General features: G+C 72.2%; 52 protein-coding genes, 8 tRNA genes, 1 pseudogene and 1 riboswitch (1 of these 62 running past the window's edge). Of the genes and pseudogenes, 30 read left to right on the top strand and 31 right to left on the bottom strand.

What is annotated here, in order from left to right:
• The 8 genes from E1294_RS13185 to E1294_RS13150 form a co-directional block, all read left to right on the top strand.
• Positions 1-581, top strand: partial view of a TetR/AcrR family transcriptional regulator gene (locus E1294_RS13185; RefSeq protein WP_165977258.1) — the 3' portion only. Its footprint begins 37 nt before the window's first position; the window shows 581 of its 618 coding nt (coding positions 38-618); the start codon falls outside the window, past its left edge; its stop codon occupies positions 579-581.
• A gap of 32 nt (positions 582-613) precedes the next feature.
• Complete coding sequence (locus tag E1294_RS13180) at positions 614-1,552, top strand: aminoglycoside phosphotransferase family protein (RefSeq protein WP_132508249.1); 939 nt, start codon at positions 614-616, stop codon at positions 1,550-1,552.
• 124 nt (positions 1,553-1,676) lie between these two features.
• Entirely contained in the window at positions 1,677-4,037 is a 2,361-nt protein-coding gene (locus E1294_RS13175; protein ID WP_132508247.1) for a SpoIIE family protein phosphatase, read from the top strand.
• A gap of 126 nt (positions 4,038-4,163) precedes the next feature.
• Positions 4,164-6,035, top strand: coding sequence for a serine/threonine-protein kinase (locus E1294_RS13170; protein WP_220447704.1), 1,872 nt, complete (start codon positions 4,164-4,166; stop codon positions 6,033-6,035).
• 266 nt (positions 6,036-6,301) lie between these two features.
• Positions 6,302-6,375 (top strand) — tRNA-Ala (locus E1294_RS13165).
• A 13-nt stretch (positions 6,376-6,388) separates the two neighbouring features.
• Positions 6,389-6,461 (top strand) — tRNA-Gln (locus E1294_RS13160).
• A 28-nt stretch (positions 6,462-6,489) separates the two neighbouring features.
• Positions 6,490-6,562 (top strand) — tRNA-Lys (locus tag E1294_RS13155).
• Positions 6,563-6,609: 47 nt separating this feature from the next.
• Complete coding sequence (locus E1294_RS13150) at positions 6,610-7,458, top strand: PIG-L family deacetylase (protein ID WP_132508243.1); 849 nt, start codon at positions 6,610-6,612, stop codon at positions 7,456-7,458.
• Between the two features lie 261 nt (positions 7,459-7,719).
• On the opposite strand, the gene E1294_RS13145 is transcribed toward E1294_RS13150, so the two are convergent.
• From E1294_RS13145 to E1294_RS13120, 6 genes are all read right to left on the bottom strand, one after another.
• Positions 7,720-8,664 (bottom strand): sulfite exporter TauE/SafE family protein, encoded by a 945-nt coding sequence (locus tag E1294_RS13145; RefSeq protein WP_132508241.1) that lies wholly within the window; start codon positions 8,662-8,664, stop codon positions 7,720-7,722.
• A 146-nt stretch (positions 8,665-8,810) separates the two neighbouring features.
• Positions 8,811-9,521, bottom strand: a complete 711-nt coding sequence (locus tag E1294_RS13140) for an SDR family oxidoreductase (protein WP_132508239.1) — start codon at positions 9,519-9,521, stop codon at positions 8,811-8,813.
• A 116-nt stretch (positions 9,522-9,637) separates the two neighbouring features.
• Positions 9,638-10,378, bottom strand: coding sequence for an SAM-dependent methyltransferase (locus tag E1294_RS13135; protein ID WP_132508237.1), 741 nt, complete (start codon positions 10,376-10,378; stop codon positions 9,638-9,640).
• Positions 10,379-10,424: 46 nt separating this feature from the next.
• Positions 10,425-11,219, bottom strand: coding sequence for an ABC transporter permease (locus E1294_RS13130; RefSeq protein WP_132508235.1), 795 nt, complete (start codon positions 11,217-11,219; stop codon positions 10,425-10,427).
• Positions 11,216-12,106: an ABC transporter ATP-binding protein gene (locus E1294_RS13125; RefSeq protein ID WP_132508233.1), complete on the bottom strand. Its 891-nt coding sequence runs from the start codon at positions 12,104-12,106 to the stop codon at positions 11,216-11,218. Before E1294_RS13125 ends, E1294_RS13130 begins: the two co-directional genes overlap by 4 nt.
• Positions 12,103-12,489: a hypothetical protein gene (locus tag E1294_RS13120; RefSeq protein ID WP_132508231.1), complete on the bottom strand. Its 387-nt coding sequence runs from the start codon at positions 12,487-12,489 to the stop codon at positions 12,103-12,105. Before E1294_RS13120 ends, E1294_RS13125 begins: the two co-directional genes overlap by 4 nt.
• Before the next feature lie 36 nt (positions 12,490-12,525).
• Here E1294_RS13120 and E1294_RS13115 point away from each other — a divergent pair, with 36 nt between their 5' ends.
• From E1294_RS13115 to E1294_RS13105, 3 genes are all read left to right on the top strand, one after another.
• The gene (locus tag E1294_RS13115; RefSeq protein WP_132508229.1) at positions 12,526-12,927 is read left to right on the top strand and encodes a GntR family transcriptional regulator; all 402 of its coding nucleotides are present in this window, start codon (positions 12,526-12,528) and stop codon (positions 12,925-12,927) included.
• The gene (locus E1294_RS13110) at positions 12,924-14,054 is read left to right on the top strand and encodes a DUF1648 domain-containing protein (RefSeq protein ID WP_132508227.1); all 1,131 of its coding nucleotides are present in this window, start codon (positions 12,924-12,926) and stop codon (positions 14,052-14,054) included. The genes E1294_RS13115 and E1294_RS13110 overlap by 4 nt, the downstream gene beginning before the upstream one ends.
• A 74-nt stretch (positions 14,055-14,128) precedes the next feature.
• Positions 14,129-15,529 carry a pyridoxal phosphate-dependent decarboxylase family protein gene (locus tag E1294_RS13105; protein ID WP_132508225.1) on the top strand — a complete coding sequence of 467 codons (1,401 nt, stop codon included), beginning with the start codon at positions 14,129-14,131 and terminating at the stop codon, positions 15,527-15,529.
• Between the two features lie 30 nt (positions 15,530-15,559).
• Here E1294_RS13105 and E1294_RS13100 read toward each other — a convergent pair whose 3' ends face one another.
• The 4 genes from E1294_RS13100 to aceE all read right to left on the bottom strand — a co-directional run bounded on the left by E1294_RS13100 (position 15,560) and on the right by aceE (position 20,730).
• Positions 15,560-16,159: an AraC family transcriptional regulator gene (locus E1294_RS13100; RefSeq protein WP_132508223.1), complete on the bottom strand. Its 600-nt coding sequence runs from the start codon at positions 16,157-16,159 to the stop codon at positions 15,560-15,562.
• 140 nt (positions 16,160-16,299) lie between these two features.
• On the bottom strand, positions 16,300-17,436 hold the full coding sequence (locus E1294_RS13095; RefSeq protein WP_132508221.1) for an epoxide hydrolase family protein: 1,137 nt from the start codon (positions 17,434-17,436) through the stop codon (positions 16,300-16,302).
• Positions 17,437-17,586: 150 nt separating this feature from the next.
• Positions 17,587-18,192, bottom strand: coding sequence for a bifunctional 4-hydroxy-2-oxoglutarate aldolase/2-dehydro-3-deoxy-phosphogluconate aldolase (locus E1294_RS13090; protein WP_132508219.1), 606 nt, complete (start codon positions 18,190-18,192; stop codon positions 17,587-17,589).
• A 78-nt stretch (positions 18,193-18,270) separates the two neighbouring features.
• Positions 18,271-20,730 (bottom strand): pyruvate dehydrogenase (acetyl-transferring), homodimeric type, encoded by a 2,460-nt coding sequence (gene aceE, locus E1294_RS13085; protein ID WP_246082984.1) that lies wholly within the window; start codon positions 20,728-20,730, stop codon positions 18,271-18,273.
• A 109-nt stretch (positions 20,731-20,839) separates the two neighbouring features.
• Here aceE and E1294_RS13080 point away from each other — a divergent pair, with 109 nt between their 5' ends.
• Positions 20,840-21,385, top strand: a complete 546-nt coding sequence (locus E1294_RS13080; RefSeq protein WP_132508279.1) for a GntR family transcriptional regulator — start codon at positions 20,840-20,842, stop codon at positions 21,383-21,385.
• A gap of 9 nt (positions 21,386-21,394) precedes the next feature.
• Here the strand turns inward: E1294_RS13080 and E1294_RS13075 are convergent, their stop codons facing one another.
• The 3 genes from E1294_RS13075 to E1294_RS13065 all read right to left on the bottom strand — a co-directional run bounded on the left by E1294_RS13075 (position 21,395) and on the right by E1294_RS13065 (position 23,962).
• Positions 21,395-21,850 (bottom strand): MarR family winged helix-turn-helix transcriptional regulator, encoded by a 456-nt coding sequence (locus E1294_RS13075; RefSeq protein ID WP_132508215.1) that lies wholly within the window; start codon positions 21,848-21,850, stop codon positions 21,395-21,397.
• A complete protein-coding gene (locus tag E1294_RS13070) occupies positions 21,843-23,105 on the bottom strand; it encodes an FAD-dependent oxidoreductase (RefSeq protein ID WP_132508213.1) in 1,263 nt (420 codons plus the stop codon). Before E1294_RS13070 ends, E1294_RS13075 begins: the two co-directional genes overlap by 8 nt.
• A 71-nt stretch (positions 23,106-23,176) precedes the next feature.
• Positions 23,177-23,962, bottom strand: coding sequence for an FHA domain-containing protein (locus E1294_RS13065; RefSeq protein ID WP_132508211.1), 786 nt, complete (start codon positions 23,960-23,962; stop codon positions 23,177-23,179).
• A gap of 185 nt (positions 23,963-24,147) precedes the next feature.
• Here E1294_RS13065 and E1294_RS13060 point away from each other — a divergent pair, with 185 nt between their 5' ends.
• Together E1294_RS13060 and E1294_RS13055 are read left to right on the top strand one after the other, a co-directional pair.
• Positions 24,148-25,140, top strand: a complete 993-nt coding sequence (locus tag E1294_RS13060; RefSeq protein ID WP_132508209.1) for a hypothetical protein — start codon at positions 24,148-24,150, stop codon at positions 25,138-25,140.
• A 52-nt stretch (positions 25,141-25,192) separates the two neighbouring features.
• On the top strand, positions 25,193-25,969 hold the full coding sequence (locus tag E1294_RS13055; protein ID WP_132508207.1) for a class I SAM-dependent methyltransferase: 777 nt from the start codon (positions 25,193-25,195) through the stop codon (positions 25,967-25,969).
• 15 nt (positions 25,970-25,984) lie between these two features.
• Here E1294_RS13055 and E1294_RS57145 read toward each other — a convergent pair.
• From E1294_RS57145 to E1294_RS13010, 9 genes and pseudogenes are all read right to left on the bottom strand, one after another.
• Positions 25,985-26,422 (bottom strand): annotated as a pseudogene (locus E1294_RS57145) (transposase); the annotation flags it as partial.
• A 167-nt stretch (positions 26,423-26,589) separates the two neighbouring features.
• Positions 26,590-26,664: transfer RNA gene (locus E1294_RS13045), tRNA-Pro, on the bottom strand.
• Positions 26,665-26,874: 210 nt separating this feature from the next.
• Positions 26,875-27,957 carry a mechanosensitive ion channel family protein gene (locus E1294_RS13040; RefSeq protein ID WP_246082983.1) on the bottom strand — a complete coding sequence of 361 codons (1,083 nt, stop codon included), beginning with the start codon at positions 27,955-27,957 and terminating at the stop codon, positions 26,875-26,877.
• Positions 27,958-27,973: 16 nt separating this feature from the next.
• The gene (locus tag E1294_RS13035; RefSeq protein WP_132508205.1) at positions 27,974-28,969 is read right to left on the bottom strand and encodes a ribonucleotide-diphosphate reductase subunit beta; all 996 of its coding nucleotides are present in this window, start codon (positions 28,967-28,969) and stop codon (positions 27,974-27,976) included.
• A gap of 10 nt (positions 28,970-28,979) precedes the next feature.
• On the bottom strand, positions 28,980-31,199 hold the full coding sequence (locus E1294_RS13030) for a ribonucleoside-diphosphate reductase subunit alpha (RefSeq protein ID WP_246082982.1): 2,220 nt from the start codon (positions 31,197-31,199) through the stop codon (positions 28,980-28,982).
• A gap of 118 nt (positions 31,200-31,317) precedes the next feature.
• Positions 31,318-31,513: riboswitch (cobalamin riboswitch) on the bottom strand.
• Between the two features lie 4 nt (positions 31,514-31,517).
• Positions 31,518-32,465: a tripartite tricarboxylate transporter substrate-binding protein gene (locus E1294_RS13025; RefSeq protein WP_132508201.1), complete on the bottom strand. Its 948-nt coding sequence runs from the start codon at positions 32,463-32,465 to the stop codon at positions 31,518-31,520.
• 180 nt (positions 32,466-32,645) lie between these two features.
• On the bottom strand, positions 32,646-33,413 hold the full coding sequence (locus E1294_RS13020) for an SAM-dependent methyltransferase (RefSeq protein ID WP_246082981.1): 768 nt from the start codon (positions 33,411-33,413) through the stop codon (positions 32,646-32,648).
• Between the two features lie 71 nt (positions 33,414-33,484).
• Positions 33,485-35,305 carry a glutamine--fructose-6-phosphate transaminase (isomerizing) gene (gene glmS, locus E1294_RS13015; RefSeq protein WP_132508199.1) on the bottom strand — a complete coding sequence of 607 codons (1,821 nt, stop codon included), beginning with the start codon at positions 35,303-35,305 and terminating at the stop codon, positions 33,485-33,487.
• A 12-nt stretch (positions 35,306-35,317) separates the two neighbouring features.
• A complete protein-coding gene (locus tag E1294_RS13010) occupies positions 35,318-35,548 on the bottom strand; it encodes a hypothetical protein (protein WP_220447703.1) in 231 nt (76 codons plus the stop codon).
• 289 nt (positions 35,549-35,837) lie between these two features.
• On the opposite strand from E1294_RS13010, the gene E1294_RS13005 reads away from it, so the two are divergent.
• The 7 genes from E1294_RS13005 (at position 35,838) to E1294_RS57995 (ending at position 39,290) form a co-directional block, all read left to right on the top strand.
• Positions 35,838-37,901 carry an N-acetylmuramoyl-L-alanine amidase gene (locus E1294_RS13005; protein ID WP_246082980.1) on the top strand — a complete coding sequence of 688 codons (2,064 nt, stop codon included), beginning with the start codon at positions 35,838-35,840 and terminating at the stop codon, positions 37,899-37,901.
• A gap of 95 nt (positions 37,902-37,996) precedes the next feature.
• Positions 37,997-38,068, top strand: a tRNA-Gly gene (locus E1294_RS13000).
• A gap of 15 nt (positions 38,069-38,083) precedes the next feature.
• Positions 38,084-38,154: transfer RNA gene (locus E1294_RS12995), tRNA-Cys, on the top strand.
• Between the two features lie 49 nt (positions 38,155-38,203).
• Positions 38,204-38,275: transfer RNA gene (locus E1294_RS12990), tRNA-Gly, on the top strand.
• Positions 38,276-38,295: 20 nt separating this feature from the next.
• A tRNA-Val gene (locus E1294_RS12985) sits at positions 38,296-38,370 on the top strand.
• Positions 38,371-38,615: 245 nt separating this feature from the next.
• Positions 38,616-38,915: a DUF6879 family protein gene (locus tag E1294_RS12980; protein WP_132508195.1), complete on the top strand. Its 300-nt coding sequence runs from the start codon at positions 38,616-38,618 to the stop codon at positions 38,913-38,915.
• Positions 38,916-38,924: 9 nt separating this feature from the next.
• Complete coding sequence (locus E1294_RS57995; protein ID WP_132508193.1) at positions 38,925-39,290, top strand: helix-turn-helix domain-containing protein; 366 nt, start codon at positions 38,925-38,927, stop codon at positions 39,288-39,290.
• On the opposite strand, the gene E1294_RS12970 is transcribed toward E1294_RS57995, so the two are convergent.
• The 3 genes from E1294_RS12970 to E1294_RS12960 are packed head-to-tail and all read right to left on the bottom strand — an operon-like array spanning position 39,238 to position 42,432.
• Positions 39,238-40,020 (bottom strand): DeoR/GlpR family DNA-binding transcription regulator, encoded by a 783-nt coding sequence (locus tag E1294_RS12970; RefSeq protein WP_132508191.1) that lies wholly within the window; start codon positions 40,018-40,020, stop codon positions 39,238-39,240. The genes E1294_RS57995 and E1294_RS12970 overlap by 53 nt on opposite strands.
• 16 nt (positions 40,021-40,036) lie before the next feature.
• Entirely contained in the window at positions 40,037-41,038 is a 1,002-nt protein-coding gene (gene pdxA, locus E1294_RS12965; protein ID WP_132508189.1) for a 4-hydroxythreonine-4-phosphate dehydrogenase PdxA, read from the bottom strand.
• On the bottom strand, positions 41,035-42,432 hold the full coding sequence (locus tag E1294_RS12960) for a four-carbon acid sugar kinase family protein (RefSeq protein WP_220447702.1): 1,398 nt from the start codon (positions 42,430-42,432) through the stop codon (positions 41,035-41,037). The genes pdxA and E1294_RS12960 overlap by 4 nt, the downstream gene beginning before the upstream one ends.
• A gap of 145 nt (positions 42,433-42,577) precedes the next feature.
• Here E1294_RS12960 and E1294_RS12955 point away from each other — a divergent pair, with 145 nt between their 5' ends.
• Genes E1294_RS12955 through E1294_RS12920 form a run of 8 tightly spaced genes read left to right on the top strand, consistent with a single transcriptional unit; the run spans position 42,578 to position 50,365 of the window.
• Entirely contained in the window at positions 42,578-44,143 is a 1,566-nt protein-coding gene (locus E1294_RS12955) for an ABC transporter substrate-binding protein (RefSeq protein WP_132508187.1), read from the top strand.
• 3 nt (positions 44,144-44,146) lie between these two features.
• Positions 44,147-45,082: an ABC transporter permease gene (locus tag E1294_RS12950; protein ID WP_132508185.1), complete on the top strand. Its 936-nt coding sequence runs from the start codon at positions 44,147-44,149 to the stop codon at positions 45,080-45,082.
• Positions 45,079-45,951 (top strand): ABC transporter permease, encoded by an 873-nt coding sequence (locus E1294_RS12945; RefSeq protein ID WP_132508183.1) that lies wholly within the window; start codon positions 45,079-45,081, stop codon positions 45,949-45,951. Before E1294_RS12950 ends, E1294_RS12945 begins: the two co-directional genes overlap by 4 nt.
• 2 nt (positions 45,952-45,953) lie before the next feature.
• Positions 45,954-46,754 (top strand): ABC transporter ATP-binding protein, encoded by an 801-nt coding sequence (locus tag E1294_RS55690; protein ID WP_132508181.1) that lies wholly within the window; start codon positions 45,954-45,956, stop codon positions 46,752-46,754.
• Positions 46,751-47,578 (top strand): ATP-binding cassette domain-containing protein, encoded by an 828-nt coding sequence (locus E1294_RS55685; protein WP_132508179.1) that lies wholly within the window; start codon positions 46,751-46,753, stop codon positions 47,576-47,578. The genes E1294_RS55690 and E1294_RS55685 overlap by 4 nt, the downstream gene beginning before the upstream one ends.
• A complete protein-coding gene (locus E1294_RS12930) occupies positions 47,575-48,495 on the top strand; it encodes an aldo/keto reductase (protein WP_132508177.1) in 921 nt (306 codons plus the stop codon). The genes E1294_RS55685 and E1294_RS12930 overlap by 4 nt, the downstream gene beginning before the upstream one ends.
• Positions 48,492-49,598, top strand: coding sequence for a sialidase family protein (locus tag E1294_RS12925; RefSeq protein ID WP_132508175.1), 1,107 nt, complete (start codon positions 48,492-48,494; stop codon positions 49,596-49,598). Before E1294_RS12930 ends, E1294_RS12925 begins: the two co-directional genes overlap by 4 nt.
• Complete coding sequence (locus E1294_RS12920) at positions 49,595-50,365, top strand: HpcH/HpaI aldolase family protein (protein ID WP_132508173.1); 771 nt, start codon at positions 49,595-49,597, stop codon at positions 50,363-50,365. Before E1294_RS12925 ends, E1294_RS12920 begins: the two co-directional genes overlap by 4 nt.
• A 7-nt stretch (positions 50,366-50,372) precedes the next feature.
• On the opposite strand, the gene E1294_RS12915 is transcribed toward E1294_RS12920, so the two are convergent.
• Positions 50,373-50,753: a VOC family protein gene (locus E1294_RS12915; RefSeq protein ID WP_132508171.1), complete on the bottom strand. Its 381-nt coding sequence runs from the start codon at positions 50,751-50,753 to the stop codon at positions 50,373-50,375.
• A gap of 132 nt (positions 50,754-50,885) precedes the next feature.
• Between E1294_RS12915 and E1294_RS12910 the strand changes: the two genes are divergently transcribed.
• Positions 50,886-51,668, top strand: a complete 783-nt coding sequence (locus tag E1294_RS12910; RefSeq protein ID WP_132508269.1) for a mechanosensitive ion channel family protein — start codon at positions 50,886-50,888, stop codon at positions 51,666-51,668.
• A gap of 183 nt (positions 51,669-51,851) precedes the next feature.
• On the opposite strand, the gene E1294_RS12905 is transcribed toward E1294_RS12910, so the two are convergent.
• The 5 genes from E1294_RS12905 to pcaH form a co-directional block, all read right to left on the bottom strand.
• A complete protein-coding gene (locus E1294_RS12905; protein ID WP_246082979.1) occupies positions 51,852-52,163 on the bottom strand; it encodes a DUF6401 family natural product biosynthesis protein in 312 nt (103 codons plus the stop codon).
• A gap of 27 nt (positions 52,164-52,190) precedes the next feature.
• Positions 52,191-53,294: a bifunctional 3-oxoadipate enol-lactonase/4-carboxymuconolactone decarboxylase PcaDC gene (pcaDC, locus tag E1294_RS12900; protein WP_132508169.1), complete on the bottom strand. Its 1,104-nt coding sequence runs from the start codon at positions 53,292-53,294 to the stop codon at positions 52,191-52,193.
• Complete coding sequence (locus E1294_RS12895) at positions 53,291-54,607, bottom strand: lyase family protein (protein WP_132508167.1); 1,317 nt, start codon at positions 54,605-54,607, stop codon at positions 53,291-53,293. The genes pcaDC and E1294_RS12895 overlap by 4 nt, the downstream gene beginning before the upstream one ends.
• A gap of 25 nt (positions 54,608-54,632) precedes the next feature.
• On the bottom strand, positions 54,633-55,121 hold the full coding sequence (locus tag E1294_RS12890) for a dioxygenase family protein (RefSeq protein WP_132508165.1): 489 nt from the start codon (positions 55,119-55,121) through the stop codon (positions 54,633-54,635).
• Positions 55,118-55,712 (bottom strand): protocatechuate 3,4-dioxygenase subunit beta (pcaH, locus tag E1294_RS12885; RefSeq protein WP_132508163.1); only part of this gene is annotated, 595 nt, incomplete at its 5' end. The genes E1294_RS12890 and pcaH, both read right to left, overlap by 4 nt.

The raw sequence follows: 55,712 nt of genomic DNA, 5'->3' as shown, positions 1-55,712 counted from the left end.
TGCGGGCGGCGATCCGGTTGTTCGCCGCCCTCAGCTACGACGCGACGTCGATGGGGCAGGTGGCCGAGGCCGCCGGGGTGGACGTGGCCACAGCGACCCGCTATTTCCCCACCAAGAGAGGCCTCTACCTGGAGGTCATGGAGCATGCCCAGCGGGCGCTCGCCGCCGCGGTCGAGCAGCCGGCCCGCGACGCGCAGGCCGGCCCGCCGGGACGGAGCCTGGAGGCGCTGCACCGCTTCGTCGACGCGTACATCGACCTCTGCGCCGGACATCCCGAGATCCCCGCCTTGTGGACACACCGCTGGATGTCCGACGCCAGCGACATCGATCACCTCGAGGCGCACAGCCTCCAGCCGCTGACCCAGCAGTTCGTCGACGGCTTCGCCACGCTCGCTGAGCCGGCCGAGGCCGATCCACCGTTGCTCACGTACACGATCGTGTGGTGCATCCACGGCTTCACGCTGAGCGGGATCCTCGACGGGACCGGCCACCGGATCGGCATGAGCGATCCCGCGCTGCTGGCCCGGTTCCGCGCTCACATGCACCAGCTGCTCGACCGCGTCCTGCGCCTGCCGGATTGACGACCGGCCAGGTCCCGGACATGATCACCCGCATGGCTGATTCCGGAGACGCCCTCAGCGAGCGGGCCGAGCAGGCGATGCGACTGGCGGTCTCGGCCGGGCGGCGGCTGGGGCTGCGCGCGCTGGAGCCGCGCGTGCTGCACGACGTGTTCAACGTGCTGGTGCACCTCGCTCCCGACCCGGTGGTGGTCCGCGTGCCGACCCTGGCCCTGTCGCCCGCAGCGGAGCAGGCCGGCCGGCAGCGGCGGGAGCTGGCCGTGACGGGCTGGCTGGCCGACCGGGGCGCGCCCGTGGTGCCGCCGAGCCCTCTGGTGCCGCGCGAGCCGGTGGAGAGCGGCGGGATGTCCCTGACCTTCTGGCAGTACGTGGACGAACGCGACCCCATCGCCGCCGCTCCCCCGGACGAGCTGGAGGACAGGTTCGTGGAGCAGACCGGGTGGGTGGCCGAGCTGCACCGGCTCATGGCCGGCTACCCCGGCGACCTGCCGGTGCTGGCGCCGCTGGTGCCGGGGACGGCGCTGTCGCTGGCCGAGCTGCGCGAGAGGCCCGGCATCCTGACCACAGCGGACCTGGACCGGGCCGAGCGGGAGAACGCCGTGGTCGAGGCCCTGGCCCGTGACCTGCCCGGTTTCTTTCCCGGTGCCCGCCTGCAGGCCGTGCACGGCGACTCGCCGCCGTACAACGTGCTGCTGACGGCCGGGGGACACCTGTTCAGCGATTTCGAGGACGTCACGCTGGGCCCGGTCGAGTGGGACCTGGCCGGTGCGGGGCCGCGCGCGGTCGAGGCGTACGAGCGGGCGGGCGGCGGGCAGGTGAACCGGTCGCTGCTGGAGTTCATGGAGGGAGCCCGGCTGCTCCAGACGGTGGCGGCCCTGGCTCTGGCCGGACGGATGCCGGAGCTGACCGCCATGCTGGAGCCCCTGGTCGTCCAGTGGCGGGCCCGGCCGCCGCTGGAGCTGCCGTCCTCCTAGCGGGGCACGCTGGTGATATGCCAGATCGTAACCATCCCCTCACACCCAAAAGTGTATTCTGCCCGTATGTGGCGTTTTGTCCGATTGTTGCCCCTCTCGCTCATGAGCGACGCGTGGTGAGGCCATGCACGGCGAGCAGCTCCCGGGCCTGGGCGGGACGAGCCAATCGTCCTGCTTCGACAAACTGCTGATCGAGGCCGTCAGCGCCGCGGGAGCGCACATCGGCATGGCGTACGTACTCGACAAGGGCGGCCATGTCCTGGAGATGGAGTCGGCGGTGGGCATACCCGGCTCGATCGCCAAGGCGTGGGCGAGGGTCCGGGTCAAGACGAACTCTTCCATGCCGATCGCTGTGTCGGTACGCGAGCAGCGGCTCATCTGGGTCGGCGGCAGGGAGGAGCTGGCCCGCGCGTTCCCGGCCGCGGCGCTGGCCCTGCCGTACCACTTCGCGGCCGTGACCGCCCCTGTCTGCTCGGGCGGCGCCGTGTGGGGCGGTCTCGTGCTGCTGTGGCCGTCGGGGGGCGCCTCCGGGCTCACCTCGCGCCAGCGCGACGTCATCGACCACGCCTGCAACGAGATCGGGGACCTGCTCCGGCGGGCCGCCGAACAGGGCCGTCCCATCACCCCGCGACCCCAGCCCCGGCTCCTGGATGCGCGTCCCGTCAACGACACGGGCCGGCGCGCCCGCCAGCTCGCGCTGGACTGTCTCAACCGTCTGCCGGAGGGGTACTGCTGCCTCGACACGGAGGGACGGGTGAGCCTCGTCAGCGCTCCGGCCGCCGAGCTGCTCGCCCGCAGCCCGTCCGAGCTGCTCGGGCGGCCGCTGTGGGAGTCGCTGCCGTGGCTGAACGACCCCGCGTACGAGGACCGCTACCGGGCCGCGGTCGTCAGCCGGCAGGCCACCCACTTCACCGCCTGTGCCCCGGGCGCGCGGCAGCTGACCTTCCGCCTTTATCCGGGCCTGACGGGCGTCACCGTGCGCGTCGCGCCCGCCAGGGCCGCCCGCGGCGTCGAGCCGAGCCTCGTCGCCGGCCCGGTTGCGGGCCCAGTAGCCCGCCCGGTCGAGGACCCTGTCGAGGATCCGGTCGTGGACCCGGTCGTGGACCCGGTCGTGGACCCGGTCGTGGACCCGGTCGTGGACCCGGTCGTGGACCCGGTCGTGGACCCGGTCGTGGACCCGGTCGTGGACCCGGTCGTGAGCCCGGTCGTGGACCCGGTCGTGAGCCCGGTCGTGGACCCGGTCGTGGGCCCCGTGGCGGACATGGCTGGGCAGCCGCGCGTGATGGCGCTGCACGAGATGTTGCACCTGGCGACCGCGCTGGCCCGTGCGGTGACCGCGCAGGAGGTGGTCGACCTCGTCGCCGACCACGTCATGCCCGTCTACGGCGCCCAGGCCCTGGCGATCCTCACCTGGCAGGACAACCGGATGCGCGTGGCCGCGTCGCGCGGCTACAGCCAGGAGGCCGTCGAGCGGTACGACAGCCGACCCGTCATCCACCAGACCGGCCCGCCGGACCACTACGAAGCCAGCGAGCCCGCGTTCTTCGCCACGTGGGACGAGCTCCGCCGGAGTCGTCCCCACTCCATCCGCGCCGACGACATGAACGCCTGGGCGTTCCTGCCGCTCGCCACCTCGGGCCGGCCCTTCGGCACATGCGTGCTCGCCTACGCACGCCCGCACCGTTTCAGCGGCGTGGAGCGGGCCACGCTCACGGCGCTCGGCGGGCTGATCGCGCAGGCGTTCGAGCGCGCCCGGCTCTACGACAACAAGCACCAGCTCGCCCAATGCCTGCAGGCGAGCCTGCTGCCCCACCAGCTGCCCGAGATCCCCGGCCTGGAGGTGGCCGCCCGGTACGTGCCCGCCCTGCCCGGCATGGACATCGGCGGTGACTTCTACGACCTCATCCGCCTGAGCCCCACCATGGCGGCGGCCGTCATCGGCGACGTCCAGGGGCACGACATGAACGCCGCCGCCCTTATGGGCCAGGTGCGCACCGCCATCCACGCCCATGCCTCGGCCGGGGCGCCTCCCGGCGAGGTGCTCGCGCACACCAACCGGCTGCTCGCCGAGCTGTCCCCCGACCGGTTCACCAGCTGCCTCTATCTCAGCATCGACCTGGAGGAGCGCACCGCGTGCCTGAGCAGCGCCGGGCACTTCCCGCCGCTGCTCAGCCGCCCCGGCGCCGCCACGCAGGTCATCGAGGTCTCCCCCGGGCCGCTGCTCGGCATCGACCCCGACGCCAAGTACGCCGCCACGGAGCTGGTCCTGGATCCCGGTTCGGTCCTGACCCTCTACACCGACGGCCTCATCGAGGAGCCCGGCCTCGACCTGGGCGACGCCATCACCGGGCTGGCCCGCCGCTTCGCCCCCTCGCCGGGCGGGCCGCTGCGCGACCTCGCGGCGGCACTCATCGACACGGCCGCCGCCGGCCATCGCACGGACGACATCGCCGTCCTGCTCCTGCGCGACGCCGGCGCCCCGTGATGGCCCTCGGAGCCCTCCGCCAAAACACTGCGTGACCGATCTTTCACTCGATACATTCTCCTGGTGCGTTCTCTGCGACGGCCCTTCCGGCGATGGGTGAGGGCGGCGGTCATGGCCCGGCTTGGCATGAGGGTCGCCGGACGCTACCGCCTCGACAGAAACCTCTCGCGCGGGCGGATCGGCGAGGTCTGGCTGGCACACGATCTCGAGCTGGGCCGTGACGTCGTGCTCAAGCGGCTCGCGGCGGCCGGCGCCGCCGGCTTCGACCGGCTCTGGGCCGAGGGGCGGGCACTGGCCCGCTTCAGCCATCCGCACGTCGTCACCCTTTACGACCGCGTGCGGAGCAAGCGCCGCGGGGCGGCGTCGTGGCTGGTGATGGAGTACGTGCCGGGCGGAAGCCTCGACGGCAGGCCGCCGATGCCCCCGAGCCTGGCGGCCCGCCTGGGCGCCGAGATCGCCGGCGCGGTGGCCGCCCTGCACGCCGCGGGCATCGTGCACTGCGACATCAAGCCGGGCAACATCGTGGTCACGGGCGACGGGGCCGCCAAGCTGGCCGACTTCGGGGCCGCGTACCGGGCCGGCGACGTGGAGACGATCAGCCCCAACGGCCCGAGCAGCTTCACCCCCGCTTACGCGGCCCCGGAGGTCATGCAGGGCCGGCCGGTCCCCGAGTCGGACGTCTTCTCGCTCGGGGCCACGGTCTACGCGCTCATCGCCGGCGAGGCGCCTCGCCGGGGTGCACCGCCGCAGCAGGAGACCCACCCGCCCGAGGGCGAGCCGCGCGGGTGGGACGACACGGACGCCTACGTCGCCGCACGTGAGGCGGCCCGGGCCTCGATCCTGCTGGAGGCCGACGTCGGCCCGCTCGCCGGCGTTTTGTCGGCGATGGTGCGGCCAGAACCGGCGGACCGGCCGGACGCGGCCGGGGCGCGGCGGCTGCTGGAACAGGTGGCCGGAGCGCACGAGCCGGTCCCCGAGCCCGTGGACGCCGACGGGGCGGAGCCGGGCGGCCCGCCCGGCTCTCGACGCCGGTGGCGGCCCGCTGTGGCGGCGAGCGCTGCGGCGGGCGCGGCCGCCCTCGTCCTCATCCTCGCGTGGCTCAACGTCCACGGCGACCACCCTCGCGCGACCGCCGCGCCCACCCCGGTGCCCGCGCCGGTACACAGGGCAGACCTCCGCGGCGCCGACCCCTGCGCCCTGCTCGACCCCGTGTCGCTCCGCGGTTTCGGCCGCGCGGAGCTCGACCGCCAGTACGGCAACTTCGACAGGTGCGACGTCATCGTCCAGCCGCCCGGTGACGACACCGAGGTCGACGTCCTGGTGGACTTCGACCTGGATCCGCCGCCCGAAGGGATCGCCCCGGCGCGGACCGTGGGCGTCGTCTCGGTCGTCGAGAACCCGGAGGAGAGCGACACGTGCTACCGGACGCTCGTGTTGTCCGGCGTCCACGACAGCACCGTGAGGGTCATCGCGAAGCGGTACGACCCGGGCAGGGCGCCGCTGTGCGCCATCGCCGACGCCGCCACCGCCACCGCGGTCGACGCCTTCAACCGGGGACCGCTCGAACGGCGTTCCCCGCCCGCGAACTCGCTGATCCATCAGGACGCCTGCACGCTGCTCACCGCTAAGGCGCTCGCGATCGTCCCCGGTGTGGACGCCGCCGATCCCGACCCCGGCTTCGGCAACTGGGACTGCGACTGGGAGAGCACCACCAGTCACATGGACGTGAGCCTCCGGTTCGACCAGGGCCGGCCGCCCAGCGCGGAGGACGGCACGTCGACCCGGCTGAACGGCTACCGCGCCTTCCTCATTCCCGAGGGCGAGGGCGACGGCACCTGCCTGGTCCAGGTGGTCTACCGCTTCTACCGCAGCCTGCCGGGCGGGCAGGGCGCTGAGACGGTGCGCCTCCTGGTCAAGGGGGACCATCCCGTGGACCGGCTCTGCACGGTGGCGACCGATCTGGCCCGCGCCGCCACAGCACGGCTTCCGCGCGCCTGAAATCGCCCGGCGGAAAAGGCCGCGAATAATCCGTGGCGCGTGCCGGCCGCCCTGGTTATCGTCGTTTACGTGAGAGGCGGGCAAACCGCCGATCAGCAGGCCACGACAATCGCCGGGAGGAGGAGCCATGGGTCACGCAGCCGCCACGAAATGGGCGCAACGCCAGGCCGGTCTGGCCGTGGTCCGGCGTGCTCCTGGGTGATTCCGGCAAGATTCGCTCACGAGCCGCCTGGACACTCCAGGTGGCTTTTCTTTCCGCACGACATGGGCTGATGGTGAAAAGGCATCATGTCTGCCTTGCAAGCAGAAGTTCAGGGTTCGAGTCCCTGTCGGTCCACCATTCTCCTTTTCCATGCCAGATCGTCTAATCGGCAGGACGCCCGGCTCTGAACCGGGTAGGTGCACGTTCGAATCGTGCTCTGGCAGCTTCGCGAGGACCCGCCGTCCTCGCCACACCGCTCGCGCCCGGCTGGTCGGGCACCGGCCTTTTAAGCCGGATTGGCAGGGTTCGAGCCCCTGGGGCGGTACGTCGCTCCGCTACCATGGCCGTCCTTGATCACGTGAGGAGGACGCCGTGGCGGAGTTCCGTGTGTTGTGCGTGCACGCGCACCCGGACGACGAGGCGATCTGGACGGGCGGCACCCTGGCCAAGCACGCCGACGAGGGCGCCATGACCGCGGTCGTGACGTGCACCTGGGCCGAGGGCACCCAGCGGGCCGGCGAACTGGAGCGCTCCCTCGCCATCCTCGGCGCCGGCGAGCCGCTGCTGCTCGGCTACGCCGACGCGCGCAAGCCCGAGTCCGCGCCCGGGGCGCCGCGCTTCGTGGACGTGCCGCTCGACGAGACGGTGGGGCGGCTGGTGGAGCACATCAGGCGCCTGCGCCCCGACGTCGTGCTCACCTACGACGGCTACGGCGTCTACGGCCATCCTGATCACGTGCACGCCCACCGTGTCACCATGGCCGCGGTTGAGGCGGCGGGCTACGACCAGCTCCACCGTGACGCGGGCGAGCCCTGGCGGCCGCGCGCGCTCTACCTGGCGACCATCCCGCGATCCGTCGTGTTGTCGCACTGGCGGGCGGTCTTCGGCGCTGATCCCGACCCGGCGCAGACGCTGCCCGGAGTGCCCGACGACCAGATCACCACCCGCCTCGACGTCTCACGATGGGGTGAGCGCAAGTGGGCCGCGATGCACGCGCACGAGTCGGAGGTCGGGCGCGGCGCGTCGATGACCATGCTGACCGCGCTGCCCGATCCGGCCCGCGCCCTGATGCTCGCGAACGAGTGGTACCGCCGCGTCTCTCTCACCGGCGGCCCTCCCACCGGCGACTTTCTTACCGGCGGCTCTCCCGGCGGGCCTGCCACCGGCGGCCCTCTTACCGGCGGGTCTTTTACCGGCGACGTGGAGACCGCCCTCGGGTGACACGCGTGGTCCCGGCCGCGGGACGGCGGTGGGCGGAGCTCACCGTTCATGGCGCCTCCAGCCCGGGCGATGTCCTCGGCCGGGCGGGCGAGCCAGTACCCCCGTCGGGGCCCCGCTGACTGTGGATGAGGCCGGGCCGTCCGCCGCGGCGAGGGCGAGCATGGCGCCGAGTGCGTACCGGGTGCGCGCAGAGATTCTCATAGGCGGGTCAGCGCCGCGGGCCCGGCCCGCGGACGAGAGCCGGGCCCGGATGCGCGGGCCTCAGGCGGAGGCCGTCTCCTCCTCCGTGTCCCCGGTCTTGCGCCGCAGCTCGCTCTCGACCCCCTCGACCGACTCGTTGGCCTTGTCGCGACGGTATTCGCGGACCGAGTAGGCGATCGCCGCCGCCCAGATGGCGGCGATGATCACGTAGGCGACCGTCTGCACGGAGCTGGAGGCGTCGATCCAGTCGCTGCGCAGCAGGGTGCGGGCGTTCGTCAGGACGATGATCCCGCCGACGGAGGAGCCGAGGATGCGGGGCGGGATGTGGCGGACCAACCAGGCGGCGATGGGCGCGGCGATGACACCGCCGATCAGCAGCACCACCACCCAGGAGAAGTTGATGTTCTCCGAGCCGAGGCCGACGAAGAAGCCGATGCTGGCGGCGATGGCGACCAGGAACTCGCTGGCGTCGATGGAGCCGATCACCTTACGCGGGGCCAGGCGGCCGCTGGCCAGGATCGCCGGCGTGCCGACCGGCCCCCAGCCGCCACCGCCGGTGGAGTCGACGAAACCGGCCAGCAGCCCGAGCGGCGCCAGGAACCTCTTGCGCAGCGGCTTGCCCAGATTGCCGCGCGGCAGCCCCAGGGCGGTGAAGCGGACCAGGATGTAGGCGCCCAGCACCAGCAGAATGATCGACATGACCGGCGCGGCGACCTCGGTCGACAGGCTGGACAGGAACGTCGCCCCGGCGAAGGCGCCGACGGCTCCCGGGACACCGATCTTGGCGACGACCTTCCAGTCGACGTTGCCGAAGCGCCAGTGGGACAGGCCCGAAACGAGCGTGGTGCCGATCTCGGCCAGGTGCACGGTGGCGGAGGCCGCGGCCGCGTTGGTGCCGATGGCGAGCAGCAACGTGGTCGAGGTGACACCGTAGGCCATGCCCAGGCTGCCGTCGACGAGCTGGGCCGCGAAGCCGACCAGCCCGAGCAGGATTAGCGCTCGCACGATCCCCTCTTTCCTATCATTCCTACTGTACAAGTAGGATTACTCTCTACGAGTTACGGGATCGAGTCAAGACGTGACAGGTCAGCGACCCGGCAGCACCGTCGGGATCCCCTGCGCGGCCGGCTGAAGGGGCGCCGCGGCCCGCGCTACGCGGGTGAAGGAGTCTCGGGGCGAGCGCCGGAGGCCAGCCGGTCGGCGCGATGGGAGACGGCCGCGCGCCACTCGTCCGGGGTCACGACGAAGCGGCCCTCCCGGACCGCCGCGAGCGCCGCGTCCGCGATGACCGCCGGGCCCTCGCCCCGGGGCGACATGGCCGTCCGTACGAGCGCGGGGCAGAGCAGCGTCACCCCGACCGGCGTGCCCTCCAGCGCCAGCGCGGCCTGCTCGGCCAGGGCCACCACGGCATGTTTCGAGGCGGCGTAGGCCCCGCCGCCGGGGAACGTCACCAGCCCCGCCAGCGACGCCGTGACCAGGATGTGCGCCGGCCGCCCCGCCGCGAGCAGCCTGGGGACGAAGGCACGCAGGCCGTTACGCACTCCGCCCACGTTGACGGCGAACACCCTGTCCCAGTCGTCGTCGCTCACCTCCCACGGCGCGCCGAGGTCCCGGCCGACGATGCCGGCGTTCAGGCACACCAGGTCGGCGCCGGGCGCGGCGGCGGCGAGCGCCTCCATCGCCGCGGGATCGGCGACGTCGGTGGGCACGGCGTCGGCTTCCAGCTCGGCGGAGGCGGCGGCGAGCCCGGCCGCGTCGATGTCGGCGAGCACGACGTGCGCCCCTGTCGCGCGCAGGCCGGCGGCCAGGGCCCTGCCGATGCCGCCGGCGGCGCCTGTGACGACAGTGTGGGTGATGTTCATGACCCTCTCTCAAGGCGGCTCGTGATGCTCATGGCCTTCCCGCCAGCCCGGCGATGACCAGGCACGTGGAACTCACGCGCCCCGTAACGACCCGGGCACGGCACGTGACGCGGCTCTCACACCGGCCGGAGCAGGAAGGTGACGAAACCGAGGACGTCGCGGTAGCCGCGGAGCCACGTGGCACGGTGATCGCGGGCCGCTGCCAGGGCGGCGTCGCCGTCGGAGCCCGGGTGGTCGAGCGCCCAGTCGGTCAGCGAGCCGGTCCAGGACCATTCGTACTCGTCCCACTCCGCGCGCGTGCTGGTGTGGGCGTGGACGGTGGCGTAGCCGGCGTGCTCGGCCCGCTCCACCGTGCCCGCGAGGTCGGCGTACTCGTCGAGGCCCGCGTCCAGCAGGGCCAAGGTCTCCGGTGAGGGTGTCGTCTCCCAGAAGCCCTCCCCGACGAGAGCCCGCCCGGCGGGACGAAGGTGGCGGCGCATGGCCTGCAGCGACCCTGTCAGGCCGCCGAAGGCGTGGGTGGCGCCGACGCACAGGACGAGGTCGTACGGCTCGGGACCGGTGAAGTCGGCGGCGGTGGTGTGGTGCAGGCGGAGCCGGTCGGACACGCCGCGGGCCGCGGCGTGCTCGGCGGCCGCGGCGAGCGCGGCCTCGGACACGTCCACCCCGTCGACCGTCGCCTTGGGGTGGAGTTCCAGAGCTCTGATGATCCACTCGGCCTCGCCGCAGCCGAGGTCGAGGACGCGCGCGTCCGCCGGCAGCCGCGCCCGCCTGAGCAGGCGTTCGAGGGCGGCGGCGGTGATGGGGGCGGCGATGGGGTGGTCACGATGGGCGAGGTGGCTGAGCAGTTGTCGATGCATCCCGGAGGATTATGCCGGAGCGCCCCCGCGGCCCGCGCGCCCTTTTTCAGGTGATGTCCCTGCGCAACGAGACCGCGACGGCGGCGAGCGCGGCCAGCGCGGCATAGCCCACGAGGACGGCGCCGCCCAGCGAGGCGGGCAGCAGGGCGCCCGCCTCCCCGCCGGCCTGGGCGGCGACGGCGTCGGCCAGGTAGGTGAAGCCGGTCAGGGCGGCGGTGGCCCCGCCGGGCAGGTAGGGGTAGAGCGCTTTGACCCCGGGGACGAGCAACAGCGCGGTCTCGACGACGTAGAAGTACGAGCCGAGCACGACGAGCGCGGCCACCTGGTTGCGGAGCAGGGCGCCGAAGCCCACACCGAGCAGCGTGTAGACGCCCATGGTCACCGCGATCCTGGCCAGCAGCCCGAGCACCTCGCCTGCGGGCAGCCCTAGGGTGACGCCCTTGGCGGCGGCGGCCGTGAAGAGCCCCGCGGCGGCGACGGCCGCGGTGATCGCCCCGTAGGCCAGGCCGGCCGCCGCGAACGTGACGATCTTGGCGGCCAGCGCGGTCCATCGCCGGGGCGCGTACAGCACCGTGGTCGTGATGGTGCGGTGGCGGTATTCGGCCGCCACCGCCGACGTGCCCAGCAGCGCGGGCACGAACGCGAGCAGCCCGAGCAGGCCGAGCACCACGCGCGTGCCCTCCGTGGTGTGCAGGCCGGGCAGCGGCGGATCGAAGTTCTCCGGCCCGATGAGGGCGAGCAGCGCGGCGAACGCGCCGCTGCAGATCGCCGCAAGCACCCCCCACCGCCAGAGCCTGGCGCTGATCAGGCGGCGCCACTCCGCCAGGACGAAAGCGGTCATGCGGGCCCTCCGGTGAGATTGAGGAATGTCTGTTCGAGCGTGGGGCGGATCGGGGTGATCTCGTGCAGGGGGATGCCGTGCGCGCTCGCCTCCGCGGCGATACGGTCGGCGGGCAGCCCGTGGACCAGCAGCGCGTCCTCGGCCGTGCACTCGGCGGTGACACCCTCCCCCAGGCCGGGCAGGAGCGCGCGCAGGGTGGCGGCGCCGGGTGAGCGGATGAGCACGCCAGGGTCGCCGTACAGGTCGGCCACCGGGCCCGCGACGGCGAGCCGGCCCTCGCGGATCACCACCACCCGGTCGGCGAGCTGTTCCACCTCGCTCAGCACGTGGCTGGAGACCAGGACGGCGCGGCCCTGCGCGGCCAGCTCGCGCAGGAAGCCGCGCAGCCAGGCGTTGCCCTCGGGGTCGAGGCCGTTGGCGGGCTCGTCGAGCAGCAACACGCCCGGGTCTCCGAGCAGCGCGGTCGCCAGGTGGAGGCGCTGGCGCATGCCGGTGGACAGGGCGCGGGTGAGGCGCTCGGCGAACGGGGTCACGCCGGTCAGATCCATGACCTCCTCCGCGCGGTGGCGGGGGAAGCCGCCCATCCGCGCGTACACCTGCAGGTGGGCGCGGGCGGTGTGGTCGGGGTGGAACCCGGAGGTGTCCAGGACGGCGCCGACGGTCGCGGCCGGGCGGCGCAGGCCGGCGTAGCGCACCCCGCCGATGGTGGCGCTGCCGGTGTCGGGGGCGACCAGGCCCAGCACCATGCGCATGGTGGTGGTCTTGCCCGCCCCGTTGGGACCGAGGAAGGCCGTGACCTCGCCCGGCGGCACGTCGAAGCTCAGGTCGGTGACGGCGGCCACGGGGCCGTACGCCTTGCCGAGACCGCGCACCTCGACGGCGGTCACGCGGCCGCTCCCGCCAGCCTGCGCCGGACGCCCTCGGCGCCGGCCAGGCTGAGCACCAGCTCGTCGACGCCGTCGATGCGCCGGTCGAGCACGATGCGCAGCCCGGGCTCGCCACGCCGGGCGCACACCAGCCGCCTGACGCCGTCGAAGCCCGACCACGTGCCGGCCTTGAGCACGCCGTTGACGACGAGGCCCGCACGCAGGCCCCTGGCCTGGGCCAGGGGGCGGGCCACGGGCACGACCTCGCGGATCGCCGCCAGCGGGATGTCGGTGCGCGACCTGCGGACGAAGAGCCGTGTCCAGCGCTCGTAGCGCACGGTGAGCGTGGTCGGGGTGATGTCGAGGGTGAACATGGCCGAGCTCCCATCGTTGCTGAGTTCCATCTGTTCTATTAGTTGTATATCAGATAAGCTGTGGACGTGAACCTGCACATCGATCTCGACGGTGAGGTCCCGATCTACCAGCAGATCCGGGACCGGATCGTGGAGGCGATCGCCAGGGGCGAGGCCGTGGAGGGCGACGCCCTGCCCTCCACCCGCCAGCTCGCGGCCGACTTCGGGATCAACTTCCACACCGTCAACAAGGCGTACGACCTGCTCAAGCGCGAAGGCGTCATCCGCGTCAACCGCAAGAGCGGCGCGGTCGTCAGGCGCGATCCCTCGTCAGGCCGGGCGGAGCCCGGCTTCGTGGCGGGCTGGGAAGAGCGCGCCCGCGTGCTGCTGGCCGAGGCCACCGTGCACGGCCTCGACCGCGACGAGGTCGTACGCCGCTGCCACGCCGTGTTGTCGGAATTCCGAGCCGAGGAGAAGACGACCCCATGACGCTGCCCATCGCCACCCTGCTGGCCACGATCGCCCTGGTGACCGGGGTGTCGCTGGCGCTGCCGGCGCTGACCAGGCCGACGACGCCGTTCGGGGTGCTGGTGCCGCACGCGTACGTCGCCGACCCCGAGGTGATCGGGCAGCGCCGTGTCTACACCAGGCTGGTGCTCCTCGCCGCCCTGTGCGCCGCCGCCGCAGGCGTGCCGCTCGTGGCGGCCGGCCGGGGCGCCGGCTTCATCAGCGGCGTCGGCGTCGTGCTCGGCGTCGCGGACCTGGCGCTCTACGTGCGGGCCGGCCGCAGGGTCCGCGCGGCCAAGCGCGACGGAGGCTGGCAGGAGGGTCTGCGCCAGCGCGTCGCCGTGGACACCACGTTCCGCACCGATCCGGTGCGCGTGCCCTGGGCGTGGGCGTTGCCGGCGCTCGTGATCACGCTGGTCACCGCGGGTGTGGGCTGGTGGCGGTACGGCTCGCTGAGCGCCCTGCCGTCGTTCCAGGGGTACGGCGTCGACCCGGCCGCCCCGGCGCGGGCCCTCACCCCGTGGGCCGCGTCCGAGCCGGTGCTCATCCAGACCGGGATCACCCTGCTCGTCCCCGTGGTGACGCTGCTCGTCCTGCGCGCCCGGCCGGATCTCGACGCCGCCCGTCCCGCGGGTTCGGCCCGGAGATACCGCGTCTACCTGCGCGGCGTGGCCCGGCTGACGCTCGCCGGAGCGGCCTGTCTCAACCTCGGGCTGCTGGTCACGTCCCTGCAGCTGTGGCAGCTGGTCCCGCCGTCACTCGTCTGGCGGATCGCGACGTACGTCCCGCTCGTCGCGCTGCTCGTGGCCTGGGTCGTCCGGGAGATCCGCGTCGGCCACGCCGGGCACCGCCTGCCGGCCCTGCCGGGAGAGGACACCGAGGACACCGGGGCCACGCAGCGCGACGACGACCGCCACTGGTTCCTGGGCGGCACCGTCTATCTCAACCGGCATGACACGGCCCTGCTGGTGCCCGCCAGGATCGGCGCCACCTGGACGCTCAACCTCGGCCACCCCGTCACGTGGGCCGTCCTCGCCGCGCTGGTGCTGCTGGGGCTGCTCGCCCTCACCAGAGTGATCGACCTGCCCCGGCGGGAGAGCCTCTTCTGACCGCTGCCCCGCCACCTGAAAGGTGCAAGAACGTCCAATCCTCGCCTCTGCCCAGTTCCCTACCGTGTCGGGACATGACCACCCAGCAGGAACGCCACACCGCACTCCCCCTGGACCTCGCCCCGCACACCGTCGCCGAGCTGGGCCGCCAGGCCGTCGACCTCATCGTCCGGCAGGTCGCCGAGCTGCCGGACGAGCCCGCCAGCGACTACCGCGACGCCGGCCGGCTGGCCACGCTGCTCCGCCGGCCGCCGGCCGGCGAGCCGGGCGACTTCGGCACCCTGATCGAGACCTTCCGCCAGGCCGCCGGGCAGGGCGTCAACACGGCGGGACCCGGCTACCTGGCCTACTTCCCCGCGGGCGGCCTCGTCTCGTCGGCCCTGGCCGAGCTGCTCGCGCAGGTGGCCAACCGCTACACCGGCGTGGCGCAGACCGCGCCCGCGCTGGTCGCGATGGAGGAGAGCGTGCTCACCTGGATGGCGGGCCTGTTCGGGCTGCCGTCCGGCGCGGGCGGGCTGATCACCACCGGCGCTTCGGCGGCCACCCTGTCCGCGGTGGTGGCCGCCCGGCACGACCGGCTCGGCCCCGCGTTCGGCGACGGCACCGCGTACGTGACCGAGCACACGCACTACAGCCTGGCCAAGGCCGCCCAGATCGCCGGCCTGCCCGCCGAGCGGATCCGGACCGTCCCCACTACCGCGGACCTGCGCATGGACGTCGGCGAGGCGGCCCGCATGATCGCTGAGGACCGCGCCACCGGGCTGCGCCCCTTCCTGCTGGCGGGCACGGCGGGCAGCACCAGCACGGGCGCCGTCGACCCGCTCGCGGACCTGGTCCGGCTGGCTCGCGAGCAGGGGCTGTGGTTCCACGTCGACGCGGCCTACGGCGGCGGTTTCCAGCTCACCCGGCGCGGGCGGGAGCGGCTCGCCGGGATCGAGGGGGCCGACTCGATCACGTTCGACCCGCACAAGAGCCTGTTCCTGCCGTACGGGACGGGCGTGCTGCTCGCACGCGAGCCGGCCGTGCTGCGCGCCGCGCACGCGGGCGGCGGCCGGTACCTGCAGGACATCCACGAGGTGGACGGGCTGCCCGACTACGGGCACCTGGGCGTGGAGCTCACCCGGGAGTTCCGCGGCCTGCGGCTGTGGCTGCCGCTCCACCTGCACGGCGTGCGGGCCTTCGAGGAGGCGCTGGACGAGAAGCTCGACCTGGCCGGGGTGGTGCACCGGGAGCTGTCCGCCGATCCGCGGCTGGAGGTGCCGTGGCAGCCGGATCTGAGCGTGGTGCCCTTCCGCCTGCGGGGCTCCGACGACGCCAACCGGCGCTTCCTCGACCGGATCAACGCCACGCGCCGGGTCTACCTGTCGAGCACCACCCTAGGGGGTGCGTTCTACCTGCGCCTGTGCGTGCTCAGTTTTCGCACCCGCGCCGACCACGTGGAGGAGGCGCTCCGCGTCATCCGCGCGTCCCGCTGACCGCGCGGCCCGCCCGGACCACGATCCCCGTCATCCGCGCGTCCCGCTGACCGGCCGGCCCGCCAGCACCCCCCGCTGGTAGGCGCCCGGTGTCACCCCCACCATGCGACGGAAGTGCCGTGACAGGTGCGACTGGTCGCAGAACCCGGCGGCCACCGCCGCCTCCGCCGGCGGCGTCCCCCGCTCCAGCAGGGCGCGGGCGCGCCTCACCCGCAGCTGGACGACGTAGGCGTGCGGCGGCAGCCCGTACGCGCGGCGGAAGGACCGCAGCAGCGCGGAGGCTCGCTCGTCGGCGGCCGACCAGGTGGTGAAGGCCGGAGGCCCGCCGGAGGCGCCGGCCTCGTCGGCGATGGCCGCCAGTTGTTCCGGCCTGGGGTACAGGACGCGGTAGGTCCAGCCGTCAGGCGTGCGCGCCCGTCCGGTGTGCACGACGCCCGGGTCGATCATGACGACCTCGCCGGCGCCGGTGCACCGTGGCCCGTCGGGGAAGGCGATCTCCTCCAGGCCCTCCTCGACGACGCCGATCGCGTACGTGTCGTGGCTGTGCCGGGCGAACGGGTGGCCCGTGAACCGGGCCCGCATCAGGTCCACGCCGCCCCACAGCGGGTCACGCCAGTACCGCACGTTCATGCGCACACGGTAACGCGCACCCCTGGCGTGTTCGGACGCGCACCCCGGCCCGCCTAGAGGTAGAGCGGCACGATCACCACCTGAGCGGCGACCGTGCCGAGGAACCACCAGGCGATCCACACCACGGAGGGGTGGCCTGCTCAGCGCAGGCCGGTGAAGAACGCACGCACGTCGGCGACGAACGTCTCCGGCTGCTCCAGAGCGGCGAACGTGCCGCCCCGCTCGTGCTCCACCCAGCCGACGATGTTGTTGTCACGCTCGGCGAAGCGCCGGATGGGCCGCAGGATGTCCTTCGGGAACACCGAGATCGAGGTGGGCACGGTCGCGGGTTTGAGCTCCCACTCGACGCCGGTGTCCGTCTCGGTGTCGGGCGTCTCGACGAAGGACCGGGCGGCCGAGCCGGCGGTGTTGGTCAGCCAGTAGAGCATGACCGTGGTGAGCAACCGGTCGGTGTCGATCCCCGTGCCGACCTCCGAGCCGACCTCCGTGTCGCTCCACTCGTGGTAGACGCCGGCGAACCAGGCCAGCAGCGCCACCGGCGAGTCGGCCATGCCGTAGGCGAAGGTCTGCGGGCGGGCCGACTGGATGAGCTTGTAGGCGTACTGCTCGGTCATGTAGCTCTCGCGGAAGGCCAGGCGCTCACGCTCGACCTCACTCAGCCCGTCGAACTCGCCGGGGGCGCCGATGGGGAAGCAGATGATGCCGTTGCCGTGCATCCCGGCGACCCGTTCAGGGGCGAGGACGCCGACCTCGCGCGAGATCCACGTGCCCCAGTCGCCGCCCTGCACGCCGAAGCGCTCGTAGCCGAGCCGGGTCATGAGCTCCAGCCAGGCGCGGGCGATGCGGGTGGAGCCCCATCCGGTCTCGCGGGTGGGCCCGGACAGGCCGTAGCCCGGCAGGGACGGGATGACCAGGTGGAAGTCGCGGCTGAGCGGCTCGATCACGTCGAGATATTCGACCGGGGAGCTGGGCCAGCCATGGGTGATCAGCAGCGGCAGCGCGCCGGGGTCCGTGGAGCGGACGTGCAGGAAGTGCACGCGCTGCCCGTCGATCTCGGTGACGAACTGATCATGCCGGTTGAGCTCGGCCCGCGCCGCCTCCCAGTCGTAGCCGGTGCGCCAGTGCTCGACCAGGCGCTTGAGGTGGGCGAGAGGCACGCCGTGGCGCCAGCCGTGGCCGGGCACCTCGTCCGGCCAGCGCACCCGATCGAGCCGCGCGCCCAGGTCGTCGAGGTCGGTCTGGGCGGTTTCGAGGCGGAAGGGCCGGATGTCGGTCAAGGATTCCTCCAGGGTTGTCGTACGTCGTACCGTACGCCATACGGTTCAACCGCGCAAGCGATCCTGGAGCGTTCCACAACGATACGGACGGGCCGCACGGGCAGGACGGCTTCGCGCCCGTGACCCGTGCGGATCACCGCGGGGGTGGCGTCACGCCGGGATGCTCGCGCGTAGCTTGGCCAGCGCCTCGTCATCGTTGAGCGCCGACCCAACGGCCACGGCGCGGCACCCCGCCGCCAGGAAGTCGGCCGCGTTGGCGGCGTCGATCCCGCCGGTGGCGACGAACCGGACGGAGGGGAACGGCGCCAGCTGGGCGATGATCCAGTTGGCCCCCAGCTGCTTGGCGGGGAACGCCTTGAGCCAGGTGAAGCCGTGCGCGAGGGCAACGGCGATCTCCGTGGCGGTGGCCACGCCCGGCAGGTGCGGCAGCCCGAGGCGGCGCGATTCGGCGACGACCTCGGGGTGCAGGCCGGGCGCGACCGTGAACGCCGCCCCCAGGTCGTGCACCGCCGACAGCTGCGCGGCCGTGGTCACCGTTCCCGCGCCGACGCTCTTCCCGCGCTCTTTCGCGGCCTCGACGGCCGCCCGGAGCGACGGCAGCGCGCTGGACGTCTGCACGGGCACCTCGATGAGCTCGACCCCGAACTCCCAGGCCCGCTCGCACATCGCCACGGTCGCCTCGGGGTCGAGGTTGCGGAAGATGCCGAGGATCGGGATGCGGTCGAGGTGCCGGCCGAAGAACTGATCGGCGTCCATGGATGTTTCCTCCTCGGCCCTAATGATCACGACATTTCGCAATATATCGGACGGCCTGGCCGGACCAGGCGGGCAGCCCTACTCCTCGACCGCCTTGAGCACCGCGTCCGCGATCGAGCGCGGGTCCACCCCGAAGTGGCGGCGTACGTCCTCACGCGGGCCCGAAAGCCCGAACCCGTCGGTGCCGAGCGACGTCCACGGCCGGTCGATCCAGGGCCGGATCTGGTCGGGCACCGCCCGCATCCAGTCGCTGACCGCGATCACCGGCCCAGTCATCCCCGCCATGGCCTGCCGCAGGTAGGGCACGCCCGTCGCGGTCATGGCCTCCCTGCGCAGTTCGCTCCACGAGGTCACCGACCACACGTCGACGCCGACGCCGTACTCCTCCTCCAGCAGCCGCTGCGCCTCCAGCGCCCAGTGGATCGCGGTGCCGCTGGCCAGCAGGTGGGCGGCGCCGCCTCCGGCGGAGTAGCGGTAGATGCCCTTGACGATGCCCTCCTCGATGCCCTTCCCGGGACCCTCGGGCATCTCGGGCTGCGGCATCGGCTCGTTGTAGAGGGTCAGGTAGTAGAACACGTTCTCGGCCGCGGGGCCGTACATGCGTCTGAGCCCGTCCCGCACGATCACCCCCACCTCGTACGCGAAGGCGGGGTCGTAGGCCAGGCACGCGGGGTTGGCCGAGGCGAGCAGCTGCGAGTGCCCGTCGGCGTGCTGCAGCCCCTCCCCCGTCATCGTGGTGCGCCCGGCGGTCGCGCCGATGAGGAATCCGCGGCCGAGCTGGTCGGCCAGGGCCCACATCTGGTCGCCGGTCCGCTGCCAGCCGAACATCGAGTAGAAGATGTAGAAGGGGATCATCGGCTCGCCGTGGGTGGCGTAGCTGGAGGCCGCGGCGGTGAACGACGCCATCGACCCCGCCTCGGTGATGCCCTCGATGAGGATCTGCCCGTCGACCGCCTCCTTGTACGACAGCAGCAGCTCCCTGTCGACGGCGTCGTAGCGCTGGCCGTGGGGCGAGTAGATCTTCGCGGTGGGGAAGAGCGACTCCATGCCGAACGTCCTGGCCTCGTCGGGCACGATCGGCACCCAGCGCCGCCCGGTCTCCGGCTCCCGCATCAGGTCTTTGACCAGCCGGACGAACGCCATCGTGGTGGCCACCGGCTGCGCCGAGCCCTTGGCCAGGCCGCGGAAGGGCCGCTCGCCGGGCTGCGGCAGGAGCTGGTGGGAGGCCGTGCGCCGGGGAATCGGCCCGCCCAGGGCGGATCGCCGCTCGGCGATGTAGCGTGCCTCGGGCGAATCAGGGCCGGGGTGCAGGTAGGGCGGCAGCTCACCGTCGAGCGCCCCGGCGGGAAGAGGCAGGCCGAGCCGCTCGCCCATGACGCGGAACTCGTCCTGCGTGAGCTTCTTCACCTGGTGGTTGGCGTTGCGCGCCTCGATCCCGGCGCCGAGCGTCCAGCCCTTGACCGTCTGGACGAGGACGACGGTGGGCGCGTCGGTGTGCTCCAGCGCCTTGCGGTAGGCGGCGTACACCTTGCGCGGCTCGTGGCCCGCCCGCGACCCGCCGACGACGCGCCGCAGGTCCTCGTCGGAGTGCGGCACGTCCAGGCCGTGGAACAGGTGCTCTCTGATGTAGGCGCCGGACGAGGCGGCGTACGTCTGGAACTGGCCGTCGGGCACCTCACCGAGCCTGGCCACCAGCTCGTCGGAGCCGAGCAGGTCGTCCCACTCCCGACCCCACAGCGCCTTGACGACGTGCCAGCCGGCGCCCCTGAAGACGCTCTCCAGCTCCTGCACGACACGGGTGTTGCCGCGGACGGGTCCGTCGAGCCGCTGGAGGTTACAGTTGATCACGAAGGTGAGGTTGCCGAGCCCCTCCCGTGCCGCCAGCGTGAGGGCGGCGGTGGACTCGGGCTCGTCCATCTCTCCGTCGCCGAGGAAGGCCCAGACATGGCTGCGCGAGGTGTCCTTGATGCCGCGATTGTGCAGGTAGCGGTTGAACCTGGCCTGGTAGATCGCGTTGAGCGGGCCGAGCCCCATCGATACGGTGGGAAACTGCCAGAAGTCCGGCATGGCCCTCGGGTGCGGGTAGGACGGCAGCCCTCCCTCGGGTTCGCGGCGGAACAGGTCGAGGTGCTCCTCGCTCAGCCGTCCTTCCAGGAAGGCGCGGGCGTAGACGCCGGGAGAGGCGTGCCCCTGGAAATAGACCTGGTCGTGGCCGGCGTGGAAGAAGTGGTTGAACCCCACCTCATAGAGCCAGGCGGCCGAGGCGTAGGTGGCCAGGTGACCGCCGAGCCCCAGCTTGGCGCCCCGGGTGACCATGGCCGCGGCGTTCCACCGGTCGTAGGCCGCGACTCGCTCCTCCAGCGCGAGGTCGCCCGGGTAGGCGGGTTCCTCCGCCGTGGGCACCGTGTTGAGATAGCGCGTGCTCGTGGCCAGCCTGCGCAGCAGGTAGTCGGCCCGATCGGGACCGGCCTCCCGCCGGACCGCCTCGAGCGATTCGAGCCATTCGGCGGTCTCCTGAGGATCCAGATCTCTCTGCATGCTTCCATTAAACACCCTATGATCGATCATATGATGAGAGGACTACTCCGTGGAGCCTGTGGCGCGGCCGCCGCTGCGTGACGAGATCCGCGACGTGCTGGTCGAGGGCATGATCAGCGGCCGCTGGGAGCCCGGGGACCGCATCGTGGAGCGCCGTCTGGCCGCCGAGCTCCAGGTCAGCCAGGCACCCGTACGCGAGGCGCTGCGCGAGCTCGAAGCCCTCAGGCTGGTCGAGTCCTCACCCAACAAGGGCGCGCGGGTGCGCGGCTTCACCCCGGCCGACCTGCGCGAGGTCTACCAGGTGCGGGCGGGCCTCGAGGAGACGGCCACCCGCCTGGGCAGCCCCTCCGTCCCCGCGCTGCGGGCACACGTGGCCCGCATGCACGACGCCGCCGCCGCCGGCTCGCTCGACGGCCAGGTGCGCCACCTCGTCGGCTTCCACCGCGAGATCGTGGCCGCGTCCGGCAACGCGGTGCTGGTCTCGGTGTGGGAGTCGCTGGGCATCGAGGTGTGGACGCACGTGTCGATCCGGCTGTTCAGGATGCGGCCGTACGAGAACGCCGCCGACCACGAGCCCCTCGTCGAGTCCTTCGACCGCGGCGACCCGGAGGTCGGCCGCCTGCTGCGGGACCACGTGCTCGGCTACGCCCCCTGAGCGAACGGGTCAGGCGAGGGCATCGCGGACGGCGCGCAACATCCGGGACAACTCCGCGGCCTCGGCGGCGGACAACTCGATGGCCTCCGGCGCGTTGAACTCCTCCACCTTGGGCTGTGCCCGGGCCAGCAGCTCACGGCCCGCCTCGGTGATCCGCAACCCCGTCCTGCGCCCGCGCCCCCCTGGACCGTCGCGCTCGACCAGGCCGCGCTTGAGCAGGGACACGAACAACTCGTTCATGCTCTGCGGACGCACCATGACCGCGCGGGCGAGCTCGGCCTGGCTGAGATCCTCTCCGGAGGCGAGCGTGGCCAGCACGCCGAACTGCGTCGGGGTGAGCCCGACCGAGGCGAAGAGCGCAGTGAAACCCCTGGCGACCACGTGGGAGGTCTGGATCAGCTCCCAGAGCGGCAGGTCCGGCTCCCCGTCGGGCCAGGCCCCGTAGCCGGGCCGCCGCTCAGGCAACGCGGGCTCCCGTCACGCGGCGGCCGAGCCGGGCGGCCGTGGCCAGAGCGGGCAGGCTCAGCCGCGCCAGCCCCGTCCCGACCGGGCCGGCGAGCCGGTGCACCCAGCCCAGCGGCTGCATCGACGTGCGGATCGCGTCGCCCGCGTAGGCGGCCATCCCGCTCTGGTAGCGGTGCACGGCCATCGGGACGGTGGACTCCCCCGCGTGCGCGCGGGCCAGCTCGCCGGCCAGGAGGTCGGCGTCGCGGATCGCGGTGGCCGCGGCACGCCCGCCGGTGGGCGGCATGGCGTGGACGGCGTCGCCCAGCGCGGTGACGGCGCCGGCCGACCAGGGCGTCAGGTCTGCGGCGGGGTCGGCGGCGTGGAAGCGGAAGAACGCCACAGTGGCCGGGTCGCCGGCGCGGACGAGCGCGCGCAACCGCCCGTCCCAGCCGTCGAGCAGCACGCCGGTGACCCGTATGAGGCCCGCGCCGTCCAGCTCGCGAGGCCTGCCGGGGAAGCGGCCGTCGGGCGCGAGGAGGCCCCAGATGAGCGCGGGCTCCTCGAGCATGGCGGGCACGCCGGCGCAGGAGGAGGGGTCGACCACGGCGCCTGCCGCCGGGTCGTGGACGGTGACGAACATCCCGATGCCGCCCGGCCCGAAGGCCAGCGCCGGCCCCTCGGCCAGCAGCGCGGGGACGAGCGGGCGGGTCCGGCCGTCCAGCGGGGTGCGGCCGGCGATGCCGCTCACCCCGGCGGGGGCCGACGTCGGGCGACCGGCGAGCGCCGCGGCGACCCGCGAGCCCACGCCGTCTGCCCCGACGAGGAGATCGCCCCGGTCGGTGCTCCCGTCGGCGAAGTGCGCCGTGACCGTGCCGTCGGGATGTGCCCGGTGGCCGGTGAACTCGGCGCCGAACCTCAGCGCGTCGTCCAGCCCGTGAGCCAGGAGCCGGCGCAGCGGGATGCGGCCGATCATGAGTGTCTCCAGCGCGCGTTCGCGCGGCTCGGCGAACAGCAGCCGCATCCGGTGGTCGGCGACGGCGAAGCGGCGGAACGCCTGCCACCCCGCCGAGCTGCCCAGAAGCGCCTGGTAGTGATCGGGCGCGAGGTGGCGGCGCAGCGCCGCGCAGGCCAGGTCGTCGAGGTGAAGCCGGTAGCCGCCGGTCGCCTCCACGGCCGGGTCGCGCTCGTGGACCGCGACCTCGATCCCGGCACGCCGCAGCGCCTGGGCGAGGGTCAGCCCGCCCATGCCGGCTCCGATGATCAGCACCTTCATGGCCGCTCCTCTATCAGGGACCTGATTTCATTAATAAGGTACCTGATACTTGAGCGTCATGTCAGGCGACCTCAGCCGTCCTCGTTCAGCAGGGCCAGGTCACGTGGCGTGAGCGTCGTGGTCTCCAGCAGCTCCACGATCAGGTTGTGGTTGAGCGCGTTGCCGACCGGCTCGCCGACCTCGTCGCGGGTCAGCCCCCGCACCTCCTTGCCGGACAGGGCGGCGCGCACCCGTTCCACCACGTTGGCCGCGCGATGTGGTGTCCAGCGGGCGCTCCCGGACAGGGCGTTCAGCTCCTCCGACACCTGGTTCCACGACAGCGGCTGCGCGTACTCCTCCTGGCGCAGGTAACGCTGGGCGAGCGAGGTCAGGACGAGCCGCTCGGCGGGCTCCAGTTTCCACGCCTGGCGCGGCCCGGTCGGGTCATGCGGCTCGGCGCGTGGCCGGTCCGCCGTGCCGCCCACCACCCACACCTCGAGCAGGTGCTCGACGCGCGGCCCCGTACGGATGAACAGCGGGCTGTAGCCCGGCTCCAGCGGCACCTCGGCGCCTTCCACCAGCAGGTTGGAGCGCGGCAGCCGGATGGGCAGGCGTCCCTCGTTACGGATCCACCACTCGGTGCCGTAGCAGGTCAACCGGCCGTGACAGCGGCTCACGCACGGGTCCCCCGCGCCCACGCACAGGTGCACGTCGGGCTCGTTGCGCCCGAACAGCAGGGGGAAGCCGTACTTGGGCGGAGCCACCAGCCCTCCCTTGGCGGCCATGAGGAAGAGCGTGCCGACAGGCGCTTGCGGCACGCCCGACGCCAGGTCCCCCACGGAAACCGGAAGCAGGTCCACCCGGGATCTGTCGGTCATGGTCCGAGAATGGCAGGCGCCCGGCCACCCCGCACCCCGATCCTCGCGGATCGCCCGGGTGACTCTCCCGGCCCGGGCGATGACGGTGGTCTCCGCAACCAGGTCCCGTGCGACGACGGTGTTCTCCGCAAACAGGTCCTGAAGGAGGACGCGAGCGAGGCGAGCTCCGTGAGATGATCAAGATCATGACTGATCTGCCTGGCTCAGGGACCGCCGGTCGAGCACAGAGCACCCCGCCGGCGGGCATGGCCTTAGGTTCCGGCGACGGAGGCCCCGGCCCGGGCGCGAGCGCGGCCGCGACCAGCATCGGGCAGATCGCCGGGCTGCGGCCGCGCCGCGGCCCGCAGGACGCGGGAGAGGTGCCCGGCGACGACGTCGACCTGCTCGACTCCCTCGATCCGCTGAGCTGGCGCACGGCGGCGGCCTGGCTGCGGGAAAGGCCGTCCGCGGCCACCAGGCAGGTCCGCCTGCGGGTCCTGGCCGCGTTCCTGCGCTGGCTGTGCGAGGCCGAGCCGTCCGTCGAGCTGCTCGCGGTCACCGGAGCCCACCTCGACACCTACTGTGACGCGGCGCGCGCCGGCGCCCTCACCATCGGTGTCCGCGTGCCCGGCAAGCCCCTGGCGAACGCGACGGTGAGCAGGAAACGCGGCGTGCTGTCCTCCTTCTACGCCTTCGCCTGGCGGTCCGGCGCCGTGCGCCACGACCGCGTCGCCGGCTCCGGCACCGGCACCGGCGCGCTCACCCGGGAGGACCGCAGGCTGCTCCGCCAGGGTGTCGCCCGGCTGGCCGCCGACGGCCGGCAGGCCGAGGCCGCGGCCGTCGCGCTGCTGGACGCCACCGGCGCCGCCGCCGACGCCCTGGCCGAGCTGACCCTCCAGGATCTGCACCCGGTGGCCGGCGGCGAGCTCGCCATCGTCACCGTGCACGACAGCCGCGGCGACATCGTCGCCTTCCCGGTGCCGCCCCCGGTCCGGCCGCTGCTGGAGGCGCTGTCGTCGGACCGGGCCGCCGGGGAGCCGCTGCTCAGGCGGGACGACGGGCGGCCCGTGGACGTGGAATGGCTGAGGGACGCGCTCGCCGAGGCGGCCCTCGCCGGCGGCATCCCGCGGCAGCGGGCGAAGCTGCTGCACCCGTACATGTTGCGGGCCATCACGGCGGCCGATCGCGCGCCCCTATGACGGCGCACGCCGCTTTGCTAGAAAGGCGGAAACAGACGGCGAAAGGGCGCATATGACCGCGGAGCGGGTTCAAGCCAGGGTGTTCGGTGAGGTGGCCGACGAGTACGACAGGATCCGCCCCGCCTACCCTGACGCTCTGGTGGACGACGTCCTCGCCTACGCCCGGCTCGACGGCGCGCCGGCCGTCGAGCCGGGCGCGGGCACGGGCAAGGCCACGGCGATGTTCGCGGCCCGCGGCATCGATCTCACCGCCGTCGAGCCCGACGCCGCGATGGCCGGCGTCCTGGACCGGCGGCTGGGCGAGCGCTCCGGCGTGAGCGTCGTGATCTCCTCGTTTGAGGACTTCCGGCCGGAACGGGCGTTCGGCCTGCTGTACAGCGCGCAGGCTTGGCACTGGGTCGACCCCGACGTCAGATGGCGCAAGGCGGCCGAGGTGCTCGCCCCGGGAGGCGCCGTCGCCCTGTTCTGGCACGTCGACATGATCAAGGACGCCGCGGTGCTGGACGCGGCGCTCGCCGTCTACCGGGCGCACACACCGCACATCGTCCCGGACACCGGGCTGCCGACCGAGGCGTCGATCGAGACGTCGGGGTGGTGGCGGGAACTGGAACGGCAGACCGCGTTCCAGGACCTGTCGGCCCGGCTCTATCCGTCGGAGCGCACGCTCTCCACCACCGACTACCTCGCGCTGCTGACCACGCGCTCGGCCATCCGGATGCTCGGCGACGACGTGCGGGCCGGCTTCCTCGGCGCGCTGCGCGACGTCCTCGGCGACCAGGTGACGCTGAGCGTGACGACGGCCCTCTATCTCGCCCGCCGCACCCCGTGAACGCGGATCCCCGCCTTACCGGGCCACTCCCCTTGACGAGCCGGCGAACCGCTCCTGGACGGACGTCGATCCCGCGCCGAACCGGGTGCCGGTCACGTTCAGGGTTTCCACGGCGATCGCCCGCTGGGATCTCGCGAGCATCGTCGTCGTCTTGTGCAGGAAATCCGCTTGCTGGCTGACCACGTCGAGGTGGACCTTGGCGAGCCGCTTCACAGCTCTGGCCCGGTTGCTCGCGCGGCGCTGCTTCCTCGAGACCGCCTTGCTCGCCTTACGCAGCCTGCGCAGGGCGGCCTTGAGCGGCTTCGGTCGCGCGACCTCCCGAGCGGCGCGCAGGGCGTCTTCGGCGCGACGGGCGGCCGAGTGCCTGCCGTACGGGCGGGCGCAGAACGAGGTGAGGACTTCGGTCATGTCGGGCACCAGAGCGTCATCCACCTCGGCGTCGTCGATGACGACCGGGACCGGCATCCCCGTTCCGCGCCCACTTGATGACCTAGCTAACAGCTAACGGCCCCGGGCCCGGCTGGCGTGGGCCGGCCCGGGGTGAGGGCGTGGTCCGGCCGGGGGTCGCCAATCCCTCCGGCCAGGCCGTGGCCCGCGGCCCTCTTCTTTCAGGGCCGCCGTCCGAGTGGCAGGATTCGAACCTGCGTCGCTCCTGCACCCAAAGCAGGCGGGCGGCCAAACTGCCCCACACTCGGTCGCGTACGAAAAAGCCGCCTCGATATCCTTGAGGCGGCTTTCTGGAAATCCGAGGAACGGATTATCCGGAAAGCCTTCGCAGCGGCCGGGGAAGGGCCGCCGACGGCCGGATGGTGCCCAGTTCGCGCATGTCGCCGCCCTTTCCGCCGCTCATCAGCCGTCCTTGACCCTTTTACGGTAAACCCGTGACCGGCGCGGTTGCCACCTATTTATCGCCGGTCGCGGTCGTCGGTCCAGCTCACGCCGGCGCGTGTCTCCGGAGTGTCGACGCGGAAGCGGGGCAGCGCGTCGGGGTAGTTCTCGCGGACGTGCTCGACGAGGAACTCGCGTACGTCGCACTTGAGGTCCCAGGACGACGGCGAGTCGGCGGCGCTCATCAGGGCGCGCAACTCGACCAGCCCGTTCGGCAGCACGTCGGTGACCTGGAGGGTCCACTCCTTCTGGTCCCACAGCGGGTTGTCCTGCAGGAACGCGTACAGCGCCTCCCGCAGTTTCGGCACCGGCACCGACCAGTCCACCCGCAGGTACACCACGGCGAGCACCCGGCTGCCGTGCCTGGTCCAGTTCTCGAACGGGTTCTGGGTGAAGTACGACACCGGCAGGACCAGCCGCCGCTCGTCCCACAGCCGCAGCACGACGTAGGTGAGCGTGAGCTCCTCGATCCTGCCCCACTCCTTCTCGACGACGACCACGTCCTCAAGGCGGAGCGCGTCGCTGAAGGCGAGCTGGAGCCCGGCCAGCGCGTTGCCGATGGTCGGCTGGGCCGCGATGCCGACGATGGCGCCGGCGATGCCCGCCGAGGCGAGCAGGCCCGCGCCGAGCGCCCGCATCTGGGGGAAGGAGAAGAGCATGGCGCCGAGCGCTATCACGATGAAGGCTGCGGAGGCGATGCGGCGGACCAGCGCGATCTGCGTCATGATCCGCCGCGCCCGGCGGTTGCGGTCCCCTTCGACCTGGACCAGCCGGTCGAGCACGACGTCCGTCAGCGCGTACGTGGCCTGCACGATCAGCCAGGTGACCGCGGCGATCGTGACCAGGCCGAGCGCGTGCTCGACCGATGCGGCCAGGGCGCGCTCTGCGGGCGTGGGGCCGAGCATGCCCGGCCCGAACACCAGGTTGCCCGCCACCACGACGGCCACCGCGAACGCGGGCCAGGTGCAGTGCTCCACGAGGTGACGGGCGAGCGCCCACTTGCGCCCCACCCGGTTCAGCATCCGCCGGAGCACTTCCACCAGGAGGATCGAGCCGATCACCGCGATGGCGAGGATCGGCCAGCCCGCCGAATACTGCACTCGATCCCCCTATGTCCTAAAAAGATTCGTCAAAACTCACATTGCCCTCAACCGCCACTTGGTAAGCCGAGACCCGCCGCTCGAAGAAGTTGGCCAGCTCCTGCACGTCCTGCAACTCCATGAACCCGAACGGGTTGGCTGTACCGTACCTTCTCGGCAGCCCCAGCCGGGCCAGCCGCTGATCGGCGACATATTCCAGGTAGTGCCGCATCTGCGTCACCCCCATGCCCATCATGCCGTCCCCGCACAAATCCTCCGCGAAGGCCAGCTCGGCGGCCACCGCCTCCTCCAGCATGCCGGTGACCTGCTCGCCCAGCTCGTCGTCGAACAGCGAGGGCTCCTCGGCCCTGACCGTGTCGACCACGCTGAACGCGAACTCCATGTGCATGGACTCATCCCTGAACACCCAGTTCGTCCCGGTGGCCAGGCCGTTGAGCAGGCCGCGGGAGCGGAACCAGTACACGTACGCGAAGGCTCCGTAGAAGAACAGGCCCTCGATGCAGGCGGCGAAGCAGATGAGGTTGAGCAGGAACTGGCGGCGCTCGGCCGCCGTCTCCAGCCGTCGGAGGCCGTTGATCGAGTCGATCCACTTGAAGCAGAACTCCGCCTTGTCCCGGATCGACGGGATGTGCTCGATCGCGGCGAAGGCCTTCACCCGCTCGTCGGGGTCGGGCAGGTAGGTGTCCAGCAGGGTCAGGTAGAACTGCACGTGCACGGCCTCCTCGAAGAGCTGCCTGCTGAGATACAGGCGCGCCTCGGGGGCGTTGACGTGCTGGTAGAGGTTGAGCACGAGGTTGTTGGCCACGATGGAGTCGCCGGTCGCGAAGAAGGCGACCAGGCGGTTGATCAGGTGCCGTTCCTGCGGCGTCATCCTGGCCAGGTCGGCCAGGTCCGTGTGCAGGTCCACCTCCTCGACCGTCCACGTGTTGCGGATGGCCGCGCGGTAACGCTCGTAGAAGTCGGGATAGCGCATGGGGCGCAGGGTGAGGTCCATTCCGGGGTCGAGCAGCACGACGGGCTCCTTACTGGCAGGCTTCGCAGGTTTCCGGGTTCTCGAGCGAGCACGCGACGGCGTCAGTCGTCGCGTAGGCGGACAGCGCGGCAAAGTCGCTCCGCGATTCCTGGGGGGTCGCGGGGGGCTCGCCCCCCGCGAGGACCGTCGTCTGGGCGATGCGGGTGGCGGGACGCGAGCGCAGGTAGTACGTCGTCTTCAGGCCCTGCTTCCAGGCGTAGGCGTACATCGAGGAGAGCTTGCCGATCGTCGGACCGGCCATGAAGAGGTTGAGCGACTGCGACTGGTCGATGTACGGCTGGCGCGCGGCGGCCAGGTCGATCAGCGCCTTCTGCGGCAGCTCCCAGGCCGTGCGGTAGAGGGCCTTGAGATCGTCAGGGATGCCGGGGATCGACTGGATCGAGCCGTCGGCCCGCTTGATGTCGTCGCGCAACCGTTGCGTCCACAGCCCGCGCGCCTGCAGGTCGGCCACCAGATAGCGGTTGACCTGGAGGAACTCGCCCGACAGCGTCTCGCGCTTGAACACGTTGGACACCTGCGGCTCGACGCACTCGTAACAGCCGGCGATGGAGGCGATCGTGGCGGTCGGCGCGATGGCGATCATGAGAGAGTTGCGCAGGCCGGTCGTCGCGATCTTGTCGCGCAGGGCGTCCCAGCGCGGCGTGCTCGCCACGTAGTGATCGGGGTGCAGCACTCCTCCGGCGGCCCGGGTTTCGGCGTACGACGGGTGCCTTCCGCGCTCGGCGGCCAGGTCGGCCGAGGTCTCGTAGGCGGCCAGCGCGATCTCCTCGGCGATCCGCGTGGACAGCTCCAGTGCCGCGGGCGAGTCGAACGGCAGCCGCAGCGTGAAAAACACGTCGGCCAGCCCCATGACGCCGAGCCCGATCGGCCGCCACCGCCGGTTGGCCGCCTCGGCCTCGGGCGTCGGGTAGAAGCCGAGGTCGATGGTGCGGTCGAGGAAGCGCACCGCCGTGCACACGGTCCGGCGCAGCCGCTCCCAGTCGACGTCGCCGCCCGCCAGGCAGGCGGCCAGGTTGACGGAGCCGAGATTGCAGACGGCCGTCTCCCCGTCGCTGGTGACCTCCAGGATCTCGGTGCACAGGTTGGACAGGTGGATGACGTTCCCGGGGCGGCCGGTCTGGTTGGAGGTGCGGTTGGCGGCGTCCTTGAAGGTCATCCAGCCGTTGCCGGTCTGGGCGAGGGTGCGCATCATCCGGCCGTACAAAGTCCTGGCGGGGATCCGCCGGACGTGCCGCCCCGCCGCCTCGTACGCGCGGTAGGCGGCGGTGAACTCCTCCCCGTACAGGTCCGTGAGGTCGGGCGTCTCCTTGGGGTCGAACAGCGACCAGGGCTCGTCGGCCTCCACGCGGCGCATGAACTCGTCGGGCACCCAGTTGGCCAGGTTGAGGTTGTGGGTGCGGCGGGCGTCCTCGCCGGTGTTGTCGCGCAGCTCCAGGAACTCCTCGATGTCGGCATGCCAGGTCTCCAGGTAGACGCAGGCCGCGCCCTTGCGCCGGCCGCCCTGGTTGACCGCCGCCACCGACGCGTCGAGCGTGCGCAACCAGGGCACGATGCCGTTGGAGTGGCCGTTCGTGCCCCTGATCAGGGAGCCGCGCGAACGCACCCGGGTCCAGGAGACGCCGATGCCTCCGGCGTACTTGGAGAGCCGGGCCACCTGCCCGTACCGGTCGTAGATGCCCTCCAGCTCGTCGCGCGGCGAGTCGAGCAGGAAGCACGACGACAGCTGCGGCCGGCGCGCGCCCGCGTTGAAGAGGGTGGGCGAGCTCGGCAGGTAGGACAGGCTGGACATCAGCGCGTAGAGCTCGGCCGCCTCGGCGACCGACTCCGCCAGCCCGCAGGCCACGCGGAGGAAAAAGTGCTGCGGCCGCTCCAGCACCGCCCGCGTCTCAGGATGGCGCAGCAGGTAGCGGTCATAGACCGTGCGCAACCCGAAATACTCGAACCGGCCGTCCGCCTCCGGGCAGATCAGCGCGTCCAGCTCGGCGGCGTGCGCGGTGACGAACTCTGCCAGCCCGTCCTGGATCAGCCCTGCCGCGTGGGTGGCCGCGATCGACTCGGAGAAGGAGCGCACCCCGTGCCCGGCCGCCTCGGCGGCGATCTCCTCGGCCAGCAGCCCGGCGGCGACCCGGGAACTGGCCGGATCGGTGATCACCCGGGCGGCGGCCTGCTCGATGGCCAGGCGGCGGTCAACCTCAACGATCTGCGTCACGTGCTCTCTCCTCGCGAGCTCATCCCCGTGAGGGCACGCGAGAGCACGGCGGCATGGACTCACGGCCGCACCGGCCCCCGGCCCTCCCTCGAGGCCATGGACACTGCGTGCCGGGCGATGGCCCGGCATGTCGCCGGCAGGTCTTCGGGCTCGCGGGCGTGCTCGTCGGCGCCTACTGGCCGTCGCTTCCCGGATCGCTCCAGTGCGTGTGACGGCGGTCGTTCCCGCTCACCGCTGCGGGGCAGCCCCGGAATCGCACCGGGTTCCCTTTTACTCCGCCTCCGGAGAGGCGAACCAGCGACGACCAGGATCCTACATCTAGTGGCGGATCCCGCAACCACCCCTGCATATTGTGGATTTGGTCGTGTCGACCATCCCGAGGTCCCGCAGCACCTCGCGCGTGCGCCGGGCCTCGGAGGCGAGCCACAGCTCGAAGTCATCGCCGGCGAGCGGGATCGAGACCCACCCGGCGGCCCGGCAGGCCGCCTCCCAGCCGGCCGAGCGGGTCACCTCGTCGCACATGCCGACGGCCGACTCACGGCTCTCATCCGGCATGTCGTGAGCGCCGAAGGCCGCCATCCAGTCCACGAAATCCACCCGTACGCCGGATTCCAGCAACGTCGGCACGTCAAGGTCCGGCACCCGCTCGGCCGAGGACACCGCGAGCGCCCTGATCCGGCCGCGCCCGATGATCGTGCGCCACTCCGCGACCCGGCCCGCGGCGGCGACCGCCTTGCCGGACGACAACGCGGCGACCACCTCGTGGCGGCTGGGGTAGCCGGTGTAGTCGACCTGCCGGGTGTCCGCGCCGAGCCCTTTGGCGATCAGGCCGAACAGCAGGTGGTCGGGGTCGCCCTGCGGACCGCCGGCCAGCAACGTCTGCCCGGGCCTGGCGCGCAGGGCGGCGCCGAAGTCGCCGAACTCCTTGAACCGGGAGCTCTCAGGCACGACCACGACCTCGACCTCGCCGGCCAGCCTGGCCAGCGGGGTGGCGGCGTCGAGCAGGCTCTGGCCCTGGTTGAGCTCGGCGGCGGCCAGCGCCCCCAGGCCGGTCACCGTGACCTTCGGGCCCTCGCCCGTCTCGTACCCGGCGGCGCGCGCCACGCCGGCGAACACGTGCCCCGGGCGGGCCCACCGGCGCCCGCCGGGGTTGATCGAGAATCGGGTGCGCAACACGGACGCGCCTCCGGTGGACCTCTGCGTGCCGCAGCCGGCCGCGCACGCGGCCACGCCCAGCCCCCAGGCCAAGAACCGCCGTCGCCGCATGCGCCCCTCCCCAAGCCTCCCCAGTCACTCCAGGTTATTGGCTCATCGCGAAGCGTCACGCACCGGGTCGCGTCGGACTCCTGCGTTTCGCTGGTACGGGCACGGCCGGGGCCCCGTCGCCCGGATACGGCCAAGCCCGCCGCCAGCCGGGTCGCCCTTCCCGCCGTCTCCTGCCCGCCGTCAGCCGGGTTTCCTGCCGACCCCCGCCATCAGCGACGACGGCAGCGACCAGTCTCCCACCAGCTTGGGGCGGTCGGGACGCCAGTCGGTGGCCTGCACGAGCCCCGGCGGCTCCAGCGGGAAGTCGCCGAAGAACGCGCGGATCTCGGACGGCGAACGATCGGCGCCCGCCGCGGACGAGCCCTGGGAGGGGAACCTGGCGCGGTCGCCGTCCTTGCGGGCCATCGTCGTCGCGTGGGAGATCACCAGGTGGCTGCCGGGTGCCACCCGCTCGCGCAGCGCCGCCACCGCGTTCTGCGGGCCGGCCGTGTCGGGGATGAAGTGCAGGATCGACACCAGCAGCACCCCGACTGGCTCGGCCAGGTCGAGCAGGGCGCCCGCCCGCGCCAGCACCTCGTCGGTGTCGAGCAGGTCGGCCTCCACGAAGACGGCCCTGCCCGAATTCTCGAGCAGGGCCCTGGAGTGCGCGGCGACGACCGGATCATGATCGACGTAGACGACCTGGGCCTCGGGCGCCACCTCGTGCGCGCTGCCCTGGGTCGGCAGCCCGCTGCCCAGGTCGAGGAACTGGCGGACCCCCGCAGCGGCCACGTAGCGCACGGCACGCTGAAGGAAGGCCCGGTTCGCGCGGGCCAGCGGGACCGCCTCCGGGACCAGCTCGGCGAGCTGGTCGAGGGCCAGGCGGTCGACCGCGAAGTTGTCCTTCCCGCCGAGCATGTAGTCGTACATGCGTGCGGGATTGGGCCTCTGATGGTCGAACTGCCGCACAGTATCGAATTTATGTCGTTTGAAGCCGGATAACACTACCCTGAGGGGAATGTGGCTGATTTGCGGCTCAATTATTCGACTGTAACGCTCTTGGCGAGGTTGCGCGGCTTGTCTACGTCGCGGCCGAGCGCCACGGCAGCATGGTACGCGAGCAGCTGCAACGGGATCGTGAGCAGGATCGGATCGAGCTCGATCTCGTTCTTCGGGATCACGATGGCGTCGTCGGCCAGCTTCGGGCCCGGCTCGCGATGGCCCACCATGAGCACCCGTCCGCCGCGGGCGCGGATCTCGCCGAGCGTGGTCAGGTTCTTGTCGAGGAGCTCGTCGTCGGGGACGATCGCGACCGTCGGCATCTCGGGGCCGATCAGGGCAAGAGGGCCGTGCTTGAGCTCGCTGGCCGGATAGGCCTCCGCGTGGACGTAGGAGATCTCCTTGAGCTTCTGCGCGCCCTCGCGGGCCACCGGGTAGCCGCGCACGCGGCCGACGAACATCATGCCGGCGTGGTCGGCGTACTTCTGCGCCAGCTCGGCGATCTTGTCGCTCTGCGCCAGGATCTCCTCGACGTGGCCGGGCAGCCGGCGCAGGCCCTCCACGATGCGCCGCCCGTCGGCCGGCGACAGGTCGCGCACCCGGCCCAGGTGCAGCGCGAGCAGCGCGAACGCCACCGTGGTCGAGGTGAACGCCTTGGTGGAGGCCACCGAGACCTCAGGGCCCGCGTGCAGGTAGATGCCGCCGTCCACCTCGCGGGCGATGGCGCTGCCGACGGCGTTGACGATGCCGATGACCCGGCCGCCCTTGCGCTTGAGCTCCTGCACGGCGGCGAGCGTGTCGTAGGTCTCCCCCGACTGGCTGATCGCGACGTAGAGCGTGTCGGGGTCGACGACGGGGTTGCGGTAGCGGAACTCGCTGGCCGGCTCGGCGTCGGAGGGGATGCGCGCCAGCTCCTCGATGAGCTGCGCCCCGATCTGTCCCGAGTAGTACGCGGAGCCGCAACCGATGATCTTCACCCGGCGGAAGCTCCGCGTCTCGCGGGCGTCCATGTTGAGCCCGCCGAGGTGGGCGACGTGGAAACGCTCGTCGAGGCGGCCGCTCATCGTGCGGGTGATCGTCTCGGGCTGCTCGGAGATCTCTTTGAGCAGGTAGTGCTCGTAGCCGCCGGTGTCGTAGTGGCCGGCGTCCCAGTCGACGGTCAACGGCTCCTTGGCCGTCTCGCGGGCGTCGCTGGCGAAGGTGTGGAACCCGTCGGCCTTCAGCACGGCCAGCTCGCCGTCCTCCAGGTGCACCACCTGGCGCGTGTAGCGGACCAGGGCGGCCACGTCGGACGCGGCGAACATCTCCTTCTCGCCGATGCCGAGCACGATCGGGCTGCCGTTGCGGGCCACGACCACCTCGCCGGGGCGCTCGGCGTCGATGACGGCGATGCCGTACGTGCCGACGACGCTCTTGAGCGTCTTCCTGACGGCCTCCTCCAGCGAGTCGTTCTCGTCGGCGGCGTGGGCGATCAGGTGCGCGAGCACCTCGGTGTCGGTCTCGGAGGCGAACACCACGCCGTCGGCCTCCAGCTTGGCCCGCAGCTCTCCGGCGTTCTCGATGATGCCGTTGTGCACGACCGCGATGCGCTGGTCGGCGGACAGGTGCGGATGGGCGTTGACGTCGCTGGGGACGCCGTGCGTGGCCCAGCGGGTGTGCCCGATGCCCAGGCCGCCCTTGAACCTGACCGGCACGACCTTGGCCAGGTCGGCCACCCGCCCCTTGACCTTACGGACTTTCAGCCCCTTGCTGGACACGACGACCCCGGCCGAGTCGTAGCCCCGGTATTCAAGCCGCTGCAGGCCCTCCAGCAGGATGGGAGCTGCGTCCCTGGGGCCGATGTAGGCCACGATTCCGCACATCGAGTCTCCTGTTCATCCGTAGACGATCCTGCGGAGCTGCCTCAGCGACAGTTCCGGCGCGGCCACGCGGCGCCCGCGTAATTCGGCGGCGATCCTCGGGAAGATCTCGTCGTTCGTGTGGCCGCGCGCCTTCAGCTCGCCATGACGGCGCCGGACGAACTCCTCGGTCGTTTCCGAGAAGTACGCCAGCACGTCGGCGACCACGCGCGCCGCCTCACCGGGGCCGAGCGGGCTCGTCCTCATGAGGTGAGCGATGAGATCTTCGTACGGAGGCCGTGCCGGTGGCACAGACGAGGACCTTACGGCTCTGGAGCGAGACACGCCATGATCCTGCCCGATATCGGGCAAGAACTAACTCCAACGCTCATCGGAGCGCCCTCAGCCCCTGACGGCGCGGCGATCCCGACGCGAACCGGGGAAGGGGATGCCGCGTTCGGCGCCGTCCCAGCCCACATCCCATCCGTATCATCCGCCCCGTCTGACACATCCCTTTCTGGGAACAGTTACGGTGAGTAGTCGCATCGTGACATCCATGGGGGAGATGTTCATGCAGCTCTGGCTCACCACCGTCCTGGCCGCCACCGCGCTGACCGTGCCCGCCGTGCCCGCCGTGCCCGCCGGTCTGGGGTCCGCCGTCGCGTCGCCGGGGCGGCAGGCCGACTTCGCCGCGGCCGCCCGCGAGCACGGGGTTCCGGAGAGCGTGCTGCTCGGCGTGGCGTACCTGGAGTCCCGCTGGGACGCCAACGGCGGGCGGCCGAGCACGGCGGGCGGCTACGGGCCGATGCACCTGGTCGACACGTTCCCCGCCGAGGCGCTCGACGGCACGGTCGGGGACGCGCTCGGCGACGCCCGTGGCGACGAAGCCCGCCCGATGCCCCGCGCGCGCGTCGAGCCGCTCGCCTCCTCCGCGCTGCGGGCCGCGCAGCAGGCGCCGCGGGCGACGCTCCCCCAGGCCGGCCGCCTCATCGGCGTCGCGCCCACCAGGCTCAGGACCGACCCGGCCGCGAACATCAGGGCCGGCGCCGCCCTCCTCGCCTCCTACCAGGACCACCCCAGCTCCAACCCCGCCGACTGGTACGGCGCCGTCGCCCGCTACTCGGGCTCAGAGGATCCGGCCGCCGCCCGCCGCTTCGCCGACGAGGTGTTCTCGGTGCTGCGGGAGGGCATGGAACGCCGCACCGACGACGGACACCTGGTGCGCCTGAACCCCGTACCGGACCTGCCGCCCTTCGTCGACCGCGACGAGAGCGACCTCGACGCCTCCCCCGCCGGCGCACCGCCCTTCACGGACGAGCAGATCGGCACAGACGCCGACACCGGCACCGGCGCAGGCACCGACGCTGACGCCGGCGCGCCCGTCATCACCGACGAGGGGTACGACAGTGCCAAGGCGGAGTCCGGGGCGCGCCACGCGGAGTGCCCCGCCTCGCTCGCCTGCGAGTGGATGCCCGCGGCGCACCGGCGTTTCGGCAAGAAGAAGCACCGCGACTACGGCAACCACGACCGTCTGAGCCGCACCCGGTCCGTCGACTACATCGTCATCCACGACACCGAGGGCACCTACCGGGGCATCCCCTCCCTGGTCCGCAACCCGAAGTACGTGAGCTGGCACTACACGATCCGCTCCCGCGACGGACATGTCGCCCAGCACGCGGCGACCAACGACATCGCCTGGCACGCGGGCAACTGGGACGTCAACACCCGTTCGATCGGCATCGAACACGAGGGATACCTGGCCAAGGGGGGCACGTGGTACACCGAGGCGATGTACCGGGCCTCGGCCAGGCTGGTGAAGTTCCTCGCCGCCAAGCACCGCATCCCGCTCGACCGCGCCCACATCCTGGGCCACGACAACGTCCCGGGCACCACACCGGCGACGGTCGCCGGCATGCACGAGGACCCGGGCCCGTACTGGGACTGGGCACACTATTTCCACCTCATGAACCGGCCGTTCAAGGCGGCGGAGAACGGCGAGTCCATCATCATCCGCCCCTCCTACGCCACCCACCGTCCCCGCTTCACCGGCTGCGACACCGCCAAGCCCGCCAAGGCGTGCCCGCCGCACGGCGCCTCGGCCGTCTGGCTGCACACGGCCCCCAAGGCGTCGGCGCCCCTGGTCAAGGACGTCGGCAAGCACGGGAACAAGGCCGCCACCCACAGCGTGTACGACCACGGCGCCCGCGCCTCCACCGGCCAGCGCTACGCCGTCGCGGAGCGCCGGGACGACTGGACGGCCATCTGGTATCTGGGGCAGAAGGCGTGGTTCCACAACCCGGCCTCGGCTCCGACCGCCATTCCCGCCAAAGGGCTTCTGGTCACGCCCCGGAAGGACAACGTGAAGGTGTACGGCCGGGCCTATCCCGAGAAATCCGCCTACAAGCTCGCCGGCCACCAGCCCCTGCGGCCGCTCCAGTACACGATCGGCACCGGCCAGACGTACACGCTGGGCGACACGGTCACCGGCTCCTACTACGCCGCCAACGCCTTCACGCCGTCGAGGCACGTCACCACCACCGGCCGGCTCCGCTATCACCAGATCCAGCTCGGGCACCGCGTGATGTTCGTGAAGGCCAAGGACATGCGCGTGCTCCACTGAAAACGGCCTCACCCGCCTCGCGCTGCGCACGGGCACTCCAGGAAGACGATATGGTTTTCCTGTGACCGGGGGCCGCACGTCCCCTGAGGGTCCACGCGGAAGTGGCTCAGTGGTAGAGCATCACCTTGCCAAGGTGAGGGTCGCGGGTTCGAATCCCGTCTTCCGCTCGGAGCACGACTCCTGGTGGAGTGGCCGAGAGGCGAGGCAGCGGCCTGCAAAGCCGTCTACACGGGTTCAAATCCCGTCTCCACCTCGGCGACCGGCGGACCCCTCGGGATCCGCTAGAGTAAAGTGCGGCGCACGCGGAAGTGGCTCAGTGGTAGAGCATCACCTTGCCAAGGTGAGGGTCGCGGGTTCGAATCCCGTCTTCCGCTCGGAGTTCACCACTCGACAAGGACGATTAGCTCAGCGGGAGAGCGCTTCCCTGACACGGAAGAGGTCACTGGTTCAATCCCAGTATCGTCCACCAGGCTCCGTAGCAGACCGGGCCTTACCTGGTCAAACAGGAGTTGTAGCCCCATTTCACGGCACATGCCGAGAGTCTGGGGCTTCTTGTTGTTCCGGGTTGATCATGGTTTTGTCAGCACCGGTGCTGACGTTGTGCTGACCCGTGAGGCTCCGCGATTCGGTGGCCTCTCTTGACGACCCTCCAACCACCCTTCAGGCCCGGGTGTGTGTGCAAGTCCGTGCACATTCGGAGCAGTGGAGGCCAGCATGGCGCTACGGTTCAGCGACTACATCCGTTACGAACACTCCGCCACGCCGTACGCCAATCTCGCGGGCGGCGAACTGGTCCGCTGGCTCCCCCGGCACAGGGCATCTGATCTTGCCCTCCTGGGCAACGACTTCCGGCTGTTCGACGAACGACTCGTGCGCTTCGGTCTGCGCTCGGGGGATGGCGAGGCAACCGGTTACGAGGACTCCGATGCTCCGGCCGTGGTCAAGCTGTGCTCCTCAGCCGTCGAGGCCGTCTGGGAACGCGGCATCGACCATGCGGACCACCGGCCTGCCTGATCTCCGCACGTGTCTACATCACCTTCATCCAGCGCCCACGAGGCCCGCCCGGCCATCGGGAAGCGTCTACGAGAGATCCTCCGAGACTCAGGCGTCAAGGCCAGGGCGCTGGCACAGGCAGCCGATTGGGACGAGTCCAAATGCTCTCGCCTCATCAACGGCCGCACTCTGCCATCCGACGACGACATAAGGACTTGGTGCCGGATCTGCGGCGCTGAGGAAGAAATCCCCGATCTGATCGCCGCGAGCCGCGACGCCGACAGCATGTACATGGAGTGGCGGCGGTTGCACCGCAGCGGCAGTGCTCTGCCCTTCGACGTAGCTATCCGCGGGTTTCCGCGTCCACGACCACCGTTTCCACGCCTCTCGCCATGAACGGCTTGAGGGATTGCGGGGTGGCCGACGCGTCGGTGACCAGGGTCCAGGTGTCGGGCATGCGGGCCCAGGCGTGGAACGGGCGGCGGCCCAGCTTGGCGGCGTGGACCAGCAGGTAGATGTGGCGGGAGCGCTGCATCATCAGCTCTTTGAAGCGGGTCTGCTGCAGGCTGGCCTCGCAGATGCCGTCCTCGGCTGTGACGCTGTCGGCACCCAGGAAGACCCGGTCGAAGGTCATCCTGCCCAGCGCCGCCTCGGCCAGCGGGCCGACGAAGCCCTGGCTCACGTGGCGCAGGGTGCCGCCAAGGCATTCGACGTGCACGCCGGTCGCGCCCACCAGCTCCTGCAGGGCGTTCAGGCCCGTGGTGGCCACCGTCAGGTCGACGGCGTGTCGCAGCTCGTGGGCCAGCGCGCCCGTCGTCGAGCCCGAGTCGAGCAGGATCGTCTCCCCTGGGCGGATCTGCGCGGCCGCCCAGGCGGCGATGGCCCGCTTGGCCTCGAACGCCTCCCCGATGCGCTGCCGCAGCGACGCCTCCGGGTGGGTGACGACCGCCATCGCCCCGCCGTACGTGCGCGCCAGCAGCCCGGCCGCCTTGAGATGGGCCAGGTCACGGCGGATGGTGGACGCCGTCACACCCAGCTGGGCCGACAGCTCCTCGACGCTGGCCAGCCCCGTGGTCGTGGCCAGGCGGACGATCTCGTCGCGACGAACCCGCGCTGCGCGGCCCATCGATGGTCCCCTCTCGTCACACGCCCCGCGCGGACGACAGCTCTGCCGCCTGGCGGAGGGCCTCGATCATGCTACCGGCGTCGGCGACGCCCTTCCCCGCGATGTCGAAGGCGGTGCCATGGTCCACCGACGTCCTGATCACCGGCAAGCCCACCGTGATATTCACCCCGGCCTCCAGGCCGAGGATCTTCACCGGTCCGTGCCCCTGGTCGTGGTACATGGCCACGATCAGGTCGTAGTCGCCACGGCCCGCCAGGAAGAACGCCGTGTCGGCGGGAAGCGGGCCGTGCACGTCCATGCCCTCGGCCCGTAGGAGCTCGATCGCGGGGACGATCTTCTCCTCCTCCTCGCCGTACCCGAACAGGCCGTTCTCCCCCGCGTGCGGGTTGATGCCGCACACGCCGATCTTGGGACGCGGCACGCCCGAGCCGCGCATCGCCGTCTCACCCCGGCGTATGGTCCGCTCGACCAGACCGGGCTCGATGCGCGCGACCGCGTCGATCAGGCCGACGTGCGTGGTGACGTGGATCACCTTGACCTTGGGCGTGGACAACATCATCGACACCTCCTCCGTCCCCGTCAGGTGCGCCAGGAGCTCGGTGTGCCCGGGGAAGATGTGCCCGGCCGCGTGCAGCGCCTCCTTGTTCAGGGGTGCCGTGCAGATCGCCTGTACGTCGCCGGACGTCGCCAGCTCGCCGGCCAGCCGTACGTACTCGTAGGCCGCGTGGCCCGCGACCGGCGACACCGCACCCCACGGGAGGTCCTCGGGCAGCAGGCCAGGGTCGATGACGTTGACCCTGCCCGGCTCGAAGACGGCCTCGCCCACACGGTCCACGGTGACCACCTCCGGCCGCAGGCCGAGGTACCCGGCGGCCTTGCGCAGGCGTCCCGCGTCACCGATGACGACAGGGCGGCAGAACGCGGAGGTCTCGGGGGCGAGGAGCGCCCCGACGATGACCTCCGGCCCTACGCCGGAGCCGTCCCCCATGGTGAGGGCGATGAGAGGAGTGCTGCTCATTTCAGCCTTTCTTCGATGGTGGCGCCGCTAACGGTGGTGAAGTGCCGTGGCCTGAGGTGGGCGGCGATGCGCAGGAGGCTGTCCGGGCCGCCGAAACTGCCCGGCCTGGTGACCACGGAACGGCCGTCGGGGGTACGGCAGTGCACGGCGCCGTGGTGCACCTGGCCCAGCGGAGTCAGCTCGTGCACGCCCAGCGCGTCCAGGACTCGCCTTGCGGTTTCCCCGCCGGTCAGGACGAGGTCGGTCTGGGTTCCTTCCAGGGCCTCGCGCACTATCCGGCCGAGGATGGCGGTGAGGGATGGCGGTGCCGCTCCGCGTACGGTCAGCACGGCGATCCCGCCGGCCAGCGCCCGCCGTACCCGCCCCACGACCGGCTCTCGTCCGGCGCCCGTTCTGGGAACCGCCGCCGTGCCGGGTTCTACCGCGTCCAGACCCGCCGCGTCCAGACCCGCCGCGTCCGGGCCCACCGCGCCCTGGTCCATCGCGGCCAGGTCTGCCGCGTCGAGGGTCACGTGCTCGGCGCCGTGCTCGGCGAGTAGCCTGGCCTGCTCCGCCGCTGCCGGTTCCGCCGTGCCGACCACGATGAGCAGCGCGCCTGCGTGCGGTCCGCCGTCCGGGAGAGGCAGCGGCCCGGCAGGCAGCGACGCGGCAGGCGGCGACGTGGGGGCGGCGTTCAGGGCTCGGCCGAGGGCGGCGGCCAGGCCGCCGGCACCCATCAGGCGGGTCGCGAGGTCGTGGGCGAGCGCGGCCGCGACGATCGTGTCCAGGTCGGTGTCCGTCTCCGCATCGCACACGGCCACCCGCCCGCCCGCGACCGTCTTCGCCAGCGTCTCCATGAGCGCGGCCCGCCCGGCCCGGACGGCGGCCAGCGGGACGTCCGCCGACGGCACCCCGTCGAGGGCGGCGGCCACGGTGGCGGGCGCTGGGCGAGGCTCGGCGTGCCAGGCGCGCGTTTCGCGCAAAGGCACCCCGTGGATGAGCGGCACACCGTCCACGACCGTGCGGCCGGCCGACGGCAGCGCGCAGGCGAGCACGACGGGCACGGGCGCCAGGGCCGCCGGCGTGGTCAGGCAGGCGTGGGCGGTGGCGGCGACGGCGCCGCGCAGCAGCGAGTCGATCTTGATGAGGACGTGGCGGCCCGGCGCGCAGGCGAGCGCCTCGCGCACCAGGCCGGCGGCACCGGGACGGTGCCGGGTGTCGAGGTCGGCGACCAGCACGGGCGGCGCGGGCGGCGCGGCGCCGTACGCCGGCCCAGGGAGCGGCCCAGGGAACGGCCCACAGAACGGCCACGACAGCGCGATTCGCGCAGGGCGTGCGGGCGACATGAGCACGGCCGCCGTTTCCGCTGCCCCTGACAGGTCGTCGGCTAGGGCGAGCACCGGAGCGTGGCCCACGCCCCCACCTCCGAACGCCATCGAACTGCGTAAATCACGCGGCAAGTATTGCACGGAACGCGCATATTATGCCACAGTTGCCGGCAAGTAATGCGGCCGTTTCCCGCCCTCAGCACGACATCCCACCTGCTCATCGGAGGGCTGAATGGTTCAGTCCACACCCCCGGAAATCTCACGCCGTGCGTTCCTGCACGTGGGGGCGGCGGCCGGCGCCGGGCTCCTCACCGGCTGCGCGGGCCCCACGGGAAGCCCCGCACCCGGGTCGATGGTCCTCGCGCTCAACCGCTCCCTGGTCTCGCTCGACAACAAGCTCAACCAGTTCGAAGCCGCCGTCACCGTCCAGCGCGGCGTACGCCAGGCGCTGACCAGGATCGGCCCCGACCTCACCCCGCAACCGGTGCTCGCCGAACGTTTCGAGCTCACCTCGCCCACGGAGTGGTCGGTACGGCTGCGCGAGGGCGCCCGCTACTCCGATGGCTCCCCCGTGACCCCCAAGGACGTGGCCACGGCGCTGGAGATGTACCAGAAGGTGAACGGCTCGTTCATCGCGTCCTTCTTCCCCGAGTGGCCCGAGGTGGTCGAGGACGACGCGCGCACCTTCCGCCTGCGCAGCCGGGAGCCGCTGCCGGTTCTCGACTACCTGATGGCCAACATCCTCATCACCCCCTCGGCCGCCAATCAGCCGCAGGAGTTGCAGGCCGGTGTCGGCAGCGGCCCGTACCAGGTCACGCAGTCGAACCGCGGCACGGGCGTCTACACGCTCCAGGCAGATCCCCGGTACTGGGGGCCGAAGCCGGGCGTGCGCACGGTCCACGTGCGGTTCATCCAGGAGGAGTCCAGCCGGGTCGTCGCCCTGCGCAGCGGCGAGATCGACGTGATCGACACGATCTCGCCCGACTCGGCCGAGCAGCTCAGGGGCCTGCCGGACGTCGAGCTGACCTCGGCCGTGGGAACCCGCATCAACCAGCTGTTCTTCAACTTCCGTAAGCCCGCCGGGCATCCGCTGGCCGACGCCCGGGTGCGCCGGGCGCTGACGTTCGCGGTGGACGGCAGGACGCTCGCCGAGGACGTGCTCCAGGGCACGGTCATCCCGGCCGAGGGCGTCGTCAGCGAGGTGCTGGCCGGCGCGGTCAAGACCGGCCGGTACGTCCACGATCCCGCCATGGCCGCCAAGCTCCTGGCGGAGGCGGGCGTGCGGCCCGGCGACCTGAACCTCAGGATCATCTGGGAGACCGGCGAGTTCCCCAGCGACACCCTGCTCATGGAGGGCGTGCAGCAGATGCTCGAACGCGTCGGCGTGCGCTGCACGCTGCGCCAGTTCGAGCCGGGCGGGGGCATCGCGAAGTGGCGGCAGGGCCGCGCGGGCGACTGGGACCTCCTCGGCAACGGCTTCTCCGTCCCGACCGGCCTGGCCTACTCCGCGCTCCAGGGCATGTACGGCGGCACGGCCGAGAAGGAGAAGACCCGCGACACCTACCACGGCTACGTGCAGCCTGAGGTGGTCCGGCTGCTCGACCGCGCCTCTCAGGAGATCGACGCGGAGGCCAGGATGGCCGTCGTCGCCGAGGTCCAGCGCGCGGTCTGGGAGACCTGGCCGTGCCTGTGGGCGTTCGTCCCGCGCTCGATCCTGGCGCACCGCAGACGCGTGCGCGGGCTGGCGCTGGAACCGACCAATTCCTACGACCTCGCCGCGCTGCGGCTGGACGGGTGAGCCATGATCGGTTACGCCGTACGCCGGCTCGGGCAGAGCGCGCTGACCGTCTTCCTCACCGTGTCCACGGTGTTCGTGCTGATCCGGCTGGCGCCGGGCGACCCGGCCGCGGCGCTCGCGGGGCCGCTGGCCACGACCGAGGATCTGGCGAAGGTGCGCGCGTCGTTCGGGCTGGACCAGCCGCTGCCCGCCCAGTACGGCCTGTTCGTCGCGAACCTGTTCAGCGGCGACTTCGGCACCTCGTACTCCTTCCAGGCCCCGGCGCTGGACGTGGTGTTCGGCCGGCTGCCGTACACGATCACGCTGGCCTCCTCCGCGATCCTCGTGACGGCGCTGCTCGCGATCCCGCTGGGCGTGTGGATGGCGCGGCGCGCCGACACGCGCAGGGAGCTGGCCGCGAACGTGCTGACCATCGCCGGCCAGTCGATGCCGGAGTTCTGGACCGGCGTCATGTTGCTGACGTTGTTCGCGATCGTCGTTCCGGTGTTGCCGGCGTCCGGGTTCGCCACGTGGGGCGGTCTGGTGCTGCCCACGCTCACGGTGGCCGCCCTGCAGGTCGCGCTGATCTCCCGGCTGGTCAGGCGGGAGATGGTGACGAACCTGGCCGCCCCATACCTGACCGTGGCCCGCTCGCGCGGGGTCTCCCCGTTCGGGCTGACCTGGCGCTACGCGATGGCGAACTCGGCGATTCCGGTGCTGACCGCGCTCGGCACGAGGTTCGCGGCGATGGTGAACGGCGTGGTCGTGGTCGAGGTGGTGTTCGCCTGGCCGGGCGTCGGCTCACTGGTGGTGCGGGCGCTGGAGACCAGGGACTACCCGCTCATCCAGGCCGCGGTGCTGGTCACGGCCGCCGCGGCGGTGCTCGTGCAGTTCCTGGTCGATCTGGCCTACTCCGTGATCGATCCCCGCATTCGCCTCGGAAAGGCGGTCACGCGATGACGACAGCGGTCTCCGGACGGCCCAGCGCCGTCACCCCTGCCCACCTCGCCGGTGCCGCCGCGACCCGGCGCCGCAGAAGCCGGCGGCTCAAGCTCGTGGCGGGCTCGATCTGCACCGCGATCGTCGTGCTGCCGGTGACGCTGGCCGGCGTGCTGCCGATCCCCGGCTCGGACGAGCAGGACCTCGGCGCGCGGCGGCTGCCGCCGCTGACGGACGGTCACCTGTTCGGCACCGACCAGCTCGGCCGGGATCTGCTGGCCAGGGTGCTGCACGGCGGGCAGGTGTCGCTGCTGATCGGCGTGCTCGCGGTGCTGGTCTCCGGGCTGGTCGGCGTGCTCGCCGGGTCGGCCGCCGGGTATTTCGGCGGCTGGGCCGACGCGGTCGTCTCGCGCCTGCTGGAGGCCCAGTTGTCGCTGCCGCTGCTGATGATGCTGCTGCTCGTGGTCGCCCTGTTCGGCGCGTCGGTGCCGGTGATCACGGTGGTGATCGCGCTCGCCCAGTGGCCGGAGGTGGCGCGGCTGTCCAGGTCGCTCGTGCTGGTCGAACGCGAGAAACCGTACGTGGACGCGGCCCGCATGCTCGGCCTGCGCCGGGCGGGGGTGCTGGCCGTGCACGTCATCCCGAACATCATCCGCCGGGCAGGGCTGGTCGTCCTGCTGCTGCTGGCCCAGGCCGTGCTGCTGGAGAGCGCGCTCAGCTACCTGGGCGCCGGCCCGGAGCGGCCGTTCGCGACCTGGGGCCGGATCATCTCCGACGGCCAGGACTACATCACCACCTCCTGGTGGCTGGTGACGCTGCCCGGCCTGGTGATCGTGCTCCTGGTCGTCGGGGTCAACCTCGTCGGCGACGCCCTGTACGAGAGGCGGTGACCATGCTCGACGTGACGGACCTGCAGATCGAGCTGATGACCGAGCGCGGCGTGGTGCGGGCGGTGGACGGCGTGTCCTTCTCCATCCAGCCCGGCGAGACGGTGACCATCATCGGCGAGTCCGGTTGCGGCAAGTCGACGACCGCGATGGGCGTGCTGCGGCTGCTGCCCGGCGACGAGGCCGTGGTGTCGGGGCGGGCCGTGATCGACGGGCACGACGTGGTGGCCGATCCCGGCGCCGCCGCCAGGCTGCGCGGCGACACGGTCGCGCTGATCCCGCAGGACCCGATGACGGCGCTCAGCCCCGTGCACAGCGTCGGCGGCCAGCTCGGCGAGGCCGTGCGGCTGCGCGAGCCGGGCCTGTCGCGCCGGGCGGCACGGGACCGGGCGGCCGAGCTGCTCGCCCAGGTGGGCATCCCCGAGCCGCGGCGGCGGCTCCGCCTCCACCCCCACCAGTTGTCCGGGGGCATGCTCCAGCGGGTGCTGATCGCGATGGCGCTGGCGGGCCGGCTCAAGCTGCTGGTCGCCGACGAGCCCACCAGCGCCCTGGACGTCACGGTGCAGGCGTCCATCCTTGACCTGCTGCTGACGCTGCAGGAGGAGACCGGCATGGGGATCCTGATGATCACGCACGACCTCGGGGTGGCGCGGCTGGTGTCCGACCGCGTCCACGTCATGAAGGACGGGAGATTCGTGGAGAGCGGCGAGGTGGAGCAGATCGTGGACGAACCCGCGCAGGACTACACGCGCTCACTGCTGGCCGCCGTGCCGCGGCTCGGCTCGTGGGACGGGGCGTCCAGATGAGCGGCCCGCTGCTGGAGGTGCGCGACCTCGTCGTCGAGTACGCGACCGCCGGCGGCCGGTTCCGTGCCGTGGACGGCGTCGGTTTCTCCGTCGGCAGGGCCGGCAGCCTGGCCATCGTGGGCGAGTCCGGCTGCGGCAAGTCCACGATCGCCAGGGCGCTGGTGCGGCTGCTCACCCCCACCTCGGGCGAGGTGCTGCTGGACGGGCAGGACCTCGCCCGCATGCCCGAGCGGCGGCTGCGCCCCATCAGGTCGCGGATCCAGATGGTCTTCCAGGACCCGTACGGCTCCCTCGACCCGCGGATGCCGGCCGTCGACACCGTGGGCGAGCCGCTCAAGCTGCGCGGCGTGCGCTCCAGGGCCGAGCGCGAGCGGGAGGCGGCCCGGCTGCTCGACCGGGTGGGCCTGCCGGCGAGCACGATCCGGCGGCGGCCCGCCGAGTTCTCCGGAGGGCAGCGCCAGCGCATCGGCATCGCCAGGGCGCTGGCGGGCCGGCCAGAGGTGCTCGTCTGCGACGAGGCCACCAGCGCGCTCGACGTGTCCGTGCAGGCCCAGGTGCTGGCGCTGCTCAACGAACTGCGCGCGGAGGGCGGGCTGACGTACGTGTTCATCTCGCACAACCTGGGCGTGGTGAGCGAGGTCAGCGACGAGGTGCTGGTGATGCGGGCGGGCCGGACGGTCGAGCACGGGCCGACCGGGACGGTGCTGGCCGCGCCGCGGGAGCCGTACACGCGAGCGCTGCGCGCGGCCGCGCTCGACCCCACGACCATGCGAGGGCGCAAGCCGCGCGACGTCCTCGCGGCGGCGAAAGGAGCCACCTCATGACCCCCGAACCGGTGCTCGGCACCATGACGTTCGGCGACACCGTGGACGCCGGGACGGCAGGACGGATGCTGGACCTCGCGCTCGACGCCGGGGTGAGCGGCGTCGACGCCGCCAACGGCTACGCGGGCGGCGCCGCCGAGGAGATCCTCGGTGAGCTGCTGCGCGGCCGCCGCAACCGGGTGGTGCTGGCCACCAAGGCCGGCATCCCGCACCCGGACGCCGGCGACCACTCGCCGCTCTCCCCCGCCGGGTTGCGCGCCTCGCTGGAGGGCAGCCTGCGGCGGCTGCGCACCGACCACGTCGACCTGTTCTACCTGCACCAGCCGGACCGGGCCACGCCGCTGGACGACACCCTCGGCACGGTCGCCGAGCTGGTCGCCGAGGGCAAGATCGGCGCCCTGGGCGTGTCCAACTACGCCGCCTGGCAGATCGCCGGGATGCGCCCCCGTCCGGTGGTCGCCCAGCAGCTCTACAACCTGCTGGCCAGGCGGATCGAGGACGAGTACGCGGAGTTCGCGCTCACCGGCGGCCTGCGCACGATGGTCTACAACCCGCTCGGCGGCGGACTGCTGACCGGCCGGCACCGCTTCGACCAGGCGCCGGAGGCGGGCCGCTTCGGCGCCTCGCGGCTGGCGGCGATGTACCGGCGGCGGTACTGGGACGCCGAACTGTTCAAGGCCGTCGAGGAGCTCGGCGCGATCGCCCGCGCGGCCGGGATGCCGCTCGCCGAGCTGTCGCTGCGCTGGCTGGCCGGCAAGCCGGTGGTGGGCGCGGTGCTGCTCGGCGCGTCCGCGCTCGACCACCTGCGCGCCAACCTGGCCGCGCTGGCCGCCGGGCCGCTGCCCGCCGACGTGGCCACCGCCTGTGACGCCGTGGGCGACGCCCTCCGCGGCCCGATGCCGGCGTACAACCGATGAGCACCATGGACTTCCTGCCCGCGCCGACCGTGCAGGCGCACGCCGCCAACCTCATGCCGCTGCCCGGCGGCGACCTCGGCTGTGTCTGGTTCGGCGGCACCCAGGAGGGCATGCCGGACATCTCCATCTGGTTCTCCCGGCTGGCCGGCGGCGCTTGGTCGCCGCCCGTACGGTTGTCGGACGACGGCGCCCGTTCCGAGCAGAACCCCGTCCTGTTCCCCGCGCCGGGCGGCGAGCTGTGGCTGCTCCACACCGCGCAGCGCGCGGGCGACCAGGACACCGCCGAGGTCAGGACGCGCGTCTCCGCGGACGGCGGCGCGACGTGGGGGCCGGTGCGCACGCTGATCCCGGCCGATCGCGGCGGCGGCGTCTTCGTCCGCCAGCCCGTCGTGGTGCTGGAGGATCGCTGGCTGCTGCCGGCCTTCCGCTGCAGCCGCCCGGCCATCGGCAAGTGGACCGGCGACCACGACACCAGCGCCCTGTACGTCTCGCGGGACCGCGGCCGGACCTGGCGGCCCCGGGAGATCCCCGGCAGCACCGGCCTCGTGCACATGAACGTCGTCCCGCTGCCCGGCGGCACGCTGCTGGCGTTGTTCCGCAGCCGCCGGGCGGACCGGGTCCACGCGTCCAGGTCGGAGGACGGGGGCCGGACCTGGAGCGTGCCTGAGCCGACCGCGCTGCCCAACAACAACTCCTCGATCCAGGCCACCCGGCTCGCCGACGGCCGGATCGCGCTGGTGTTCAACCACAGCAGCAGGGCCGACGCCACCGAGCGCCGCACGTCCCTCTACGACGAGATCGAGGGTCACGGCGGGAGCGAGGGTCACGGCGCGAGCGTGGGGACGGCCTTCTGGGGCGCGCCCCGGGCGCCGCTGACGCTCGCCCTGTCGTCCGACGGCGGCCGGAGCTGGCCGTGGCGGCGCGACCTGGAGACGGGCGACGGCTACTGCATGTCCAACAACTCGCGTGACGGGCTCAACAGGGAGCTGTCCTACCCCTCGATCGCCCAGACGGCGGACGGGAGCCTGCACGTGGCCTACACCCATCACCGCAAGGCCATCAAGCACATCCGCATCACCGCAGAGGAGATCGAGACCGTATGACCGCCGCCGAGTTCGCCAGGAAGATCCGCAACAGGGAACGGGCCGTCGGCTACTGGGTGGTGCTGGACGCGCCCGTCGCCACCGAACGCCTGGCCCGGCTGGGGTACGACTACATCGCGCTGGACGGCCAGCACGGGCTGATCGGCAACGCCGGGCTGCTGAGCAACCTCATGGCCATCGACGCCGGCGGCCGCTCGACCGGACTGGTACGGGTCGAGTCGGGCGAGCCCGCGGCCATCGGCAGGGCGCTCGACTTCGGCGCGGGAGGCGTGATAGTGCCGCTGGTCGACACGGCAGAGGACGCGGCGAGCGCCGTGTCGGCCGCCCGTTACCCGGGTAAGGGCCGCCGCTCGTACGGCCCCATGCGCTCCATGTTGCGGATCGGCCCCGTCCCGGCGGAGGCGGACGACAGCGTGCTGGTCCTGGCCATGATCGAGACGCCGGAGGGCCTGGCCAACATCGAGGCCATCTGCACCACGCCGGGCCTGGACGGCGTGTACGTCGGCCCGTCCGACCTGTGCCTGGCCGTCGGCGGCCGGTTCCCCAACGACCCCGAGGTCGCCGGGGTGTTCGAGGAGGCACTGGAGAAAGTCAGGACGACCGCCGAGCGGGCCGGGATCGCGGCCGGCATCCACAACCCGGGCGGCGAGCAGGCCGCCCGGCGCCTGGCGGAGGGCTTCACGTTCGCCACCATCGCCTCCGACCTCGTCCACCTGGAGCAGGCCGCGGCCGCTCACCTGAAGGCGGCGGGCCTCGACGCGGAGTGATCCGCCGTCACGGCCAGGTCTTCGCCTCGGCGTCGAACAGGTCCCGGTCGCTCTCCACCGGCAGCACGCACATCAGGTGCCCGCCTGGCGCGCGCAGCGTGCGGCACTCCTGCCACTGCGAGACCTCGGTGGCGCCGAGCGCGACCAGGCGCCGGACCTCGGCCTCGACGTCGTCGGACTCGATGTCGATGTGGAAGCGGGGCGGGTCGTCGACCGACTGGACTGCCACGGCGAACCCCGGGACGGCGTCGTGCAGCGAGATGAACTGCTCGTAACCTTCGAGCGGCCGGGCGGTGGCCCCGAGCGCCGCCGCCCAGAAGGCGGCCGCCTCGCCGGCCTCGGCCGCTGGTGTGTCGATCAGCAGGGCGTACACGCGGCTTCGATGCATGGTGATCACCCTATAGGGCACCTGAACGGTGATATGTCGCCTTATGCGAGCTTTCGGTGGCGCTGTGTGCATATACCGCTGCGGTACGGGTAGCGCCGTTGCATCAGCTCCTCGGAGGAGGAAACCGTGGACATCAACCTAGGCCAAAGTATCGCCGACGTCTTCCGGCAAATAGCGACGTTCGTCCCGAAGCTGGTCGCGTTCATCGTGATTCTCATCATCGGGTGGCTCGTGGCAAAGCTGCTGGAGAAGATCGTCAACAAGGTGCTCGAACGTGTCGGCTTCGAGCGGGTCGTTGACCGCAGCGGCGTGCACCGCTGGCTGGAGCGGAGCGACTACACCGCCAGCAGTCTGCTCGCCAGAATCGTCTACTACGCGATCCTGCTGGTCACCCTGCAGATAGCCTTCAACGTCTTCGGGCCGAACCCGATCTCGGCGCTGCTGGCCGCCGTGGTGGGCTGGCTGCCGAAGGCCATCGTGGCGATCGTGATCATCGTGGTGGCCGGTGCCATCGCAAAGGCCGTCAGGGACATCCTCTCCGGCGCGCTCGGCGGGCTGTCCTACGGCCGCTTTCTTGCGACCCTGGCCGCGGTGTTCATCTGGGCGCTGGGCATCATCGCCGCGCTCAACCAGATCGGCGTGGCCACCACCGTCACCACTCCGGTGCTGATCACGGTGCTCGCCACCATCGGCGCGATCGCGGCCATCGGCATCGGGGGTGGTCTCATCCGGCCGATGCAGCAGCGCTGGGAGCGCTGGCTGGGCCGTATCGAGGCCGAGGCGCCGCAGGCCAGGGCGCACGCTGAGGCGTACCAGCGGGGTCGTGAGGACGCCCGGTCGATGAGCGAGGAGACGACACAGGTGCGGACGATGCCGGGCGGGCGGCCCCCCCGCTCGGACATGCCCCCGGAGTGACCGTGACGGCCCCCTGCCGGCCCCGGCCCGCCCGAACTCGGCCGGCCCGGCCTGCGGGGGCCCGAGCCACGCCGGTGAGGGCCGGGCGGGGACGCTCAAACCGGCGCGATCGGCCGGGCGGGGAGCTCGAACCGGCGCGACCTGAAACCGGGCGGGGTGGCGCGACCTCAAACCGGGCGGGGGTCAAACCGGGTGGCCGTCCTCGAGCAGGCCGAGATCGCGTGCCAGCCAGCAGACGGCCGTCAGCCGTAGCGCCGGCGCGTCCGGCTCGCCGCTGAAGACCCACCCGCGGTGCCGCAGCTCGTCCAGGAACCCGAGCAGGTAGTCGCCCAGCGTCTCCCGGTCGAGCGGGATCGCGTCACGCAGCACCGCGGCGTGCTGGTCGACCGCGGCGACCATCCCGGGGTCGGCGCTCATCCTGGCGAGCTGGGCGTCGCCCAGCGTGTTCATCAACCACCGCAAGGGCGAAGCCGCCCATCCCTCCTCGAAAACCACTCGCCAACCCTAAAGCATTTTCCAAGGTCAGGGGCCCTCGGGGCCGAGGTCGTCCAGCGTGCGGCGGGCCACCGCGAAGGCGGCGTTGGCGGCCGGAACCCCGCAGTAGACGGCGGTCTGGAGCAGCACCTCCTTGATCTCGTCAGGGGTGAGCCCGTTGCGCAGAGCGGCGCGGACGTGCATGGCCAACTCCTCCAGGTGCCCTCTGGCGACGAGGGCGGTGAGGGCGACACAGCTGCGGGTGCGCCGGTCCAGCCCTGGCCGGTTCCAGATCTCGTCCCAGGCGTAGCGGGTGATGAAGTCCTGGAAGTCGCGGGTGAAGCCGGTGGTCGCGGCGATCGCCCGGTCGACGTGCGCGTCGCCGAGCACCTCGCGCCTGGTGCGCGTCCCGGCCTCCCGTCCGCCGTCGCGCAGGTGGCGGGCGATGGCAGTGGTGACGGCGCCGGGACGTTCGACGCCGGCCAGGTGGGCCGCCCGCGGCACGACCGTGAGCGACGCTCCCGGGATGCCGTCGGCCAGCGTGAGCGCCTGGTCGAGGGGCGTGGCCGGGTCCTCGGCGCCGGCGATCACCAGTGCGGGCGCGGCGACCTCGCCGAGCCTGCCCGTCACGTCGAAGACGGCCAGGGCCTCGCAGCAGGCGGCGTACGACGGGGCGTCCACCTCCCTCAGCCCTTCCAGCACCCACCGGCCGTCGAAGCCGGGCGTGAACCAGCGGCCCTCCAGTGCCGGGGCGAGCGCGGCCACCCCTTCGGCCCGCACCAGCTCCGCCCGCTCCCGCCACGGTCCCGGCTCGCCGAACCGGGCGGACGTGCAGCACAGCACCAGCCCGCGCACCCGGCCGGGGACGCGGAGTGCGACGGTGGTGGCGACGGCGCCGCCGAGCGAGATGCCGCCGATCGCGAAACGTTCGTCCTCGACGAGGCCGAGCACGGCCGCCGCCAGGTCGTCGATCGTGAACCCGGTGGCCGGCGCCGACCCGCCGTGGCCGGGCAGGTCGTACCTGAGCACCCGCCAGGACGAGGTGAGCTCGGCGAGCTGGGGGCGCCAGACCTCTGTCGTGGTGCCGAGCGAGGGCCCGAGCACCAGCAGCGGCGCGCCGGACGGACCGTCCACGCGGTGGTGGAGTTTCACGGCTGCTCCCGGTAGGTGGCGAGAATGCGGTCGACGAGCTCCGGAGCCGCGCCCACGTACGCCGACGGGTCGAGCAGCTCGTCCGGATCCCGGGTCAGGCCCGCCTCGGCCAGCGCCTCCCCGAGCACGAGCGGCCCCCGCTCGGGCATGATCGCGGCGAGCCTGTCCCGGCCGAGGTGGGCGGCGAGGCGTTCGGCGACGAGGCGGCCGCCGGTCAGGCCGGCGTTGGCGCGCATCCGTTCGGGGAACACCTGGAGCCCGCCCACCAGCTCGGCGGCGGTCTCGGCCGCGCCGCCTGTCAGGCGGAGCGCCTCGCGCAGCGGCAGCCACTCTGCCTGCCAGGCCCCGGCGGCCCGCTCGTGCTCGCCGACCTGGCCGAGCACCTGCGTGTACGCGGGCACCTGGAGCGCGGCCGACCGGACCAGTACGGACAGCGCGGGGTTACGCTTCTGCGGCATGGCCGAGGAGCCGCCGGACGACGACTCGGCCACCTCCCCGACCTCGGTCTGGGCCATCAGGATGATGTCGGTGGCCGGTTTGCCCAGGGCGCGGGCGGTGCCGGCGAGCGCCGCGCCCAGGTCGGTGACGGCGGAGCGCTCCGCGTGCCACGGCGCCGCGGGCGCGGCCAGCCCGATCTCCTCGGCGAACACCTCCATCAGGGGAAGCGCGGCGGACGGGTCCTGCTCGGCGAAGGCGGCCAGGGTGCCGGCCGCGCCGCCGAGCTGGGCGGGCAGGCGCAGCTCGCGCAGCCGGGCGCGGGCGCGCATGAGACCCGCCAGCCACTGCGCCGCCTTGAGCCCGAACGTCGTCGGCACCGCGTGCTGCCCCAGCGTGCGCGCGGCCATCACCGTGTCCCTGTGGCGAGCGGCCAGCTCGCGCAGGTCGTCCATGACGGCGCCCAGGTCGCCGACGACGGCGCGGACCGTCCGGGCGGCCACGAGCATGGCGGCGGTGTCCACGATGTCCTGGCTGGTGGCTCCCTTGTGCACGTGGCCGGCCGCGCCGGGCACGGCCCGCCGCAGGTCGGCCACCAGCGGAACGACGGGGGTGGCCGACTGCCTGGACCGCGCGGCCACGCCGGCCGGGTCGGGCGCGAGCGTGGCGGCGGCCCTGTCGATGGCGGCCGCCGCCTCCGGCGGGATGAGCCCCAGGCGGCCCTGGGCACGGGCGAGCGCCGCCTCGGCCTCCAGCATGGCCCGCAAGCACGCCGCGTCCGAGGTGATCGCCTCCGCCTTGGTGCCCGCCCGGACGGGCGCGAGCAGGCCGCCGTCGGCGCGCGTACCGCCGGAAGGAGATGAACCTCCGGAAGGCAATGAACCGCCGGAAGGCAATGAACCGTCAGAAGTCAATGAACACCGTCTCCTCCGCTCCCTGCAGTCTCACATCGAAGCGGTAGGAGTCGCCAGAACCGGCGGCGATGAGCGTGGCCCTGCGCTCGGGTTCGAGGCCGTCGAGCAGCGGGTCGGGCACGTCCTCCAGGTAGACGCGGGTGAGCACCGAGCGCAGCAGGCCGCGGGCGAAGACCTGCAACGACAGGTACGGCCCCGGCGGCCGGGACGTACGGAAACGGTAGGTGCCGTCCGGCGCGGTGGCGCAGCGGCCGAACCCGGACACCTGCCCGCCCTCCCTGCTCAGCGCGCCGCGGTCGCCGGCGAAGCCGAGCCACAGTTCGAGCAGGGCGTCGGGCACCGGCTCGCCGGCGCCGTCGAGCACCCGCCCGGTGAGCATGACCGCGCCGGGATGCCCTTCGGGCACGAGCTCCCAGTCCCGCTCGTACGGCAGCGCGTGGCTGAAGAACGGTCCGACCGTCTGCGAGGGCGTGGTCATGGCGTCTCCATGGGGGTGCGCCCGAGTACGATGTCGAACGCGTAGCCAAGAGCCCACTCGGGCTCGGTGAGGTCCCGTTCGAACGACGAGACGAGCCGCTGCCTGGCCGCCTCTTCCGGGATCGACTGCATGATCGGGTCGAAGGGCATGAGCGGGTCGCCGGGGAAGTACATCTGGGTGACCAGCCGCTGCGTGAAGGCCTGCCCGAAAACCGAGAAGTGCAGGTGGGCGGGGCGCCAGGCATTGTCGTGGTTGCGCCACGGGTAGGCGCCCGGCTTGATCGTGACGAACCGGTAGCGGCCGTCGTGGTCGGTGAGGCAGCGGCCGGCGCCGGTGAAGTTCGGGTCGAGGGGGGCGGGGTGCCGGTCACCGTCGTGGGCGTAGCGGCCGGCGGCGTTGGCCTGCCAGAGCTCGACCAGCGTGCCGCGCAGGGGGCGGCCGTCGCCGTCGAGGACACGTCCCGTGACGATCATGCGCTCGCCGATGGGCTCGCCCGCGTGCTGCCTGGTCAGGTCGGCGTCGAGCACGTCGACCTCCTCGTGGCCGAAGACGGGACTGGTCAGCTCGATCGCGTCGGGGGCGAGCTTGAAG

It is taken from the genome of Nonomuraea diastatica (assembly GCF_004349015.1).
Classification (GTDB): Bacteria; Actinomycetota; Actinomycetes; order Streptosporangiales; family Streptosporangiaceae; genus Nonomuraea; species Nonomuraea diastatica.
Note: the sequence above shows the minus strand (reverse complement) of the source record. Positions and strands in the feature narration are given on the sequence as shown.

What these genes read in the sequence shown, in the direction of transcription:
- E1294_RS13180 (WP_132508249.1), top strand. Translation starts at nt 614, where the DNA reads ATGGCTGATTCCGGAGACGCCCTCAGCGAGCGGGCCGAGCAGGCGATG.
- E1294_RS13175 (WP_132508247.1), top strand. Translation starts at nt 1,677, where the DNA reads ATGCACGGCGAGCAGCTCCCGGGCCTGGGCGGGACGAGCCAATCGTCC.
- E1294_RS13170 (WP_220447704.1), top strand. Translation starts at nt 4,164, where the DNA reads ATGAGGGTCGCCGGACGCTACCGCCTCGACAGAAACCTCTCGCGCGGG.
- E1294_RS13140 (WP_132508239.1), bottom strand. Translation starts at nt 9,521, where the DNA reads ATGAACATCACCCACACTGTCGTCACAGGCGCCGCCGGCGGCATCGGC.
- E1294_RS13135 (WP_132508237.1), bottom strand. Translation starts at nt 10,378, where the DNA reads ATGCATCGACAACTGCTCAGCCACCTCGCCCATCGTGACCACCCCATC.
- E1294_RS13130 (WP_132508235.1), bottom strand. Translation starts at nt 11,219, where the DNA reads ATGACCGCTTTCGTCCTGGCGGAGTGGCGCCGCCTGATCAGCGCCAGG.
- E1294_RS13120 (WP_132508231.1), bottom strand. Translation starts at nt 12,489, where the DNA reads ATGGAACTCAGCAACGATGGGAGCTCGGCCATGTTCACCCTCGACATC.
- E1294_RS13110 (WP_132508227.1), top strand. Translation starts at nt 12,924, where the DNA reads ATGACGCTGCCCATCGCCACCCTGCTGGCCACGATCGCCCTGGTGACC.
- E1294_RS13105 (WP_132508225.1), top strand. Translation starts at nt 14,129, where the DNA reads ATGACCACCCAGCAGGAACGCCACACCGCACTCCCCCTGGACCTCGCC.
- E1294_RS13100 (WP_132508223.1), bottom strand. Translation starts at nt 16,159, where the DNA reads ATGAACGTGCGGTACTGGCGTGACCCGCTGTGGGGCGGCGTGGACCTG.
- E1294_RS13090 (WP_132508219.1), bottom strand. Translation starts at nt 18,192, where the DNA reads ATGGACGCCGATCAGTTCTTCGGCCGGCACCTCGACCGCATCCCGATC.
- aceE (WP_246082984.1), bottom strand. Translation starts at nt 20,730, where the DNA reads ATGCAGAGAGATCTGGATCCTCAGGAGACCGCCGAATGGCTCGAATCG.
- E1294_RS13080 (WP_132508279.1), top strand. Translation starts at nt 20,840, where the DNA reads ATGATCAGCGGCCGCTGGGAGCCCGGGGACCGCATCGTGGAGCGCCGT.
- E1294_RS13070 (WP_132508213.1), bottom strand. Translation starts at nt 23,105, where the DNA reads ATGAAGGTGCTGATCATCGGAGCCGGCATGGGCGGGCTGACCCTCGCC.
- E1294_RS13065 (WP_132508211.1), bottom strand. Translation starts at nt 23,962, where the DNA reads ATGACCGACAGATCCCGGGTGGACCTGCTTCCGGTTTCCGTGGGGGAC.
- E1294_RS13060 (WP_132508209.1), top strand. Translation starts at nt 24,148, where the DNA reads ATGACTGATCTGCCTGGCTCAGGGACCGCCGGTCGAGCACAGAGCACC.
- E1294_RS13055 (WP_132508207.1), top strand. Translation starts at nt 25,193, where the DNA reads ATGACCGCGGAGCGGGTTCAAGCCAGGGTGTTCGGTGAGGTGGCCGAC.
- E1294_RS13025 (WP_132508201.1), bottom strand. Translation starts at nt 32,465, where the DNA reads ATGCGGCGACGGCGGTTCTTGGCCTGGGGGCTGGGCGTGGCCGCGTGC.
- glmS (WP_132508199.1), bottom strand. Translation starts at nt 35,305, where the DNA reads ATGTGCGGAATCGTGGCCTACATCGGCCCCAGGGACGCAGCTCCCATC.
- E1294_RS13010 (WP_220447703.1), bottom strand. Translation starts at nt 35,548, where the DNA reads ATGAGGACGAGCCCGCTCGGCCCCGGTGAGGCGGCGCGCGTGGTCGCC.
- E1294_RS13005 (WP_246082980.1), top strand. Translation starts at nt 35,838, where the DNA reads ATGGGGGAGATGTTCATGCAGCTCTGGCTCACCACCGTCCTGGCCGCC.
- E1294_RS12980 (WP_132508195.1), top strand. Translation starts at nt 38,616, where the DNA reads ATGGCGCTACGGTTCAGCGACTACATCCGTTACGAACACTCCGCCACG.
- E1294_RS12970 (WP_132508191.1), bottom strand. Translation starts at nt 40,020, where the DNA reads ATGGGCCGCGCAGCGCGGGTTCGTCGCGACGAGATCGTCCGCCTGGCC.
- pdxA (WP_132508189.1), bottom strand. Translation starts at nt 41,038, where the DNA reads ATGAGCAGCACTCCTCTCATCGCCCTCACCATGGGGGACGGCTCCGGC.
- E1294_RS12955 (WP_132508187.1), top strand. Translation starts at nt 42,578, where the DNA reads ATGGTTCAGTCCACACCCCCGGAAATCTCACGCCGTGCGTTCCTGCAC.
- E1294_RS12950 (WP_132508185.1), top strand. Translation starts at nt 44,147, where the DNA reads ATGATCGGTTACGCCGTACGCCGGCTCGGGCAGAGCGCGCTGACCGTC.
- E1294_RS12945 (WP_132508183.1), top strand. Translation starts at nt 45,079, where the DNA reads ATGACGACAGCGGTCTCCGGACGGCCCAGCGCCGTCACCCCTGCCCAC.
- E1294_RS55690 (WP_132508181.1), top strand. Translation starts at nt 45,954, where the DNA reads ATGCTCGACGTGACGGACCTGCAGATCGAGCTGATGACCGAGCGCGGC.
- E1294_RS55685 (WP_132508179.1), top strand. Translation starts at nt 46,751, where the DNA reads ATGAGCGGCCCGCTGCTGGAGGTGCGCGACCTCGTCGTCGAGTACGCG.
- E1294_RS12930 (WP_132508177.1), top strand. Translation starts at nt 47,575, where the DNA reads ATGACCCCCGAACCGGTGCTCGGCACCATGACGTTCGGCGACACCGTG.
- E1294_RS12925 (WP_132508175.1), top strand. Translation starts at nt 48,492, where the DNA reads ATGAGCACCATGGACTTCCTGCCCGCGCCGACCGTGCAGGCGCACGCC.
- E1294_RS12920 (WP_132508173.1), top strand. Translation starts at nt 49,595, where the DNA reads ATGACCGCCGCCGAGTTCGCCAGGAAGATCCGCAACAGGGAACGGGCC.
- E1294_RS12915 (WP_132508171.1), bottom strand. Translation starts at nt 50,753, where the DNA reads ATGCATCGAAGCCGCGTGTACGCCCTGCTGATCGACACACCAGCGGCC.
- E1294_RS12890 (WP_132508165.1), bottom strand. Translation starts at nt 55,121, where the DNA reads ATGACCACGCCCTCGCAGACGGTCGGACCGTTCTTCAGCCACGCGCTG.